The sequence below is a fragment of the Mariniflexile sp. genome, assembly GCF_052728615.1.
The window spans coordinates 57,672-111,628 of sequence record NZ_JBFVFE010000010.1; the positions used below are offsets into that span (position 1 = coordinate 57,672).

Here is a 53,957-nt window from a genome sequence, read left to right on the forward strand (position 1 = left end):
CGTAGATTTTTAAATCATAACAATTCAATAGATTTAAAAAATTTGTTAACTTTTTAAATAATAAGGCATTAAAATAATTCCAATTGTGTAGGTTGGGGTGCTTTGGGGGTTTCTGCGCGTCCCCAAAAATTCATGATATTACCAAATTGCTTATCGGTTATTCGCAAAACACTTACTTTTCCTAAAGGGGGCAATAATTTTTTTATGCGTTTTTCATGGGCATCGGCACTTTCGCTACTGGCGCAATGCCGCATATAAACCGAGTATTGCATCATGTTAAAACCATCTTTCATGATGTTTTTTCTAAATCCCGCAGCGTTTTTTCTGTTTTTGGCAGTATCGGTCGGTAAATCAAAAAATACGAATAGCCACATAATCCTATAACCATTTAGCTCCATAATCTCGGATATTTTATCTTTTTTCGTGTGCCACTATAGCATTGTTGCAATGAACTGGCCGTTTTTTGGAGCGCCACCATTAAAGGGCTTTTTTCTTCTTTAAAATACACGGTTCGGGTAAGTACTTTCAGTAAAACAGATTTTATTTCGGTATTTAGCTCTTGTTCACCACCATGCTGTATTATATGATAAACTGCTTCATCCACCAAAGGTCTAAAGGGTTCCATAATATCGTCTGCCAAGGCAAATGCATTATACTTACTTTTATGGTGGATGCCCAAAGTGTTTAACAAACCGCTGCCCGATAATGCCCTTGCGGTTGCTGCCCTTAAAATGGCGTAGCCATAATTAAGAAAATTATTGGGATAATTGCCAAAGCGTTCCCTTTTAAAAGAATCATTTGCCAATTCTGTGTTGTCCGTTCCAAAAAACGATTTCCAATAAAAACCAGCGGCAACAGCTTCCATATTGCTAGTGTCGCCACTTAAAACTTTGCTAGCTAAAAATTCAAACTGGTTTTTGCTTTTTGTTGTTTTTTCTAATAAAATGCCTTGGTTTTTGATTTTTTCAACAATGGTCTGTTGCCATAATTGTTTTTTTAATGGGGCGCTCGCTTCTATTTGGTTTTTAAAGATCTCTTGTTGGATGTGGTGGCTGTTAAGGTTTAAAAACAACCCATTGGGTAGATGTTGTGTGTTGCAAATTATAACAGCCGCATTATTGCTGACCAATAAGTTCATGGCGGTCATGCTTATATAAACCTTAGGGTTATCTATAACTATAAAACCAATGTCTTCAATTGGGATGCTCGCTTCCCTTTGGTCTGTGGATATGACAAGCTGTAGGTTTTTGGCAGTAACCTTGCTCTTGTTTTCCAGAAGAATGGATTTTTTTAGCATAAATCGATTTTATACAAAAGATATATAAAATCATTAATTTATGTAAGCTTAATCTGTAAAGTGTTTAAAAAAACGATAAAATTAAAGTTTTGGAATACAGTGTAAAGGTTTACAGAGTAAGTATCCAACTGCGTTGCAATTGTTTAAACTTTTTTAATTCACTACGTAAAATGGGCAAAAAGTCTTTTCCGTTGCTATTGGAATGCTCTAAACGATACGAGTTTTTATAAAGTTTATTGGTAAGTCGTTTTAATGAATCCAGGTGTTTGTGTTTTTTGTCTGAGAAACGCTCTAATTCTGCATTTACAATTTCAGGGGCTAAGGAAACAGATTGCTGAACAATGTCTCCTGAAAAATAAATATGGGAATTTTCAGAGCCATCACTTCTTAGAGAGCATAAATCGTGATTTAGGTACATAGAAATGCTTTGAGACAGCGTAAAGATCTCAATAGCTTTTTTATAAATCGGTAAATCCGATAGATTTGATGGGGTATTAGATAGCATTTTCTTTTTTCTTAGCAATGGTATCAAAATTACTCACAAGAAACTACAAACAACTTTTTATTTTAAAGTTTATACGTATATTTACTTTAAATATTAAGTTATTATAGTTAAATTTCTTTTGAAATGAATTTAGACATACTCAACTGGAAGATTTTAAAGTGTTTACAGGAAAATGCTCGACAATCTAACGCAGAAATTGGTCGAATGGTAGGTATTAGTTCTCCCGCGGTTTCAGAACGTATAAAACGTATGGAAGATGCCGGTATTATAGTTGGATATAAAACGGTAGTGTCGCCATTGGATATGGGCTATCAATTAAAAGCCATCATTACTTTGCACGCTTTTATTGGCAAATTAAAACCGTTTTTGGAGAAAGTGAAAACGTATGACGAGGTTTTAAATTGCTATAGAATTACAGGCAACGAAAACATCGTCATGGAAGTACTACTAAAAAACCAAAAACACTTGGAAACCTTTATAGACCAACTGATTGTATATGGCGAAACTAAAACACAAATAGTACTTTCACACGTAATACGATATAAAGAAGTAAAGTCGATAAAATAAAGTCAATCTTCTTCAAAATCATCCAAATTAAAAGGAATATCATCATCTGGATCCACATCATCATAATTAATCCCTGGCGGATTGAAAAGTCCCCATCTGTCAATGATGTAATTCCAACAATCAAATGTTTTTACCCATTCGGCAAACAATATCCTAAATGATTCCACTTCTTCTCTAAGAAGGTCTAAATATTCAACATCCTTAAAACCGTGCATTTGTATGCTCCGTACATCGGTAATTAATTCCCTAGCAGCTTTTCTAATAATGGCGGCGTTTTCCATTCTAATATCATAAAGCATATCTTCGGAAGAAGCACCCGCAATTTTAGCCGGTATAGTCATCGCATTTTGTTTTAGGTACTCCAAATTATGTTTTATCATTTCTGATCCATACTTACTTTTAAATTCAAAATCGGTCTTTTCTACACTTTCAACGATGTGTTCAACCAGCTTTTCAATTTCCACCGCTTTTTTAAAGATTGGAAGGTCTTCCCATTGTTTCATAAATTTATTTTTAGAATCCAGTTTTTATTTCAATATCCGAATAAAAAATAGATTGATTACAAAAGTAGTTTAGAATTTAAATTTCTATTCAGAACAAACAAAATAACTACACAAATAAGTGCAATTATTGATACAATATACCACGTGTTATCAAATCCTATAGCGGCGGTTAATTGCAAACCGGCATTATGCCCAAAAATATGGGCGATTGAAAACGACATGGAATACAGTGCCATGTATTCTCCCTGATTTCCTTTTTTAGCTCTTTGAACAGCAAACGCATTCGAAAACGGAAAAGCTATCATTTCGCCAACTGTCATTAATACCATTCCAATAGTCAAGATTCCAGACCACGAAGTGAAATTTAATATAAGCAAGCTCAAACCTGTTAAAATGGCACCAAAATACATCAATTCCAGTTTGGTGAATGCCGTATTTTCCAACCACTTGATCAATGGCATTTCAAATATAAAAATAAGAAAGCCATTAAGCCCTAAAATAAGTCCGATTTGTAGTTCGCTTAGGGTATGAACATCTTTATAATAAATGGTTACGGTTGAAAAATATTGTAAAAACACGATTCCCAATAGAGTCATTGCCACAAGGAAGACCATAAAAGCATGATCGCTATATGCCGAAACGGGGTTGCTATTTTCAATAACATCAGAAACTTTTGCTTTTTTAGGGTGCAGTACTTGAACCATCACAAGAACCGCCAACATACAGGTAATGCCATCAATCCAAAAGAGACCACCATATCCAATTCCGGTAATAATAAGTCCACCCATAGCAGGGCCTGTCGAAAAACCTAAGTTTATGGCGAGACGAATAAGCGTTAAGGAGCGTACTTTATTTTCCGGTTTGCTATAAGCGTTCAATGCCACAAACATGGCGGGCCTAAAAGTGTCCGCAACCAGCATTACTATAAAAATACCAAAACAAATAGAAGCGAAGGTATTTAAAAATTGCAAAGCGATAAACAAAACCCCCGTAGAGAGCAGGCTCCTGACCATTACTTTGTAATAGCCAATTTTATCGGTTAGTTTACCACCAAGCCAGGAGCCAGCAACAGAGCCTGATCCAAAAGCACTCATTATCCAACCCACATCACTCACCGTAAAATGCAAATCTTCTTTTAAATAAAGCACCAAAAAAGGAATGACCATATGGTGCCTGCCCTATTGATAAAAGTAATGAGGGCAAGCCACCATATCTCTTCCGATAGGCCTCTAAACGTATTTATATAGTTGTTGAATAGTTTTTTCAATGGTCTAGTTTTTAATCATATATCATTTTTTTTGATTGAAAGTCTATTATCGATTAAAAACAAAAAAGTCCGACTGCGAAGTCGGACTTTTACATATGGTAATATTTTATAATCATATCACCACAATATATAACAAGCCCGACCACTTATTCTTCTTGAAGTGGTGGATCGCTTATTACAGATGGTGGTGCTGTTGCGCATTTTATTTTTTTGAAGTACAAACGTATATAAAATATTTGTAAGTTGTACTTTTGAATTTTAATATATTTTGAATGAAGCCATTAATAACAATATTGATATTGGTAACTTGTTTTGTAGGTTGTACGCAAAAGAAAAAAACAATTAAAGGAGACACCCAATTTCAGCTCGAGTTAAATGCTCAGTTTAAAGATGCTTCAACGTCACCGTTAAAAGATAAAGACCGAAAAAACTTTGAGAGCTTGGAATTTTTTAAGTTTGATTCGGCTTATGTAGTTACTGCAATTTTGAAACGTACACCTGATACGGAATTTTTTAATATGAAAACCACCACAGACGAAGTTTCTAAAGAGCGTGTTTATGGTGTTCTGTCTTTTGAATTAAAAGGAAAACCTTATCAATTAAATATCTATCAAGGGAAAGAATTAATGACAAAAGAGGGTTATGAAGATTATTTATTCCTGCCTTTCTTGGATGAAACCAACGGTTTGGAAAGTTATGGTGGCGGGCGCTATATAGATGCCAAAATTCCTAAAGGCGATACCATGGAAATAGATTTTAACAAAGCCTACAATCCGTATTGTGCATACAACGAAAAGTATTCTTGCCCCATAGTGCCACGGGAAAATTATTTAAAAACCAGGGTTGAAGCAGGGGTAAAGGCTTTTGGGAAGCATTGAATACGACTTTAGGATTTTAGTAGGCTGATGGCTCACAATCCTTATCTAAACTAATCATTTTCAGAACCATTTTCAACTTGATTGATCTATTTGAGCTCTCATTAAATAATAAATAACTAATAGCTGCAATGGTAGAGTTCCACTGGTGCTCCAAGTCTAAACGTTTGTGTTGGTCGCTGTTTTTTTATAGATAAATTCCAATGCAAAGCAAAAGATGATAATTCCGATGGCAACAAATACTCCAATGGTATTTTGTGAAAACTGTTGAATTATCAAAGTGAAGAAAGCAATTAAACAAAGCACACTGGCTACAAGGTGAATCGATTTTTTTGATTTTAGTTCCTCGTGTTTTTTATATCCTATATAGTTCACTACGCAGAAGATCAATAAAAAACCGGCACTTCCAGCAGTCGATATACTTTCCAAGTCAAATAGATTCACGAGGATAATGGATAAAATGGCTGTTATCAAAAAACCAATAGGTTTTCCCCAAAGCTTATGGCAGAAATATTGAGGTAATTCTTGGTCTTCGGCAATATCATAATTTACCCTACCGCTTCCTAAAATGGTGGCATTAATGGCTGAAAAAGTGGAAATTAATGCTGTAATGGTAATGATGGTAAACCCCATGTTGCCCAAACTAGGTTCGGCAGCTTTTGCTAAAACATAGTCTTTGGCACTTGCAATTTCTTTAAAAGGTAAGGCGCCAACGGTAACAAAGGCAATCAAAATATATAGCACAATAACAAAACCAACGGCCCCAAAATATCCTTTTTCGGTATTTTTTTTTGGGTTTTTTAAATCGGATATAGAGTTTGCTATCAATTCAAATCCCTCATAAGCCACAAAAATGACCATGCCACCAGAAAGCATCAACAAAGGGTCTTCCCAATTTTTTGGGGCCAGTTGTTCCAGATTTTCAGGGTGCACAGTAAACCCATAAAAACCGATGCCTATAAATGCTGTTAAAATGAGCAATTTTATTATTACGGAAACCGATTCAATACCGCTTACCAATTTGATGCTTAAATAATTGATTAAAAGCGCCATAACGATGATGCCCGTTTGAAGTAGGTGTGCATCAAATGTCTTTTTACCTGTAATAGCCAGTAATTCAGCGCCATAAGAACCAAATGCCGTTGCATACAGTGCCAACATAACGATGTAGCTAATCCATAATAAATTGTTGATGCCACCAGCAAAAACACCATTGCCAAATTGTTGGTGCACAAATTTTACGGTGCCACCATTACTGGGAAACTTTTTTGATAGTTTGGCATACGAGTAAGCGGTTAACAATGCGATGAGGCCGGCAAATAGAAAAGCCACGGGCGTACCTCCTTTGGCTAAGGAAACAGCAAGACCTAGTACAGCAAAAATACCACCGCCAACCATTCCGCCAATTCCAATGGAAATAGCTTCTCTTAATCCAATTTTTTTGTTCACCTTTAAAGTGGAAATAAAGATTTGGGAACTATATGAAATCCGGTTCTGTTTACAGCGTTTTCAATGTCCTGAACCTTTACTATGGATGAGGTGTGAATCGTTATTTTTTTCGGAAAAGCAATTTCATCGATAGCAACATTATTTACACCCTCTACTTCTTGGATCGCTGTTTTGATATTTTCCAAGTCTTCATGTTCTGTAGCGTTTGTTTCAAAAGTTTTTCCGTGATTTCCAGGTATGACGTTTTCAGATAATAAACTCATAATTGTATTTTTTTCTTAGTTATATTTGTTCAACAACCAGATATGAAGTCGTTAAAACGATTATCTAAGTTATAAATTTTATCTGATACAATCAAGTTCTACTTTACCAAAAACATCCCCAAAAAAACCGCTAAAAAACCAATAACAAAACTAGCGATGGTGTAAACAGCAAAACTTATAAAATCGCCCGATTTTAAAAACAGATGGTTTTCGTAAGCAAAGGTAGAAAATGTTGTAAAACCACCACAAAACCCGGTGGCTAGAAATAAGGTTTGGTTTTGGGTCAATGAATCGTTTTTTGCGGCAAGCCCTAAGATGATCCCAATAAGAAAACTGCCTAAAATATTGGCCAAAAAGGTTCCGTAAGGAATGCCGTTTTCAAAATTGTTCAAATATTTCCCGATAATATAGCGCAATACACTACCAAAGCCCCCACCAAAAAAAACAAGTAAGATAGGCTTCATCAGATAAATAATATTTGTTTTTTATGGGACAGATGATGCATTTGCTTCATGTTTTTTTGATTAAAATAGTGTTTTAAATACAAATGGTCTCTCTATTCTTCAACAATTTCTTTTTCTTTAATGGCAATATAAATTTCGGTAATCCAATCGGCTGGGTTTGGTGTGTTCATGGGGTCTGTTAAATACGTTTCAAGCATCGGGCCATTTTCGGCAAACTCAAAACCATTTTCAGGAATGTATTTCATGGCGGTATCCCAAGCTTCTTTTAAATTACTGTAATTTCCTTTTAATGTGGTTTTTATTGCTTTAAAAGTGGGTAATTCCCCAGTAAGGATGCCGTCGCCCTCTGTGGTAATAACGCGGTCGGTGGTTGGCACACTGCTCGAAAATATGACTGCATTATTTTCTTCATCCCATTTAAGGTAATATATAAACGGTGCACCGGCTGTAGCAATATGGTTCTTTTTGGCATACGCTTTTACTTGTAGAAGCATGTCGTGCATCTTGCCACCTAATTCGCTAATATTACCAGAAGTGGTATTGTATAAATAGTAACCGCCACTGTGGTTGGTTACCCCGTTGACGGTAATGCTGTATTTTTTCATATCGGCAATAACGATACTATCCAATTTTTCAAGACTTTGTTCTAAATGTGGTCCCATCTTTTTTTCAATACTGCCTGTAAATACGGAATATGCCTTAAAGCCGAAGGGTAAATTTTTTGCTGTAATTTTCCAAGTAACATCGGTAGTTCCGTTTTCATTGGATTTAAAATCCCAATTAATATCTGAAGGGGGTAAATCGGCGAATGTCATTTCTTGTTGAATGGCAATGTTTTCAACAGCAGCAATCGTTTTCATTTTACCAATACCATCTTTACCTTCCCATGAATAGGACCCGTTAACGCCGCGGGTTAGTTCTGGGTAGGTTATTTTCATGTCCTTGTCGGCTTCAACCCAAGAAGACCAGTTCTCCCAGTTTTTAAAGTCAATGACATGCTTGTAGATAACCGGTGCAGGTGCATTTATGGTGCGGGTCCTGCTTATTTCAAACGTGTTGGGTTGCACAGCTATATATATGGAAACACCTATAATGGCAATTAATAACAGAAAGAAAATATACTTGAAAGCTTTCATTTTATTTTTTTAGGGAGAATTATAAATCAAAGATAATGAAATTAAAAATATAGTTAATATATTATTATATTTGTAGCCTAAAAAATAGATATTCAATAATCAAAAAGGCTTTCAGAAGAAAATTCAATAATTAAACCGAATTAAACATCACTTTTTTACAAGAAATGCGCATAACCTAAAATTGGTAGCATACACCAATCATGAAATCATGATATGCAAATTTCATATAACCATTTAAAAACAATAAATATCAACATACGAATTTAAACATTATGCACATGCAATTAAAATCATTATTAAGTTTAGTACTAACGGGTACGTTATTATTTTCATGCGGAAATGATAAAACCAAGGAAAATAAAACCGATATAAAAGTGGAAGCGCCCCCTTTTAATTACAATGCCGACCAATTTGCCGATGTTAAGGTATTGCGCTATCAGATTCCCGGTTGGGAAAATTTAACGTTGAAGGAACAAAAGCTGGTCTATTATTTAACCCAGGCAGGCTTGTCGGGGCGCGACATTATGTGGGACCAAAATTACAGGCACAATCTTAAAATAAGGAAAGCTTTGGAAAATGTTTACACCAATTACAGTGGCGATAAAACCACTAACGATTGGAGGGCTTTTGAAATCTACTTAAAGCGTGTTTGGTTCAGTAACGGGATCCATCACCATTATTCAAACGACAAAATAAAACCCAATTTTTCTGCGGATTATTTAAAACAATTGTTGGCTGAAACAAATACTGTTTTGGAAGGCGAAGCGTTTGAGGTTATTTTTAACGACGTAGATTCCAAAAAAGTAAATCAGGCTAAAGGAGTTGATAATGTAGCGCTTTCGGCGGTAAATTTTTATGGTGCGGACGTTACCAATAAAGATGTTGAAACTTTATATGCATCAAAAAAATCGCCCGATCCCAAAAAACCCTTGTCTTTTGGGTTGAACTCGCAATTGGTAAAAGAAAATGGGGTATTGAAGGAACGCGTTTATAAATCGGGAGGGTTGTATGGTGTTGCCATTGATGAAATCATTAAGTGGCTGGAATTGGCTAAAGGCGTTGCCGAAAATGAAAAACAGGCGAATGCCATCGGCTTATTAATAAGCTATTATAAAACGGGCGATTTACAAACTTGGGACGATTACAATGTAGCTTGGACAGCCGCTACCGAAGGTAATATAGACTACATAAACAGTTTTATTGAAGTGTATAACGATCCTTTAGGGTATAGAGGTTCCTACGAAGCCATTGTTCAGATCAAGGATTTTGATATGTCTGAAAAAATGAAAGTGGTTTCAAATAACGCCCAGTGGTTTGAAGATAATTCGCCGCTTATGGATGCCCATAAAAAGAAAAAAGTGGTAGGTGTAACCTATAAAGTGGTAAATGTTGCAGGTGAAGCCGGTGATGCATCACCCAGTACGCCTATTGGTGTAAACTTACCAAATGCCAACTGGATTCGGGCTGCCGTGGGGAGTAAATCGGTGTCATTAGGAAATATTGTGGATGCCAGTAACCATGCAGGAAGTACCGATAGATTAAAGGAATTTGTAAACGACCAAGAAGAATTTGAGTTGTATGAAACGTATGGGGAATTAGCAGAAAAATTACATACCGCTTTGCACGAAGTGGTTGGGCATGCCTCAGGACAATTAAACCCAGGGGTGGGGGAAACCAAGGAAACCCTTAAAAACTATGCGTCCACTTTAGAAGAAGGGCGTGCCGATTTAGTGGCGCTCTATTACTTGTACAATCCAAAACTACAAGAACTTGGTTTAGTGGACGATTGGAAAAAAACAGGAATGGCTGCTTATGATTCTTATATACGAAACGGGTTGATGATGCAATTGATTCGGTTGAATTTAGGTGATGATGTTGAAGAGGCGCACATGCGAAACCGTCAATGGATTTCTGCATGGGTATTTGAAAAAGGGAAAAAGGACAACGTTATTGAAAAAATAAATCGCAACGGAAAAACCTATTTCAATATTAACGACTATGAAAAACTGTACCAGCTTTTCGGGCAGTTACTGCGCGAAACCCAACGTATAAAATCTGAAGGCGATTACAAAGCGGTACAGGCTTTGGTTGAAGGTTACGGTGTAAAAGTAGATCAGGCAATTCATGCTGGGGTTTTGGAGCGAAACAAGCAATTTACGTCGGCGCCCTATACCGGTTATGTAAATCCTGTTTTGGTTCCTAAAACCAATAAAGAGGGCGAAATAATCGAAATTAATGTAGTGCTGCCAGAAACCTTTGTAGAGCAAATGTTGGATTACAGCAAAAATTATAATTTTTTACCAGAGGTAAATTGATTTAAATAATTCCCCGACGGTTCCTACCTCGGGGTTTCCGAATTGGGTGGGGCAAAATATGATCCCGATAATTATCGGGACGGCGAAATACCTCTATGTCCCGATAGCTATTGGGACTGCCTCGAGGATAGTGGGTTTCAAGAAATTTTTTATTTCAGAATTAACGCATATCGTTCAAAAACAGAACCTTGATCAAGGTTCTGTTTTTTTATTGACACTAAAGGTTAAAAGAATAAGATTTATAACAATAAGAATGCTAATGATGATTAGAATTTTCATGTGTTTATATTTATTGTTTTTTTAATGGTCATCCCGATAGCTATCGGGACTGTTCGCTATTAATCATTTCGTTGGGTGATAATGCTTTTAACATGCTCGTTTCATGTGTTGATTTTTTAGCTAATTACCTATTAGATGCAACATTTTAAATAAGGTTGCGTTAAAATGCTAAATTTTTTCAGGATTGACCTTTTTTATGGTGAACTCATCTTGACTTTTTCTATTTCCTAAAAAACGGCTAAAATTCGTCCATATTTCGTTACCTTTTTTATGCGTAACGGTGCTATGCCTTTCAAAAAGTGCCTCATCTGAACAAATTTTATCTCGTTTTCGGTTAAAAACAAAAAGTCAAGATGAGTTCGTATTTAAAAAGAAGGGTCTCTCCTTTACCGCAAAACACCATGGTTGTAGGTGCAGGTTCGCCAACAGGGATTTCAATCGCTAAAGTATATTCGGCAGAATAACCGTTACAGCTGTTGTTGCCTTCTATTTTATGGGTGGTTTTATTTCATTCGATTTTTGGTTCTTTATCAAGAAACAGTGCGCTAAAGGCAATTCCAGGTCCAGAAAGTGCCCCAAGCGCCCACGAGGTGTTGAAAAGAACATCCTGTGCCATATTTTTGATGAAGTAAAAGCAAAGTTAGCGAGTGCTAAAATGAATATGGAAGAAATTTTTGTGGCTTTCATAGTTGTAAGTTTTAAAGGGTTTTATTTTTTTGTAATCTTTTTTCTATGCTAACCAAAATAAGCATTACGAGCAATGTGAACACAAAAATAAGTAAAACATTAGGTAAGACTTTTCCTAAACCAAGTTCTGGAATATTTAAAAACGGATAGGGGTAGTAGCTGGAAAAATGCCCCCTTACTAAAACAAAAACGATATAAACAATGGGATACAATAACCAAATGCCCACATTACGTATGTTTGTATTTTGCTTTGTGCCATATATAAACCAATAAATAAGAAAGAGTAAAGGAATAATAGAATGTAATAATTCGTCCACAAGCCACTGTATTCCCGTAGGCTCCCATATACCCCGCAGAGCCATTTGATACACAAGCCCAACAATAAGTATAAAGGCTGTAAGGGCTGTAGTTGTTCCTTTTTTATTGAATATTCCCAATGGTTTTATTGAAGGCTTGAACATTTTATAGGTAAAGAATATGGCTACAAGCAAATTTGTTAGTATGGTAAAAAAACTAAAAAAGCGTATAATGGTTTCAGTAATGTTGGCTTGTCTGTTTTGAAGCATCAAAGTGAATTGGGTGATAATGGCAAACCATCCGATACAGAATCCTATTATTTCAATCTTTTTTTTCATTTTTTAAATGTGTACAGAATTTTAGTTGAAAATACTCATCAATTAATTCAGCTTGTGCCCTTGGTAACTGCCACTAATAATCTTTCTAATTGTTCTCAATATCACTAATATGGTGCTCTAACGCTTTAACCGAAATCTGTATTTCCATAATCAGTAACGCCAACGATATAATGAGCAAAATAAGGGCTGCACCAAATACCCAAACCGCCATGGTTTGTTGCTGTATATATATTAAAAACATGGTTAACACACATAGCAACAAGCTTGAAATACCAAAAATTTGCATAGAGCGCGTAAGGTATAAGCGTCGTTTAATATTTATTATTTGGGCAATTAAAACTTTGTTGTTGTTTTTTTGATATTTGTCGTGCAAATCCCTGATAATCGCCGCGTATGCTAAAAACCGATTGGTATATGCCAGCATAATTAAGGAAATTGCCGAAAATAAAAGTGCCGGTGTAGTGAGCGTTAATTCTTCCATTTAATTAAATTTATACAAAATTACGAAGTTAGTTGTTCAATGAAGCATTAATATTGGAATTTGGTGCTTTTGTATTGTAATTTTACATTTGGTATTTTTTTTTTGATTTTTACTTTAAAATTAGTTTATGCAAGAAGATTTTATACATTACATCTGGAAACATAAAAAATTCCAATCGAACCATTTAAAAACCACCAATGGCGACGCTGTTGTAGCGGCTTCGGTTGGACAACACAATTTTAATTCGGGGCCTGATTTTTTTAATGCCCAGCTTAAAATAGGCGAACAGCTTTGGGCTGGAAATGTAGAGATACATATTAAATCGTCCGATTGGTTTTTGCACAATCATGAAACGGATAAAGCTTACGATAATGTGATTTTGCATGTGGTTTGGGAGCACGACACCGAAATTTTAAGAAAGAACAATACCCCAATTCCAACCTTGCAGATAAAGGATTTTGTGGTTAAAGATCTTTTGGATAATTATGAAAAGCTTTTTTCAAAAAACGGAAAATGGATAAACTGTGAACATGATTTTGCTTCGGTTGATGATTTTTTACTGACCAATTGGTTAGAACGTTTGTATTTTGAACGTTTGGAACGAAAATCTGAAGCCATTCAAAAGCTTTTAAAAGAAACCAAAAACGATTGGGAAGCGGTGTTTTTTATGATGCTGGCCAAAAATTTCGGACTAAAAGTAAACGGAGAATCGTTTTTAAGCATCGCCCAATCCATCGATTTTTCAATACTTAGAAAAACACAATCCAACCCACAAGCCTTGGAAGCTTTATTGTTTGGGCAAGCGGGCCTGTTAGAGCAGGATTTTGAAATTGCTTATTATCAAGATTTGGTTAAGGACTATCAATTTTTAAAACAAAAATTTCAATTGGAAAACAAACAAGCACTGCCTATGCAGTTTTTTAGATTGCGGCCGCCAAATTTTCCAACCATCAGATTGTCGCAACTTGCACGCCTATACCATACACATCAAAATCTATTTTCAAAAGTAATGGAAACCGATAATTTAGAAGATTTGTACCAATTGTTTTCGGTGGAAACATCCTCATTTTGGAAAACACATTATACGTTTCAAAAGAAATCAAAGGCATCAACAAAAACACTTACTAAATCGTTTATGGATTTGTTGCTCATCAATACCATTTTGCCAATAAAATTTTGCTATTCAAAACAAAACGGGCAAGAAATTGATGAAGGGATACTAAAATTGGCGACCGCCATTTCTTCAGAAAAAAACAGTATCATTGATGCTTTCAACAATTTAAAGAAAATTTCAAAATCGTCATTGCAATCGCAAGCACTCATTCAGCTTAAAACCGAATATTGCACTAAAAACAAATGTTTGCAATGTGCTGTTGGAAACAAACTCATAAACCCCATAACCCCATAAACTTTTAAACCCATAAACTTTTAAACTAATAAACTTAGTGTTAAATTGCGGCATGAACAGTATTTATAAACCATTATTGTTTTTCCAAAAACATGGCTATTATGTATGCCAGCGTATTGCAGAGCGTTTGGGCATCAGGGCAAAAGTAGTAAGAACCACTTTTATGTATTTAACATTCGTAACGCTCGGTTTTGGTTTTGCGCTGTATTTGTTCCTGGCGTTTTGGATGCGTATAAAAGATTTGGTCTATACAAAGCGCTCATCTGTTTTCGATTTATAATTTATGAACCCACTTTCAAGATTCTTTAAAACCAGAATATACACCGCTGTTTTTTTGATGGTTTTTATATTGCTGGTCGGTGTAGCTGGTTATAAATTGATTTCAGGATATTCTTGGGTCGATGCCGTTTACATGACGGTTATTACCATGACAACGGTTGGTTTTGGCGAGGTAGTCCCGCTTGACGAGCACTCTAAGATTTTTACCATAGTTTTAATATTGGCAAGTGTTTTAATAATGGGTTATGCCCTTTCCATTATTACAGAATATATTTTAAGTAAAAACAGTGTTGAAGAATTAAAATATAAGAGGATGCAAAAAAAAATCGATAGTTTAAAAAACCATGTGGTGGTTTGTGGTTATGGGCGCAATGGCAAGCAGGCCGTAAGGAAATTGTTGGCCTATAAAAAAGCGTTTGTGGTTATTGAAAAAGACAGGGAGATGGAAGAACGGTTGCAGTTGGATGAGGTGCCTTATGTTATAGGAAATGCCAATGAAGATGACGTGCTTATGCAAGCGGGCGTTGATCGAGCCTCCAATTTTATTTCTGCATTGCCCAACGATGCCGATAATTTGTTTGTCGTGCTTTCTACCAGACAAATAAACAAGAATATAAATATTATAAGTCGCGCATCCAACGAATCATCTTATGATAAATTGAAGTTTGCCGGTGCCAATAATGTGATTCTACCCGATAAAATTGGTGGCGACCACATGGCGTCCTTAGTGGTGGTGCCCGGTTTGATGGAGTTTATTGATAATCTTTCCATTGTTGGAAAATCCAATATCAACATAGAAGAAGTTGCTGTTGAAAAACTGCTGAAAAACCAATCTTCAAAAACAATCAAGGATTTGGATCTACGGAAAAAAACCGGTTGTTCGGTTATAGGGTATAAAGATGAAAACGGGCAGTATATTGTAAACCCGGAAGCAGAATTGGAATTGGCGCCACATTCCAAAATCATCGTTCTGGGAAGACCGGAACAAATTGAAGCGCTGAATTCCGAGTATAATATTGATTGACAAATTAGAATCCAGAATTAAACTTTGCGTCTTTGCGCCTTTACGAGAGAAATTTGCGTGAGAATCTTTGTGATAACAACGATTAACGATTTTTGATTAACGATTAACGATTAACGACTAACGATTTTTGATTTTAGAACAAAGAACAAGAACATAGAATTCCCCATAACCGTGAGAGTTCCCCCCTTCGGGGGCTAGGGGGCTTTTTGGAGGGCTTTTTTCAATTTTAACGCCCAATGTTTTAAAACTCCATTTATTTTTAGCATCTTGCTCCTTTTTACTGCGAATTTTCAAAAAAAATAACTAACCCAACCATTCTTATGAAGAAATATCTTCTCTCAATTTTCACTTTAATTTTGCCATTGTTAACGTTTGCCCAACAATCTACATCAGAAAAAATCGATGGCGTTTTTAAAGATTATACAGGGTGGTTTGTTGAAGCCATTTTTTATGAAATCCCGTTTTCAGAAAAGTATAGAATCCCTTGGGTATTGATTGTGTTGATTGGAGGTGCCTTATTTTTTACTTTCTATTTTAAATTTATAAATATTACAGGTTTTAGAACCGCCTTGAGGGTGGTTCAAGGTAAATATGAGGATATTGAAAAGCATGGTGCAGACACTCTTTACGGCGACCCAACCCCTAATGAAGATCACAATATCATTGAAACCTTGCGCGACGATAGTGCCCATGGCGAAGTATCCCATTTCCAGGCTTTAACAGCGGCATTATCTGCCACGGTGGGTTTAGGGAATATTGCAGGTGTTGCCGTTGCCTTATCTATTGGTGGACCAGGAGCCACGTTTTGGATGATATTGGCAGGTGTTTTAGGAATGGCTTCCAAGTTTGCTGAATGTACATTGGGTGTAAAATATAGGGACGTTGGAGAAGATGGCACCATCTATGGCGGCCCCATGTACTATCTTACCAAAGGACTGAAGGAAAAGGGTGCAGGAGGTTTTGGTAAAATCTTGGCTGTTTTGTTTGCGATTTTTGTTATTGGAGGCTCTTTTGGTGGCGGAAACATGTTTCAAGCAAACCAAGCCGCTGCCCAGTTTATAAAATTATTCAGCTTTGAAAGCTCTAATGCAGGGATGTATTTTGGTATTGGTATGGCAGTAATTGTTGCTGTCGTAATAATAGGAGGTATTAAAAGAATTGCTTCGGTAACCGAAAAAGTGGTGCCGTTTATGGCAGGTATTTATGTATTGGCTGCCTTAGTTATTTTAGGGGCCAATTGGCATTTAATTGATGACGCGTTTACTTTAATATATCATGGTGCTTTTTCTGGTCTTGGAATTGCTGGCGGACTTGTAGGTGTTATGGTTCAGGGTATCCGTCGAGGTGCTTTTTCTAATGAAGCCGGTGTGGGGAGTGCTGCCATTGCGCATTCTGCAGTAAGAACAAAATACCCTGCAAGTGAAGGTATTGTGGCGCTATTGGAGCCTTTTGTTGATACCGTGGTAATTTGTACCATGACCGCTCTAGTAATTGTAATAACTAATTTTGACGGTGGCTTTATGGAATATGGCGTGCCCATTAAAGAAGGTGTTGAGCTTACAGCTATTGCTTTTGATAGTGTGATTCCCCATTTTTCAATTGTATTGACAATAGCTGTGATTCTTTTTGCATTTTCAACCATGATTTCATGGTCTTATTACGGGATGCAAGGTTGGGTGTTCCTTTTCGGAAAAGGTAAAATAACCGATTTAGTCTATAAAATTCTATTTTTGGTTTTTGTGGTAATCGGGTCGTCCATTAGTTTAGGTGCGGTCATTGATTTCTCTGATGCCATGATTTTTGCCATGGTGGTTCCCAACATCATAGGTGTTGTTATTTTATCCCCGGTAATCAGTAGAGAGTTGAAAAAATATATGAAAGCCATCACTATAAAACACGATGCTTTGGATGATGGTGCAGAAGATTTAACAAAACACATGTAGCGGTTACAAATGAACGCTTTTAAATCATCCCATTTCACGTTTTCTAAAAGTCAACGATATGGGATTTTTTTATTGATTGCCATCATCATCATTCTGCAATGCCTTTATTTTTTTATTGATAGTCCTTCGGAAGAAATTTCAGTAAACCAAACCGAATTAACTAGATTTCAAAAGGAAATAGATTCCCTTCGATTAGTTGAAACGGAAGAAAGAAAACCGAAAACACATCCTTTCAATCCCAATTATATAACCGATTTTAAAGGGGCTTCTTTAGGAATGGCCAATGCCGAAATTGATAGATTATTAAATTTCAGAAAGCAAAACAAATGGATAAATTCTGTTGAGCAATTTCAAGAAGTAACAAAAATATCCGATTCGCTTCTACATGCCATCTCGCCCTATTTTAAGTTTCCAGATTGGGTCAACAATCCAACGCAAAAAGCAACAACATCTAATTATCCATTCAACAATAAATCAAAAACAATTGCCCAAAAACAAGATTTGAATACCGCTACAGCACAACAACTTCAGAAAGTGAACGGTGTTGGCGACGTTTTATCAGATAGAATCATAAAGTTTAGAAACAAATTTGTTGGTGGCTTTATTGCCGATGTGCAACTGCAAGATGTGTATGGTCTATCACCAGAGGTTTTAGAACGAATTTCCGAAGAGTTTACGGTAAAAACACCCAAGCCTGTTCAACAGATACATTTAAATAATGCATCTGTTGATGAGTTGGTCACCGTTCAACACATCGATTATAATTTAGCGCGTTCCATTATAGAGCAACGTCAATTGCGGGATGGTTTCAAGTCTTGGGACGACTTAACAAAAGTAAAAGACTTTCCGCTTAATAAAATAGATATAATTAAATTATATTTGTCGCTCGATTGAAAAAGAAAAAGTAGATGAATAATATGTACTTCACCGAAGAACATCATCTTTTTAGGAAAAGTCTTCAAGATTTTTTGCAAAAAGAAGTCGTTCCCCATGTTGAAAAATGGGAAAAAACGGGTACCATTGATAGATTTATTTGGAGAAAATTTGGAGATATGGGCTTCTTCGGTATCAATTACCCCGAAGCTTATGGAGGTTTAAATTTAGATTTGTTTTATACAGTAATACTTTTAGAAGAACTTCAAAAAATAAATTCCGGGGGTTTTGCAGCAGCTATTTGGGCACATGTGTATTTGGCCATGACACACATAAACGCGGAAGGCGATGAAACCATAAAGCAAAACTATTTGGTGCCAAGTATTACAGGCGACAAAATTGGCTGTTTGTGCATTACCGAACCTTTTGGTGGTAGCGATGTGGCAGGTATGCGAACCACGGCTGTAAAAAATGGCGACCACTACATTATGAATGGTTCTAAAACATTTATTACCAATGGCGTATATAGCGATTATTTGATAGTAACCGCTAAAACAAATCCAGAATTAGGTAACAAAGGCCTCAGTATTTTTCTTTTGGATAGAGACATGGATGGTGTTTCGGCAACCAAATTGAATAAGTTGGGTTGGCGAGCGTCTGATACGGGCGAAATAGCGTTTAGCGATGTAAAAGTGCCAGTGGGTAATTTAATGGGAGAGGAAGGCAAAGGCTTTTCGTATGTTATGCAACATTTCGCTTTAGAGCGATTGATTATGGGCATCAATGCCCATGCCCGTGCGGAATTTGCACTGGAATATGCGTTGCAATACATGTCCGAAAGGCAAGCTTTCGGAAAAACCATCGATAAATTCCAGGCATTAAGACATACCATTGCCGATTTATATACCGACATGGAAATGTGCAAGGAGTTTAATTATTCCGTTGCCTACAGATTGAATAAAGGGCAATATGTGGTAAAAGAAGCCACCATGTCTAAACTGAGGTCAACCAAAATGGCGGATGAGGTTATTTACCAATGTCTCCAATTTTTAGGAGGTTACGGTTATATGGAAGATTACCCCATGGCAAGATTGTTGCGAGACAGTAGGTTAGGCCCAATTGGAGGAGGAACTTCCGAAATATTGAGAGAGATTTTAGCGAAAATAATCATCGATAAAAAAGAATATAAACCGGCGACATAAAAAAATCCAGAATTCAGAATTCGGAATTCAGAATTATTTTTATATTTGCAAACTGAAAATCTAAAAGAGAGGAGGTTAAGACACTATGTTAATAATACCGATAAAAGAAGGAGAGAATATAGATAGAGCGCTAAAGCGTTTTAAAAGAAAGTTTGATAAAACAGGCGCTAAGCGTCAGTTAAACGCACGTAAACAATTCACAAAACCATCTGTGGAACGTAGAGCGCAAATACAAAAAGCACAATACATTCAAGGTTTAAGGGATGCAGAAGATATATAATCTGCTCTCATATATAAATTAAAATCCTGCATTTTGCAGGATTTTTTTTTGCTCCATTTTTAAGAACGATAAAGTTGCTTTAAGTACAAGACGCCCTTTAAGTAATTCCTCCCTTTTTTCAAGGGGAAAGCCTGTGCCGAATTTTCGGTATGCCGATAGGCGGAGGGGTCAATAGGTGTAATTATTTTAATTATATAAAAGTTGCTCTATAACTTTTAAACTTCTAACTTTAAACTTTAAAGATGTCTTTCAAATCATTTATAGATTATCTGTTGCTGGAAAAAAACTATTCCGCTTTATTATTGAGCGTAGCTTACCGCAGCAAAAACCATTAATTCACTTAAAGACATAACTTTCAATGAATATAATAATCAAAAATTAGTATATTTGTAAAAAAACAATGTATTCAAGATTTCTAAGTGATAGGATAAAGAATAGAATTGATTCGGGAAAAGCGATTGTTGTAATGGGGCCACGGCAAGTGGGAAAAACAACTTTAATTGAGTCCATTCTTGAAACAAGGGACTATTTACTTCTTGACGGAGACGACCCCAAAACAAGAACTTTGCTAACAGAACCCAACACAGAGCAAATTAGAACAATTTTAGGAAAATATAAATTTGTTTTTATTGATGAAGCCCAGAGGATTGAAGGAATTGGACTTACAATGAAAATCATTACGGATAGGTTTAAAGATGTTCAATTATTCATGAGTGGTTCTTCCTCTTTTGATTTGTCAAGTAAAATCAACGAACCCTTAACAGGTCGAAAATGGGAATATCAATTGTTTCCTATTTCGTGGGAAGAATACGAAAACCACCACGGATATTTATTTGCTGAGCAAAATTTAGAAAACAGGTTGCTTTATGGCTTTTATCCAGATGTTTTAAATAATGCAGGCGATGAAATAAGCATATTACGTAATTTAGTGAATAGCTACTTGTATAAAGATATTCTGTCATATGCAGAAATACGAAAACCAGAAGTGCTTGAAAAATTAGTTCAGGCCCTCGCACTTCAGGTTGGTAGTGAAGTAAACTATTCTGAACTTGCTCAAATTGTGAATGTTGATAAAAACACCATTAGCAAATACATTGATATTTTACAAAAAGGATACATTGTTTTCAAATTAAACAGCTTCAGTCGCAATGTTAGAAACGAAATAAAAACCAATAAGAAAGTTTATTTCTATGACAACGGAATCAGAAATATGGTTATTGGAAATTTCAATCCAATGGAACTAAGGACAGATAAAGGTGCTATTTGGGAAAATTTTCTAATTTCTGAAAGAATCAAACAAATTGAGTACAAGCAAAGCCTTGCGCGCACTTATTTTTGGAGAACAAAACAACAACAGGAAGTTGACTTTGTAGAAGAAAATGGAGGGAAGATATTTGGATACGAGTTTAAATGGAATAAAAAGAAAAATCAAAAATTACCTAAAACTTTTACTCAAACTTACAATGCAAAAAGTAAAATAATAGATAAAGTTAATTTTAGAGAATTTGTGATAATTAAATAACATCAGTCTAACAACCTAAAACCTGAAACTCTAAGTATGCCATTCCAATCATTTATAGATTATCTGTTGCTGGAAAAAAACTATTCCGCTTTAACGGTCAATGCTTATGAAAATGATTTAAGTGACTTTTTAGAATTCCTATCATCAGAATATGGCACCCATACCATCAACACCGTTAATTACCCGCAGATAAGAAGCTGGATAGTTTATATGGTTGAAAACGGAATATCAAACAGAAGCGTCAACAGAAAAATTTCAGCGCTAAACACCTATTATAGGTTTCTTTTGAAAATTGGAGAGATCGATTTAAATCCATTAACAAAGCACAAAGCGTTAAAAACAAGTAAAAAAATACAGATACCGTTTTCTGAAGTTGAAGTGTCAACCGTTTTAGAAGACTCAAATTTTGAAAACGATTTTGAAGGTGTTCGTAATAAGCTTATTGTGGAGTTGTTTTATTCCACAGGCATCCGTAGAATGGAGCTGGTACAATTGAATATCTCGAGTTTGGGCAGTCATAATAATACGTTAAAAGTGCTCGGAAAAGGAAATAAAGAGCGCGTTATCCCGTTAATAAAAGCAGTACAGCAAACCATTGATGGTTATTTAAAATTAAGAAATGGGTTGGAATACATTAAAGATGCCGAAGTTTTGTTTTTAACAAAAAAAGGCGTTAAAATATATGAAACACTTGTTTACAGAATAATAAATGATTATTTTAGTTTGGCATCTTCAAAGGTTAAAAAGAGTCCGCATATACTACGGCACTCATTTGCTACACATTTGCTTAACCAAGGTGCCGATATAAATGCTGTTAAAGAACTTCTTGGCCATTCAAGTTTGGCATCCACTCAGGTTTATACCCACAATAGTATAGCAGAGTTGAAAAAGGTGCACATAAAGACGCATCCAAGAAGTAAAAAGTAGTACGATAATTATTGTCTAACCAAAAATGAAAAGTATGAAACATGCATATCTGGATTTTTGTCACACAACGAAAATGATTATATGGGTGTTACGTACCTGTACCGAGCGCAGTCGAAGTATGGTCAATTAAAAACAAAAAGAGAACAGATGAAAGTAAACACCCAATCAGTTAATTTTAACGCAGACAAAAAATTAATAAACTTCATCCAAAAACGAATGGATAAGTTAGATACCTTTTATGACAAAGTGATCCAATCGGATGTTTTTTTGAAAGTGGAAAACACGAGTGATAAAGAAAATAAGATATTTGAAGTTAAGTTGAGTGTGCCAGGAGATAGTTTTGTAGTGAAAAAACAATGCAAAAGTTTTGAAGAAGGTGCAGATATGGCGGCATCGTCATTAGAAAGACAGTTAAAAAAGAGAAAAGAAAAGTTAAGCCCACATTTATAATAAAATTTCCTTAAAAATGTTTTGAAACAAAAAATAAATCTATACATTTGCAGTCCGTTAGAAATAGCGGGCTTTTTTTATGCTTAAAAAGTATAAAAACGCCGATGTAGCTCAGCTGGCTGGAGCATCCCGATTTATCATCGGGAAGGTCGTGGGCCCGGGTTGCGGATCAGGAATTTTTGATTTATTGTTTTTATTTATAAGCCGATGTAGCTCAGCTGGCTAGAGCAGCTGATTTGTAATCAGCAGGTCGTGGGTTCGAGTCCCTCCATCGGCTCTTTAAAAACCAAAATTCAGTTTGGAATTTGGAATTTAAAACTTGAAATTTTGAATTATTTGGGGAGATACTCAAGCGGCCAACGAGGGCAGACTGTAAATCTGCTGACTACGTCTTCGCAGGTTCGAATCCTGCTCTCCCCACAAAGATTTTAAATAAGCTGACGTCAAAAGCTTGCTTTTGAAAGACAGTGTTTTTAAAATCTTCGTTCGGGGACACCCGAACAGGATCAACGACCAAAGGGAGTTAATCCTGTTCAATATGAAAAGAATTTAAAGCTCGCTTTTGTAAAACTGCGTTTTAAAATTTTCAGTAAGGGGTCACCCTTACGGATTACCGACCAACGGGAGGTAATCCACAAATTCCTGCGCAGGCAGGAATCTCAAACCTTAAGCAACAAATCCCAAAAGGAATTGAGAATGAAGTTTGAAAACGTTCATAAAAGAACTGGAATTTGGAATTTCAATTATTGGGATTTAAAAAAAAATTGCGGGAGTAGCTCAGTTGGTAGAGCGTCAGCCTTCCAAGCTGAATGTCGCCGGTTCGAACCCGGTCTCCCGCTCGATAATTTACGAGTTACGATGTACGATTTGAGAATCGTAAATCAAAAATCGGCAATCGTAAATGAAACGCCGGTGTAGCTCAGGGGTAGAGCGTTTCCTTGGTAAGGAAGAGGTCACGAGTTCAATTCTCGTCATTGGCTCAATTTTGAATTAAAGTAGAGTACACTAATATTATTATATAACTAAGATTAAATTATTTAAAAAACATGGCAAAGGCAACTTTCGATCGTTCAAAACCACATTTAAACATTGGTACCATTGGACACGTAGATCACGGTAAAACAACTTTAACTGCTGCTATTACTAAAGTATTAGCTGATGCAGGTTTCTCTGAAGCAAAATCATTCGATCAAATTGATAACGCACCAGAAGAAAAAGAAAGAGGTATTACAATTAATACTTCACACGTAGAATATGCAACAGCAAATCGTCATTACGCTCACGTTGACTGTCCAGGTCACGCAGATTACGTAAAGAACATGGTTACTGGTGCTGCACAAATGGATGGTGCTATCTTGGTTGTTGCTGCAACTGATGGTCCAATGCCACAAACTCGTGAGCACATACTATTAGGTCGTCAGGTAGGAATTCCTCGTATGGTTGTATTTATGAACAAAGTGGATATGGTTGATGATGAAGAATTAATTGAATTAGTGGACATGGAAGTAAGAGACCTATTGTCTTTCTATAATTATGATGGAGATAATGGGCCTGTAATTGCTGGTTCTGCTTTAGGCGCACTTAATGGCGAGCAAAAATGGGTTGATACCGTTTTAGAATTAATGGCAGCTGTTGACACTTGGATTGAAGAACCTTTAAGGGAAATTGACAAACCATTCTTAATGCCTATCGAAGATGTATTCTCTATTACTGGTCGTGGTACTGTCGCAACTGGTCGTATTGAAACTGGTATCGCTAAAACTGGAGATGCCGTAGAAATTATTGGTATGGGTGCTGAGAAATTAACATCTACTATTACTGGTATCGAAATGTTCCGTCAAATCCTTGATAGAGGTGAAGCCGGAGATAACGCTGGTATCTTATTGAGAGGTATTGAGAAAAACCAAATCTCTAGAGGGATGGTTATCATCAAGCCAGGTTCAGTAAAACCACACAAAAAATTCAAAGCTGAGGTTTACGTTTTGAAAAAAGAAGAAGGTGGCCGTCACACGCCATTCCACAACAACTACCGTCCACAGTTCTACGTGCGCACAACGGACGTAACAGGAAATATTATGCTTCCTGATGGAGTTGAAATGGTTATGCCAGGAGACAACTTAACTATTACTGTTGATTTAATTCAACCAATTGCAATGACTGTAGGTTTACGTTTTGCAATCCGTGAAGGTGGTAGAACAGTAGGTGCTGGCCAGGTAACTGAAATTTTAGAGTAATCTATCTTTAAAATAATTAAGTAAGCTAAGGTATTCCTGCCGATAACCATCGGGATTTCGGAATACCTTGGCTTATATTTATGAGTTTTATTAAAATTCAGAATTAATAAACGGGTTTGGCTCATCCCGTCCCGATAGTTATCGGGAGCTACGGGAGGTAGAGCAAAATATTAATACGGGTTTAGCTCAGTTGGTAGAGCACTGGTCTCCAAAACCAGGTGTCGAGAGTTCGAGTCCCTCAACCCGTGCACAGGAGGAAGATTGCTTTGTGGTACTTCTATAAATGAAATATTAAAGATAAAAATTTCACTTAAATCAAATAGCTAGGTTTAGTAAAATTGAAAGTTAATGAAGTTTTGATCTGTTCAAAATAACGACAATATAAATGGCTGGAATTTTAAATTACGTAAAAGAATCATTTGGCGAACTTAAAAATAATGTGAGTTGGCCAACATGGGCAGAAGCACAAAGTTTAACTGTTTTAGTGGCTGTGTTTTCAATTATATTTTCCTTGGCAATTTGGGGAGTCGATACAGTATTCAGTAAAGTTATAGCATTTTATTTTCAATTGATTAGTTAAAGTAGAAATATGTCTGAGGTAAGTGAAAAAAAATGGTATGTTGTTAGGGCTGTAAGTGGTCAGGAAAATAAAATCAAGACTTATATAGAGAATGAAATCGCTCGCTTAGGTCTGAAAGATTATGTTGATCAGGTATTGGTGCCTACAGAACGTGTTATTCAAATTAGAAACGGAAAAAAAATCCATAAGGAAAAAGTGTTTTTTCCGGGATATATCATGATTCAAGCCAATCTATCAGGTGAAGTTCCCCATATTATCAGATCGGTTACCAACGTCATTGGTTTTTTAGGTGAAACAAAAGGAGGCGATCCTGTGCCATTAAGACCATCTGAAGTAAACAGAATGTTAGGCAAGGTTGATGAATTATCAGTAGATGAAACCGCAAATGTAGCCATTCCATTTACAAGAGGGGAAACCGTTAAAGTTATTGACGGACCATTCAATGGATTTGATGGTACCATTGAAAGTATAAATGAAGAAAAGCGTAAACTTGAAGTAATGGTGAAAATTTTTGGAAGAAAAACACCATTGGAGTTAAGTTATATGCAGGTTGAAAAAGTATAATAATTGTTACACTAAATATAGAGATACGCTCTTCAGCTTCAATTTTAAGAGGCGTATCAACTTAAATTATTAAAAATGGCAAAAGAAATTGGTAAAGTAGTTAAGTTACAAGTTCGGGGAGGTGCTGCGAATCCGTCGCCACCGGTTGGACCCGCTTTAGGTGCTGCTGGAGTTAACATTATGGAGTTCTGTAAGCAGTTTAATGCTAGAACACAAGATAAGCCAGGTAAAGTATTGCCTGTGGTTATCACCGTTTACAAAGACAAATCATTCGACTTTGTAATTAAAACGCCTCCAGCCGCAGTACAATTATTAGAAGCGGCCAAGTTAAAGAGTGGTTCGGGAGAACCAAACCGAAAAAAAGTAGCTAAAGTTTCATGGGATCAAATCAAAACGATAGCAGAAGACAAAATGGTGGATTTAAACGCATTTACTATTGAATCTGCTATGAGAATGATAGCTGGTACCGCAAGGTCTATGGGTATAACCGTAACCGGAAACGCACCAAATTAATCTATTAAAGACATTAAGAAATGGCAAGATTAACAAAAAAGCAAAAAGAAGCTTTAGCAAAAATAGAAAAAGGGAGAGTTTACTCTCTTAATGACGCATCAGCATTAGTGAAAGATATTACTAGTACTAAATTTGATGCCTCAGTTGACATCGCTGTACGTTTAGGAGTCGATCCCCGTAAAGCAAACCAGATGGTTAGAGGGGTGGTTTCATTGCCTCACGGTACTGGTAAAGACATGAAAGTATTAGCATTGGTAACTCCAGATAAAGAAACGGAAGCTAAAGAAGCGGGAGCAGATTACGTCGGGTTGGACGAGTATCTTGATAAAATCAAGAATGGTTGGACCGATGTGGACGTTATCATCACCATGCCTAGTGTTATGGGTAAATTGGGCCCATTAGGACGTATATTAGGCCCCCGTGGTTTAATGCCCAATCCTAAAACCGGTACGGTGACCATGGATGTTGCTAAAGCGGTAACCGAAGTGAAGGCTGGTAAAATCGACTTTAAAGTTGATAAACACGGTATTGTACACGCTGCGATAGGGAAAGCATCTTTTACTGCTGACAAAATTGCTGGTAATGCACACGAATTAATTCAAACATTAATAAAACTTAAACCAACTGCTTCTAAAGGTGTGTACGTTAAAAGTATCTTCCTTTCCAGTACCATGAGTCCTAGTGTGGCGGTTGATCCTAAAGTTGGTTAATTAGTTAAATACTTTTATTATGACAAGAGAAGAAAAATCACAAGTAATTGAGGACTTAACTGCAGATTTAGCCAGTAATGCTAATATTTATTTAGCAGATATTTCAGGATTAAACGCATTAACAACCTCAGAGTTGCGTCGTGCTTGTTTTAAAGCAAACGTAAAATTAGCAGTAGTAAAAAACACATTACTTGAAAAAGCAATGGAAGCTTCCGAAAGGGATTTTGGAAACCTTCCAACCGTTTTAAAAGGAAATACATCAGTGATGTATTCTGAAACTGGTAATGTACCAGCTAAGTTAATAAAAACCTTCCGTAAAAAATCAGAGAAGCCTTTATTAAAAGGTGCTTTTATTGAGGAATGCGTTTATATTGGCGATAACCAATTAGACATGTTAATTGATATCAAGTCTAAAGAAGAGATGGTAGGAGAAATCATTGGATTGTTACAATCTCCCGCTAAAAATGTTATTTCAGCACTTAAATCAAGTGGTGGAAAATTAGCTGGCATCCTTAAAACACTATCTGAAAAAGAAGGATAGTATTAAACAGTACGCACTTTATTACAAATATATTATTATTAAAATTTATTAAAACGATAGAAAAATGGCAGATTTAAAAGATTTCGCAGAAAAATTAGTTAACCTAACAGTAAAAGAAGTAAACGAGTTAGCTACAATATTAAAAGATGAGTATGGTATCGAGCCTGCTGCTGCTGCAGTTGCAGTTGCTGCTGGTCCTGCTGCTGGTGGTGAGGATGCTGCTGAAGCTCAAACTGAGTTTACAGTAATATTAAAAGCTGCTGGTGCTTCTAAATTAGCAGTTGTTAAATTAGTTAAAGAATTAACTGGTTTAGGATTGAAAGAAGCTAAAGAATTAGTTGATGGTGCACCAAGTCCTGTTAAAGAAGGTGTTTCTAAAGACGAAGCTGAAGCTTTAAAAGCATCTTTAGAAGAGGCTGGGGCAGAGGTTGAGCTTAAGTAAGCTTACTTACCCAAAAACATAAAGGTTTAGGTCTGGAGATTCGTCTTCAAGACCTAGACCATTTTGCGTATATAATCATTAGATACGCCACAACTATTATTTTTTAATCAAAATTCCGTCCATTGATGTTATCAACACAAGCTGAAAGATTAAATTTCTCGTCTATTGTAAATAGAACCGAGTATCCGGATTTCTTGGATATTCAGATTAAATCCTTCCAGGATTTTTTCCAATTAGAAACTAAATCGGATGAAAGAGGAGATGAAGGTCTATACAATACCTTCATGGAAAACTTTCCAATCACAGATTCCCGTAATCAATTTGTTTTAGAATTTTTAGATTACTTTGTAGATCCACCACGATATGCCATTGATGAGTGTATTGAAAGAGGACTTACGTATAGCGTTCCGCTAAAGGCTAGGTTAAAGTTGTATTGTACAGACCCTGAACATGAGGATTTCGAAACCATTGTTCAAGATGTGTACTTAGGCACGATACCTTACATGACGACAAGTGGTACTTTTGTTATCAATGGTGCAGAACGCGTTGTAGTATCTCAATTACACCGTTCACCGGGCGTATTTTTTGGTCAATCATTCCATGCGAATGGTACCAAATTATATTCAGCAAGGGTTATTCCTTTTAAAGGTTCTTGGATTGAGTTCGCTACCGATATCAATCAGGTCATGTATGCGTACATTGACAGAAAGAAAAAATTACCTGTTACTACTTTGTTCAGAGCCATTGGTTTTGAGCGTGATAAGGATATTTTGGAGATTTTTGATCTTGCTGAAGAAATCAAAGTTTCTAAAACAGGCTTAAAAAAATATCAAGGCAGAAAATTGGCAGCACGTGTATTGAACACGTGGCATGAGGATTTTGTTGATGAAGATACTGGCGAGGTGGTATCCATCGAGCGTAATGAAATTATTCTTGATCGTGATACTGTTTTAGATAAAGATAATATTGAAGAAATTATTGAAGCTGATGTTAAAGCGATTCTTTTACACAAAGAAAGCGCTGAACAAGGTGATTATGCCATTATCCATAACACACTTCAAAAAGATCCAACAAACTCTGAAAAAGAGGCTGTTGAACATATATATAGACAATTACGTAATGCAGAGCCGCCCGATGAGGAAACGGCGCGTGGTATTATTGATAAATTATTCTTTAGTGATCAACGTTACTCTTTAGGTGAAGTTGGGCGTTACAGAATGAACAAAAAATTAGGTCTTAATATTGAAATGGATAAGCAAGTGCTTACCAAAGAAGATATTATTACCATTATTAAATATTTAATCGAGCTTATCAACTCTAAAGCTGAGATTGATGATATTGACCATTTATCCAACCGTCGTGTACGTACAGTAGGTGAGCAATTATCTCAACAGTTTGGTGTTGGTTTAGCACGTATGGCACGTACCATTCGCGAGCGTATGAACGTTCGTGATAATGAGGTGTTTACCCCAATCGATTTAATTAATGCTAAGACCTTATCGTCTGTTATTAATTCATTCTTTGGAACAAATCAGTTATCCCAGTTTATGGATCAAACAAATCCATTGGCAGAGATTACGCATAAACGTCGTTTATCTGCGCTAGGACCAGGTGGTTTATCCCGTGAAAGAGCAGGTTTCGAGGTACGTGACGTTCACTATACACACTACGGTCGTTTATGTCCGATTGAAACTCCTGAGGGACCAAATATTGGTTTAATCTCATCACTTTCAGTATTTGCTAAAGTGAATGGAATGGGCTTTATTGAAACACCTTACCGTCCTGTACTTGATGGGGTTGTTAATATTAAGGACACGCCAGTTTATTTAAGTGCTGAAGAAGAGGAAGGTAAGTTGATAGCGCAAGCAACTATAAAAGTTGATGGTGCTGGTAAGATTTTGCATGAAAAGGTAATTGCTCGTATGGAAGGTGACTTCCCAGTAATCGATCCAGCAAATCTTCACTATACCGATGTGGCACCCAATCAAATTTCATCTATTTCGGCGTCTTTAATTCCGTTTTTGGAGCATGATGATGCGAATAGAGCCTTGATGGGATCTAACATGATGCGTCAAGCGGTACCATTATTATTGCCACAAGCACCTATTGTTGGTACTGGATTAGAGCGTCAAGTGGCATCAGATTCCCGTGTATTGATTAATGCCGAAGGAAATGGTGAAGTCTTGTATGTAGATGCTAACGAAATTCAAATTAGATATGATCGTACCGAAGATGAAGCTAAAGTAAGTTTTGATAGTGATATTAAAACCTACCAATTGATCAAATTCAGAAAAACGAATCAAGGAACTTCCATCAACTTAAAACCCATTGTGGTTAAAGGAAATAAAGTGACTAAAGGACAAGTTTTATGTGAAGGGTACGCAACCCAAAAAGGTGAATTGGCTTTAGGTAGAAATATGAAAGTGGCCTTTATGCCTTGGAAAGGGTATAACTTTGAGGATGCCATTGTAATTTCGGAAAAAGTAGTTCGTGAAGATATATTCACTTCTATCCATATCGATGAGTATTCATTGGAAGTTAGAGATACGAAGTTGGGTAACGAGGAGTTAACGAATGATATTCCTAACGTTTCGGAAGAAGCTACGAAGGATTTGGATGAAAACGGGATGATTCGCATTGGTGCAGAAGTAAAACCAGGCGATATTCTTATTGGAAAAATCACTCCAAAAGGGGAATCTGATCCAACTCCGGAAGAAAAATTATTACGTGCCATCTTTGGTGACAAAGCAGGTGATGTAAAAGATGCGTCTTTAAAAGCGTCGCCATCTTTAAATGGTGTTGTTATTGAAAAGAAATTATTCTCCAGAGCTGTAAAAGATAAACGTAAGAGAGCTCAAGATAAAGATGATATCGTGGCTTTGGAAGCTATTTACGATCGGAAATTTGACGATTTAAAAGAAGTTTTAATCGAAAAATTATTCAACATTGTAAACGGTAAAACAGCGCAAGGTATTTTTAACGATTTAGGGGAAGAAGTGTTACCAAAAGGTAAAAAATTCACACTTAAAATGTTAAATGCCGTTGATGATTATGCGCATTTGGTGTCTGGTAAATGGACAACCGATGATCATACCAACCAATTGGTTACCGATTTAATCCATAACTATAAAATTAAGGAAAACGACTTACAGGGGTCTTTAAGACGTGAGAAGTTTACCATTTCCGTGGGAGATGAGTTGCCAGCAGGTATCATTAAACTCGCTAAGGTTTATATTGCTAAAAAACGTAAACTTAAAGTAGGGGATAAAATGGCAGGTCGCCATGGTAACAAAGGTATTGTGGCTCGTATTGTTAGAGCGGAAGATATGCCTTTCTTAGAAGACGGAACACCTGTTGATATCGTATTGAATCCATTGGGTGTACCTTCCCGTATGAACATTGGGCAGATTTATGAAACGGTTCTTGGTTGGGCTGGTCAAAAATTAGGTCGCACGTATGCAACCCCTATTTTTGATGGAGCAACTATCGATCAAATTAATGAACTGACTGATGAAGCAGGCATTCCAAGATTTGGACATACTTATTTATACGATGGTGGAACTGGAGTACGTTTCGATCAAGCAGCAACTGTTGGTGTTATCTATATGTTGAAATTAGGACACATGGTTGACGATAAAATGCACGCACGTTCCATAGGACCTTACTCATTGATTACACAACAACCTCTTGGTGGTAAAGCACAATTTGGTGGTCAGCGTTTTGGTGAGATGGAGGTTTGGGCATTGGAGGCTTATGGAGCATCAAGCACGTTGCGTGAAATCTTGACTGTTAAATCCGATGATGTAATTGGTAGAGCCAAAACTTACGAAGCAATCGTAAAAGGTGAACCAATGCCAGAACCTGGATTACCAGAATCTTTCAACGTATTAATGCACGAATTGAAAGGTTTAGGATTGGATATTAGATTGGAGGAATAAAAAAATAGTATGCAGTCGCAGTGTTCAGTTTGCAGTAAATGCTTAACTGAATACTGAGACTGAGACTGAATACTAAAAGAACATGGCAAGAAAACAAGATAAGAATACAGTAAGGAGATTTAACAAAATCTCAATTGGTTTGGCATCACCAGAATCTATTTTAGCAGAATCTAGAGGTGAGGTTTTAAAACCGGAAACTATCAATTATCGAACCCACAAACCAGAAAGGGATGGTTTGTTCTGCGAACGTATTTTTGGTCCTGTAAAGGATTACGAATGTGCTTGTGGAAAATATAAAAGAATTCGCTATAAAGGTATTGTTTGCGACCGTTGTGGTGTTGAAGTAACCGAAAAGAAAGTACGTCGTGATCGCGTTGGGCACATCAATCTAGTAGTGCCTATCGCCCATATCTGGTATTTCCGTTCGTTACCAAATAAAATAGGGTATTTATTAGGGTTGCCGTCTAAGAAATTGGACATGATTATTTACTACGAGCGTTATGTAGTCATTCAACCTGGTAATGCTAAAAATGAAGAAGGGGAGCCATTGGAAAAAATGGACTTCTTAACCGAAGAGGAATATTTAAACATTCTTGAAGCACTTCCTCAAGACAATCAGTATTTAGATGATCATGATCCAAACAAGTTCCTTGCTAAAATGGGAGCGGAGTGTTTGATTGAATTATTGTCGAGAATAGATTTAGAGGCTTTATCATACGAATTGCGCCATAAAGCAAACACCGAAACGTCCAAACAACGTAAAACGGAGGCTTTAAAACGTTTGCAAGTTGTTGAGTCTTTAAGAGAATCAAATAACAACAGGGAAAATCGTCCAGAATGGATGATCATGAAGGTTATTCCAATCATTCCACCGGAATTGCGTCCGTTAGTGCCGTTGGATGGTGGGCGTTTTGCGACATCGGATTTAAATGATTTATACCGTCGTGTCATCATACGTAACAACCGTTTAAAAAGATTGGTTGAAATTAAAGCACCGGAAGTTATTTTGCGTAACGAAAAACGTATGCTTCAGGAATCTGTTGATTCATTATTTGATAACACACGTAAATCTTCAGCAGTAAAAACCGATTCCAACAGACCGTTAAAATCATTATCAGATTCATTAAAAGGAAAACAAGGACGTTTCCGTCAAAACCTTTTAGGAAAACGTGTGGATTATTCGGCACGTTCGGTAATTGTTGTAGGACCGGAATTAAAATTACATGAATGTGGATTGCCAAAAAACATGGCAGCAGAACTTTACAAACCTTTTGTAATTAGAAAGTTAATTGAAAGAGGTATTGTAAAAACTGTAAAATCCGCTAAGAAAATTATAGATAAAAGAGAGCCCGTGGTTTGGGATATATTGGAAAATGTTCTTAAAGGACATCCAGTATTGTTAAACCGTGCGCCTACATTACACAGATTGGGTATTCAAGCGTTTCAACCTAAATTAATTGAAGGTAAAGCAATTCAATTACACCCATTAGTATGTACGGCGTTTAATGCGGATTTTGATGGGGATCAAATGGCGGTACATTTACCATTGGGCCCAGAAGCTATTTTAGAGTGCCAATTATTAATGTTGGCATCGCACAATATCTTAAATCCAGCCAATGGTTCGCCAGTAACGGTACCTTCTCAAGACATGGTGCTCGGTCTTTATTATATGACCAAGTTACGTACCTCAACTCCAGAAGCACCGGTTAAAGGGGAAGGTTTAACATTTTATGGGCCCGAAGAAGTTGAAATCGCTTTTAACGAAAAAAGAGTTGATTTGAATGCTGGTATCAAAGTGAGAACTTTAGATATCAATGCCGACGGTAAATTAGCACCAACCATTATTGAAACCACTGTGGGTCGTGTACTATTCAACCAAAAAGTACCACAAGCCGCTGGATATATCAACCAAGTACTTACTAAAAAATCTTTAAGGGATATTATTGGAAGTATCTTAAAATATACATCGGTTCCTGAAACAGCAGATTTCTTGGACTCTATTAGAGATTTAGGGTTTAAATTTGCGTTCCAAGGAGGCTTGTCATTCAGTTTGGGTGATATCATCATTCCACCGGAAAAACAAGGGATGATCGATAAAGCCAATACGTTAGTGGACGGTATTATGGGTAACTATAATATGGGTCTTATCACAAACAACGAGCGTTATAACCAAGTTATTGATATTTGGACTTCCACTAATGCGGAACTGACTGAATTGTCTATGAAACGTATTCGTGAAGACCAACAAGGATTCAACTCGGTGTTTATGATGCTTGATTCTGGAGCTCGTGGATCTAAAGAACAGATTCGTCAGTTGACAGGAATGCGTGGATTGATGGCGAAACCTAAAAAATCGAATGCAGGTGGGGGCGAGATTATTGAAAACCCGATTCTTTCTAACTTTAAGGAAGGGCTTTCAATTTTAGAATACTTTATCTCTACCCACGGTGCTCGTAAAGGACTTGCAGATACGGCTCTTAAAACAGCTGATGCTGGTTATTTAACACGTCGTTTGGTGGATGTTTCCCAAGATGTGATCATCAATACGGAAGATTGTGGAACATTGAGAGGTGTTGAAGTGGAGCCATTGAAGAAAAATGACGAGATTGTTGAAACACTTGAAGAAAGAATCGTTGGACGTACCTCATTAAATGATGTGTATGATCCGTTAACCGATGAATTGATAGTAGCTTCAGGACAATTGATTGAGGATGATATTGCTAAAGCGATACAAAACTCTCCAATTGAAAGTTTAGAAGTGCGTTCTGCCTTAACTTGTGAGGCTTTACACGGTATTTGTGCTAAATGCTACGGCCGTAATTTGGCCACCGGTAAAATGGTGCAACGTGGTGAAGCTGTTGGTGTAGTTGCTGCCCAATCTATTGGAGAACCTGGTACCCAGTTAACGCTTCGTACATTCCACGTGGGTGGTATTGCGGGTAACATTTCAGAAGAAAATAAATTAGCAGTTAAATTTAGTGGTATTGCCGAAATTGAGGATTTAAAAACTGTTAAAGGAAAAGATAATGAAGGTAATGATACCGATATCGTCATTTCCCGTACTTCAGAGCTTAAATTAATCGATAAGAAAACAGGTATTACCTTAAGTACCAATAACATTCCTTACGGTTCTACTTTATTGGTTAAGAACGGACAGGAATTACATAGAGGCGATGTTGTTTGTACTTGGGATCCATATAATGGTGTCATTATTTCTGAATTCTCTGGGAAAGTTAAATACGAAAACATTGAGCAAGGTATCACTTACCAAGTGGAGATAGATGAGCAAACTGGTTTCCAAGAGAAAGTAATTTCAGAATCCAGAAACAAAAGGCTTATTCCAACGCTTCATATTGAAGACGCCAGCGGAGAAACCATACGTTCTTACAATCTACCGGTAGGTTCCCACTTAATGATTAATGACGGAGAGAAAATCAATGTTGGTAAAATTTTAGTGAAGATACCTCGTAAATCTGCAAAAGCGGGTGATATTACAGGTGGTCTTCCACGTGTAACCGAGTTGTTCGAAGCGCGTAACCCTTCAAATCCAGCTGTTGTTAGTGAAATTGACGGTGTTATTTCTTTTGGAAAAATAAAACGTGGTAACCGCGAGATTGTTGTAGAATCCAAATTAGGGGAAGTTAAAAAATACTTAGTGAAGCTATCAAATCAAATTCTTGTTCAAGAAAATGACTATGTTAAAGCGGGTATGCCTTTATCGGACGGTTCCATAACTCCAGATGATATCTTGAATATTAAAGGCCCATCTGCGGTTCAGCAATATTTAGTGAACGAAGTTCAAGAAGTGTATCGTTTGCAAGGCGTGAAAATCAATGATAAACACTTTGAGGTTGTTGTAAGACAAATGATGCGAAAAGTGCAAATTATTGATTCTGGTGACACCCTTTTCTTAGAAGACCAATTAGTGCATAAAGATGATTTCATTAAAGAGAATGATGAAATTTTCGGATTAAAAGTTGTTGAGGATGCAGGAGAATCAACAAACCTTAAACCAGGTCAAGTGGTTTCGTCTCGTGAATTGAGAGATGAGAATTCCATATTAAGAAGAGAGGACAAACAACTTGTTACGGCCAGAGATGCACAACCTGCAACTGCTACACCCATATTACAAGGTATTACAAGGGCATCGCTTCAAACGAAATCGTTTATTTCTGCGGCCTCTTTCCAAGAAACCACTAAAGTATTGAACGAAGCAGCCGTAGCCGGTAAAGTGGATAGTTTAGAAGGCTTGAAGGAAAACGTTATTGTTGGTCACAGAATTCCAGCAGGCACAGGTATGCGAAGATATACGGATATTATTGTTGGCTCTAAAGAAGAGTTTGACGAAATGATGCAAGTAAAACAAGAATTAAATTATAACTAATAATGGGATTCCCGCGAAGGCGGGAATCTTATCTGGAATACCGCAAAACCGTCAATCTTTATCGAGATTTTCCTAAAGCGGGATTCTAAAAAAACAAAAGCCTTCATGTTAATTACTTGAAGGCTTTTTTGATGAAATATTTAAAATAAACACGTATTTAATTCCTTCCCTTTTTTCAAGGGGAGAGCTGGTGCCGATTTTTCGGTATGCCGATAGGCGGAGGGGTTTAACCAACTAAAATTAAACAATCAAAAATATGTCAGACGAAAAAGATAAACTAAAACAAGGACAAATCAATATTGAATTGGACGAGAACGTCGCCGAAGGTATTTACTCTAATTTGGCTATTATCAACCATTCTATTTCAGAGTTTGTGGTAGATTTTGTTAGCATCATGCCCGGGGTTCCCAAAAGTAAGGTAAAATCCAGAATTATATTAACGCCGCAACATGCCAAACGTTTGTTGAAAGCATTAGGCGAAAATGTTTCTAGGTTTGAAAATGCCCATGGTGAAATCAAAGATTACGAGCAACCACCAATTCCATTGAATTTTGGACCGACTGGCCAAGCATAAACTTAAATAGAATAAGATATCATAATTGTTAGATTGGTTGCTCGAAATATTTTTGTCGAGCAACCACCAATGCCGTTAAACTTTGGACCCACAGGGCAAGCATAATTTTAAAAATCCTTTGATTTTTCAAAGGATTTTTTTGCTATAACTTTAACTGGCTTGTTTGTTGGTGTTAACGCTGTATTGCAGGGCTCCAGACGGGCACCGCTTTATTTGGTTTATAATGCGTTTGGTTTCGGTACCGTCTAAATTAATCCAAGGTATTACACTTAATCGAAATACTTCTGATAAACCTTTGGCACATTTTTCAGCGTGAACACACTTACAGGGTTCGTAGGTTACAGTAATATCATTATTACTGAATTCATTTGAATAGGTCTCCATAGGCTTTCATATTTGGGGTAATGAATCTCCTTTAAATTACGAATATCATAAATTATTAAAATAAAAACAATAATTTAATAATATTGATATGTAAAAGTTGCTAATATATTAAAGGAATCAAAAAATAATCGTTGAAAAACTAAAATTCAGAGGTAAAATGGAATTTGATGCTTGGATAGGTTTGCTGTGCCATTTGTAATGAAAAGGCAGAATCTGCTAAAAACACCAACTGGTTTTGTTTGTCTTTTGCCAAATAACGTTGTTTTACACGAACAAATTCTTTGTATTCATCCGTTTTGGAGTTTTTTGGATCCACCCAACAGGCTTTGAACACATTCAAATTTTCATACGTACATTTGGCACCATATTCATGTTCCAAACGGTACTGGATCACTTCGTATTGAAGCGCACCCACGGTACCGATTACTTTTCGTCCATTCAATTCCAAAGTAAATAATTGTGCAACGCCTTCATCCATCAACTGGTCAATGCCTTTAAATAATTGTTTCGATTTTAATGGGTCGGCATTATTGATATATCTAAAATGTTCTGGGGAAAAACTGGGCACGCCTTTATAATTAATGGTTTCGCCTTCGGTTAAGGTGTCGCCAATTTTAAAATTTCCCGTATCGTGCAAGCCCACAATATCGCCAGGGTAAGAGATGTCAACAATTTCTTTTTTCTCAGCAAAAAAAGCATTCGGACTCGAAAACTTTAATTTTTTGCCATGTCGAACATGTAAATAGGGTTTGTTTCTTTCAAAAGTACCCGATACAATTTTCACGAATGCCAATCGATCTCTGTGGTTGGGGTCCATGTTTGCATGGATCTTAAAAACAAAACCGGTAAATTTTTCCTCGCTAGGTTCCACTAACCGCTCTTCGCTTTGTTTTGGTCGGGGTTTGGGTGCTATGTCTATAAAGCAATCCAACAACTCGCGAACGCCAAAATTATTTAAAGCCGATCCAAAAAACACGGGTTGCAAATGGCCATCAAGATACGTTTGTTTGTCAAATTCCGGGTAAATGCCCTCAACCAATTCAATTTCTTCACGCAAGGTATTGGCCGCTTTGTTACCTATAAGTTTATCTAATTCGGGCGATTGTAAATCGGAGATCTCAATGGTTTCTTCAATATCTTTTCTGCTATCGCCACTAAATAAATTTATGTTTTTCTCCCAAATATTATAAATGCCCTTAAAGTCGTAACCCATACCTATAGGGAAACTCAAAGGCACCACTTTCAATCCTAATTTTTGTTCAATTTCATCCAATAAATCAAAAGCATCCTTACCTTCCCGATCCATTTTATTGATAAACACAATCATGGGGATGTTGCGCATTCTGCAAACTTCCACCAGTTTTTCGGTTTGTTCCTCAACGCCTTTTGCAACATCTATAACTACAATAACACTATCAACAGCAGTAAGGGTTCTAAAGGTATCTTCAGCAAAATCCTTATGCCCAGGTGTATCTAAAATATTGATTTTAATACCATCATATTCAAAAGCCAACACAGACGTTGCCACCGAAATACCACGTTGGCGTTCTATTTCCATAAAATCACTCGTAGCACCTTTTTTTATTTTATTGCTTTTTACAGCACCAGCTTCTTGAATCGCTCCTCCAAACAACAATAATTTTTCGGTCAACGTTGTTTTTCCAGCATCGGGATGGGAAATGATTCCAAAAGTGCGCCTACGTTGTATCTCTTTTATAAAACCCATAATAATCTTTCAAATAGTTTGCAAAGATACTTTATAATTTGCGATTTCAGAATTGCGATTTTGGATTTTCTGGATCAGAATGATAATATTGTAGATTTACTTGGTATTTTTGCATCTATGGAAGAAGAAAAAGTCATTTTAGTAAACGAAATGGACGAGCAAATAGGCACCATGCCTAAATTGGAAGCGCATGAAAAAGCGGTTTTGCACCGGGCGTTTTCCGTGTTTGTTTTTAATGATAAAAACGAATTGATGCTACAACAGCGTGCTGCACATAAATACCATTCGCCCTTACTTTGGGCCAATACCTGCTGTAGCCACCAACGTGTTGGCGAAACCAATATTCAAGCAGGAAAAAGACGTTTAATGGAAGAAATGGGTTTTGTTGTAGCCTTGGAAGACACTATTTCATTTATTTACAAGGCACCTTTTGATAATGGGCTGACCGAACATGAATACGACCATATTTTAATTGGAAAATATAACAGCAAACCCATAATCAATGAAGATGAAGTTGCCGATTGGAAATGGATGCCCCTTGAAGCCGTAAAAAATGATATTTCGGAAAAACCCGAGTTATATACCGAGTGGTTTAAAATTATTTTTGATAAATTCTACGAACATATAAACATCATAAAATGAAGGTAACGGTTAGTAGAAAAGCGCATTTTAATGCAGCACATAGATTGTATAGAAAAGATTGGTCGCACGAGAAGAACGATGCCGTTTTTGGTAAATGCAATAACCCGAATTTTCACGGCCATAACTATGAATTGATAGTGAGTGTTACTGGCGAAATTGATAAAGAAACGGGTTATGTGATTGACATGAAAGTTTTAAAAGATATTATTAAGGAAGAGATTGAAGATGCTTTCGACCATAAAAACTTAAATGTTGAAGTAGCGGAATTTAAAGATTTAAACCCTACGGCCGAAAATATTGTAGTCGTTATATATAATAAGATGAAGTTGAAATTAGACTCTAAATTTGATTTAGAAATAATACTTTTTGAAACGCCTCGTAATTTTGTAACCTATTCCGGAAATTGAATGACTCACCTAGCAAGTCCCGATAGTTATCGGAATTAAAGCCTTGTAGGTATTAAAATGAAGTTAAAAAACATAAAATTATTTATGTAAAATCAAAGATATCAGGGTTTTATTGGTAATTGAAAATTTATTTTCATTCCCATGCAAGTGGGAATCTTTATTAAAATTAATTACTTATTTTTGCTGAAATTTAAAAGGAATAAAGATGGCAAATGTTAGAAACCTAAAAAAAGATATTAATTACGTTTTAGGAGATATTATTGAAGCAGTGTATGTTTGGGAATTATCAAACCCAAGCAAGGACAACAAAAAAAGTGAAGCACTTATAGATGAAGCGATTGCGACATTTGATGAGCTGATTGTTAAAGTGAACGCAAAAAATATTGATAATCCAAAAGCTCACTTTAAGGCTATTAACACTGAGTTAGAAGCTAAAGGGAATGCGTTAATTGAAAAAATCAATAAATTGGCATAAATTTTTTATCGGACTATCTGCGAATATGATTTTTGCGATTATATTTGCATCTGTTAAAAACGCCGATGTAGCTCATCTCGATTTAATGTCGGGAAGGTCGTGGGTTCGGGTCCCTCTATCGGCTCTTAAAAACAAAAGACCTTTCTGTTGGAAGGTCTTTTTTGTTTTTAATTGCTTTTTCTATTTTTCTCCTGATGCTTTAATTTTATCTATAAAACCTTGTAATTCCTTACCATATTTTGATGCTTTGACTTTAGGCGATAGAGATTGGTTTATCGTGTCCAAGAATTTTATTTTGGCATCATATATTTCTGTTAAGGCCAAATAGGGGGCTACCTCACTATCTTTATTGTTTAAGGCAAAATTGACTGTAAACAAATATCTTCGTTTTAAAAGTTTTTCATATTTATTTTGGACGTCATTATATTTTGAGGTGTCACCTTCTTTTTGGGCTTCAAAACTTTCTTTTATAAGATTGAGGTTCTGTTCGTTAAATCGAGACATCATCAACTTATATTCTTCCAATGTTTTTTGTTGCGGCGATCCATTGATTTTGGCTGTAAATCCAAAGTTTTTTACCGAAGTGTTAATTTCTGTAACGCCTTTATCCGCAAAAAAAGCAATGCGGTCTTTTTCTTCTTTACTGTTTTTGTCCAAAAATAAATAAAACACCTCAGGAGAATCTAAAGAGGCATGCAATTCAATTTCTGAATGACCGTTTACAGCTACGGTGTCAATGGTAATCAGATTATCATTTTTCATTTTTTTTAGGTAGAGTGCCCCTTTTTTCAGTCCGTTCACAGTAACCTTTACTGTTAGATCGTGTTGCTCTTTGCCACAAGCAAAAACGAATAAAATCAAGGAGGCATAAAAAAATTTTCTCATTAAGTATTGATTTAGTTTAAAAGGCAAATATCTTATAATTATGGGTTAAATACTAACAGTTAATATTTTTAATACAAACTTATTTAAAGTTTTGCCTTTTTTAGTTCCGTAGCCCCACACTTCCATGCAACTAAAACATTTTTATCTCAAATACTATTATAATTAACACAATCGCACTGTTATTAAAATAGATACTTTGTTAAAGGCTATCTTAGTTTATTGGAATAATTTAAAACAAATAACCATGCACGATAATGATCCGATTATAAGAAACTTAAGGATAGTATATTGTAAGACTTCTTTAACGCTAAAGGGATTTAAGGAAGTGCTTACAAGAGTTGGAAACACACCTTTGGAATTACCGGTAAGACAAAGGTTTGACAACTGGGAAGAAGTACAGGCTTTGTTGTATTTAGAATGCATGAACCACTATCCGCATGTGTTCGATACTTCGGACCCAAGGATAGAAAACTGCCCAGATTGGTACGAATTTAAAAAAATGGCAGCTTTTGGTAGTGAAAGCGACTTTCATAAGATTATGCATGAAGGGGACAAAAAGGCACTTAAAGGTTTCAAAATTTTATATGATAAAGAAGATTTGCCAACAATACTGGAACATACCGTAAAAAAATGTATTAAATTACTCTCGCACACAAAAAAATTCGCCCTTTCAGAAAAAAATACGGAATAGCATCAGGGCTCACGGTTAAAAATGTGAAGGCACGCCCTGAAAGGTATCAGGATTCACTAATATTTAAAAGAACTGGTTTAAAAACCGCAACTATTCAGCCACTAATAAAAACCGATAAATTTGATACGGATTACACGGATTTTTATTGCTTCCCACTGCTTTTTTGCAAAAACCATCCAAACCAGTAAAATCCGTATCAAGTTTTTAATTGGCTGAATAGTTGCAAATTTGGACTAGAGAACAAATAACAATATAACCACGGCCAATTTCATTTCTTTTTACTCCATCTGTAATTGTTTGGTTTTTAGAAAGCAGACGCTACGGCGCCACCATCAATTCTAATGTTAGTCCCGTTAATATAGGAAGCATGTTCAGAACATAAAAATGTGACTACCGAGGCTATTTCTTCTACCTTTCCACGTCTTTGCATGGCAATGTGTGGCCGTTCATTTTTAACAAATTGTTTGACGGCTTCTTCCGTACTTGTTCCTTTTTTCTTTGCCAACGCTTCCATCATGGCATCCGTCATGGGTGTTTCAACAAATGCGGGAGAAATACAGTTGAACAAAATGTTTTCTTTGGAATAGGACCTCGATAAACATTTTGATAAGTTGATGATTGCTGCTTTACAAGCATTATAGGGGCTTTCTTCAACATAAGGTTGAAAAGCATTTTCTGATGCTACCAATATCATTCTGCCCCAATTTAGTTTTTGCATTTGCGGTATAAAAGCTCGGCATATTCTAACGGCTCCCATAAGGTCCACCGAAATGGTTTCCATCCAATCCTCATCTGTCAGTTCTAAAAAATCGCCCGCGGCACCCCTTGTACCCGCTGCGTGGAAAATAATGTGTGCGCCACCAAACTCTTTGCCAATGGTTTTGGCTAAGGCTAAAACCTCGTTGTTTTTAGTAATATCCGCTGTAATGGCCAATACTTTGGCATCGTTTTTAGCAAATTTCTCAACCTGTTTTTTTGCTTCTTCCAAAGACTCTATATTCATATCAGAAAGTACTACGTTCACCCCTTCTTGCACCAAAAATATAGCAGTTTCAAGACCAATACCAGAATCAGCTCCCGTTATTAACGCCGTTTTTCCTTCTATATGTAAATCCATAATTCATTTTTATTAAGTAATCCCATTCAGATGGAGCGGCCATTGCTATTTCTGGTAGAGATATAAATTCCCTATAAAACTAATGTTAATGTAGCGATACAGGTTGTTCAAAAACGAAACAAATTAACCCAATCACTTAAATTAATGGGTAGCGAATTTTCATATTTCGATAAGGCGTGTTGGATAAGGTTAATTTTTACACGAAATGAATCAACCACCACGGTGGAATCGGATTAGATTTGATGAACAAATAGAAAATAATAATGTTGATTAATATACTTATAGGGGTTTTATTAGGCTATGGCATTTTTGAATTGGCAACGCTTATTTTAAAAATGGCTTCTCCCAAAAAGGGCCCTAAAATAAAGTTCCTAAATGGGCGGAAAGCCCATAAAACTTTAATACATAGCAATCAAGAAACCGAGAAGATTTCTAAAGAGGCCAATTTTCCTGTTAGAAATAAAAGAAAATCAGTTATTTATAAAAAACAAGATGTGATGCAATGGACATCTGAAAACAATCCATTGTTAACTTAAATTTTAATGATTATGAGCACATGCACAGAAACTATAAGCAATAAGTTAAACGGTCTTTTAGAAAAGACTTATGACGCTGAAAAGGGTTTTAAAAAAGCCGCAGAGAACACCGAGCACCCTTATTTGAAAAAATATTTTGAGAGAAAAGCTGCAGAGCGCTATAATTTTGGACACGAATTAAAAACTGAAATCAGATCGTTTGGAGAACAACCTGATAAAAGCGGCAGTATTACAGGTACAGCCCACCGCGCCTGGATGGACATTAAAACATTGTTTTCAAGCGATAATGACGAATCGATGCTTGAGGAAGCCATCAGGGGAGAAAAAGCAGCTTTAGAAGAATACAACGATGTTCTTAATGAAACCTCATTGACACATAGCACCCATACTATTTTGCTCAAACAAAGAGGGGCCATAGATAGTGATCTTAGAACGATCAAGAGGCTGGAAGACCTGGGTTAATTAAGATTCGCGATCATTTGATAGAGATGTTACGCAGCAGTTTGTGTGATTTGGATCATTCCCACCAATGGGTTTTGATACCCCGAGGCTGGCCTTGAATGAAAAGGCATTTTCCTGTTCATACCTTGTGGGCTTGACCCGAGGTTCTTGATTTTTTTAAAAAAACCTGATAATAACTCTATATTTGCATCGCTTTTATTTATTTTTGGGATGATTCTTTTTAAGCTATTTTAGCCTCATGAATTTAATAAAAATGGCATTGTTTTGAACAATGTGGATTTTAGTCGGAATTATGAAATGCAATTATCCATCATTTTATATATTATAAACAATTAAAAACCAACAATTGTGCGTTGCCAAAGTCAACTTAATTGATACTCTCATTAATGATCAATGACCATACTGCCTATATTAATTAGTGTTCCCTCAAACTGTTTAATATTCATAGGCAGTATTTTATTGTATAAGTCAATGGCCGGAACCTTGTTTTGTTAAGTGATTGGGTTATTAAGTTGTTCGCAAAAATTATACATCAATTTTAAAAATTAAATAGTACTATGTCAGTTCCCGTAATTCGTAAAAACCTGTATTTTAAACCAGATCCCAGTAGAGTAGTAGCTCGATTTTTTAACAATGGCGATACAAGGACCATTGATTTAGTGCAGCGGATAATGGGTTTAAGCGAAGTGGAGGTAAAACAGGAACTTGAAATGACATTTAAAGAGTTTGCAGGTAGGCACAGGAACATAACGGATATTTTCTCAAAACATGCCCACAATTATAAAAAACTCATAGAGTCCATAGGTATTGATTATAAAAAACTTTCTTTGGAACGACGCCTTTTAATTGGCTCTTACAGTACCTTGGAATACTCAATAGAGTCCGCTGCTTTATTCAACCCTTCTATTGTTGAAGATTTCGACCAGTCTTTTTTGGCCGAAGGAGAAACACGGGTCATTTTGTCTTTTAGGGCCACGGGCGAAGGACATTTGTCTTCCATCGTTTTCAGGAAAGGTATTTTAGATGCTTCCAATAACCTGCGGATGGTGGATATACACCACCATATTGATCTTCCAACCATTAAAAAGAAAAAGTCGTACGATAAAAATCGATTTATGAAAAAAATGGAGGAAATGCACATTCCAAAGAGATATTCTTCGCCCATTATGGATCCACTGCCAAATAAATTTGAATATTACACTTTAAAGGAAGCCGTTAGAAAAATGTTGAAATTGGATATTGGCGAACTAAGAAAACAAGCGCTTAAAGAAATGACATGGCTCATAGACTCTTACTATGACATTGAATTTAGGGAAGATTCCAACCTGTCTGGGCGTGCCATTCTTCCTATATCCTCTTCAGAAAGCCGCGGGATTGAGGATGCCAGATTTGTGCGTTTTACAGATGATGATGGCTGTGAAAACATCTATGCCACTTACACCGCCTATGATGGTTTTACCGTACTCCCTAAGTTGCTTTCTACCTATGATTTTTTAAACTTTAGAATCATGCCCATGCATGGCAATGGGGCACAAAATAAAAATTTTGCATTGTTTCCGCGTAAGATTAAAGGGAAATATGCCATGTTAGCACGAATAGATGGGGTAAATAATTATCTGTTATATTCCGATAGGATCACACTTTGGAACGATCCCATAAAAATTCAAGAACCAAAATTTCCATGGGAATTTACCCAAATAGGAAACTGTGGCTCGCCCATTTATACCGAACATGGTTGGTTGGTCATTACGCATGGTGTGGGCGTGATGAGACGCTACTGTATAGGCGCTTCCTTATTGGATTTGGAAGACCCAACCAAAGAAATAGGCCGATTAAAAGAACCCCTGCTTTCTCCTTTGGAAGAAGAAAGGGAAGGGTATGTTCCTAATGTGGTTTATTCTTGTGGAAGCATTATACACAACAACCATTTAATATTGCCCTATGCGGTCTCAGATTATGCGTCTTCTTACGTTACCGTTAATATGGACGATTTAATGGCAGCCTTGAAAGCGTAATGTTTAGGTTAAACGCATTTAAAATATGAAGCCACTTCCCGATGGCCATCGGGAAGTGGCTTATAATAAATTAAGGATATTATTTTAATGCTGCACTGCGTAACGTTTAGCTTGATGTTTAATCTTAACTAGGTTTCTTTTAAGATTCGGTCGATTTTTCGGCCTTTTCAATACGAATGCTCAGTTCTTGGGTTTTTTCATCCAATTCAATATTAATGCTATCGCCGTCTTGTACATGCGATGTAATAATTTCTTCCGCTAAAGCATCTTCAACATATTTTTGAATGGCACGTTTAAGGGGCCTAGCACCATATTCCCTATCAAAGCCTTTATCGGCAATATAATCTTTTGCCTTATCGCTCAATTTTAAATGATATCCTAAATCCTTGATTCTTAACAAAAGTTTGCCCAATTCAATGTCAATGATTTTATTGATGTGTTCCTTTTCTAAAGGATTGAACACCACCACATCATCAATTCTGTTTAAAAACTCTGGAGCAAACGATTTTTTAAGCGCATTTTCAATCACGCTTTTTGCATTGGAATCTTCTTGTGCTTTTTGTGAAGCGGTTCCAAAACCAATACCGGCTCCAAAATCCTTGATCTTACGTGCTCCTATATTCGAGGTCATGATGATAATGGTATTTCTAAAATCTATCTTTCTGCCTAAACTATCGGTTAAATAACCATCGTCAAGCACTTGTAGCAGCATATTGAACACGTCGGGATGCGCTTTTTCAATTTCATCCAATAGAATAACGGCATAAGGTTTGCGTCTCACTTTTTCGGTCAGTTGCCCACCTTCTTCATAGCCAACATATCCTGGAGGCGCCCCTATTAATCTGGAAATAGCAAATTTCTCCATGTATTCGCTCATGTCTATTCTGATGAGTGATTCTTCACTGTCAAACAATTCACGGGACAATACTTTGGCCAACTGTGTTTTACCAACCCCTGTTTGCCCTAAAAATATAAACGAACCAATAGGTTTGTTGGGGTCTTTAAGTCCTGCACGGTTTCGTTGAATGGCTTTTACCACTTTGGCAACCGCATCGTCTTGACCAATAACCTTACCCTTTATAAGTTGCGGAAGTTCGGCCAATTTATTGATTTCAGTTTGGGCAATCCGGTTTACCGGGATACCGGTCATCATCGAAACCACATCGGCAACATTATCTTCAGTCACAACTTCACGGTTTTGTTTGGTTTCTTCTTCCCATTTTTCTTGGGCAATGGCTAATTCCTTTTCAAGGCGTTTTTCATCGTCCCTAAGTTTGGCGGCCTCCTCATATTTTTGCTTTTTAACAACCGAGTTTTTAGTTTCCTTTACGGTTTCCAGTTGTTTTTCAAGCTCAATGATTTGTTTGGGCACTTCAATATTGGTAATATGTACGCGAGAGCCTGCTTCATCCAAAGCATCAATGGCTTTATCTGGTAAAAAACGCTCGGTCATGTATCTATTGGTCAATTTAACACAAGCTTCAATAGCTTCTTGGGTATAGTCAACATGGTGATGGTCTTCGTATTTAGCTTTGATGTTGTTGAGAATTTCAATGGTTTCCTCAACGGTAGTGGGCTCTACAATCACTTTTTGAAAACGGCGCTCTAAAGCACCATCTTTTTCAATATACTGTCTGTACTCGTCCAAAGTGGTTGCACCAATACATTGGATTTCGCCACGCGCCAAAGCCGGTTTAAACATATTGGAAGCGTCTAAACTGCCCGTGGCGCCACCGGCACCAACTATGGTATGTATTTCGTCAATGAATAAAATAACATCATCATTTTTTTCAAGTTCGTTCATAACGGCCTTCATGCGCTCTTCAAACTGGCCACGGTATTTTGTGCCGGCAACCAAGCTTGCCAAATCTAGAGTAACCACACGTTTGCCAAAAAGAATTCTGGATACTTTCCGTTTTACGATCCGAAGGGCCAACCCTTCAGCAATGGCCGATTTACCAACACCGGGTTCACCAATTAAAAGCGGATTGTTTTTCTTTCTTCTACTTAAAATTTGTGAAACGCGCTCAATTTCCTTTTCTCTGCCAACTACGGGGTCTAGTTTGCCGTCTTCGGCCAACACGGTTAAATCGCGCCCAAAATTATCTAAAACCGGGGTTTTGGATTTTTTATTGGTCTTTCCAGCTGGACTGTTAAAAATATTATCTTTTAAAGCATCATCATCAGAATGGGAATCATCATCTTGAAACGATTCTGCTTTGGGTTCTCCCGAAACGTCGGGATAGTCGCTGTCGTTTGTAATCATAAATTTGAATTGTTCTTTAACGTTATCGTAATCAACTTTAAGCCTATTTAAAAGCTTGGTAGTGGGGTCGTTTTCATTTCTTAAAATACAAAGCAATAAATGCGCTGTATTTATGGAAGTGCTTTGAAACAGTTTGGCTTCTAAAAACGTTGTTTTTAAAGCGCGTTCTGCTTGTCGAGTGAGGTGTAGGTTCGTTTTTTTGTTTGAGGCTACTGTAATATTTGGGTTAGCCGGACTTAGTATTTCAACCTTGCGCCTTAGGTGGTTCAAATCCACCTCCAAAGCATTTAAAATATTAATGGCCTTGCCTTCGCCGTCCCGCAAAAGCCCGAGCATTAAGTGCTCAGTCCCTATAAAATCGTGTCCCAATCGCAATGCTTCTTCTTTGCTATAAGCAATAACGTCTTTTACTCTCGGTGAAAAATTATCATCCATAATGGTTTCCTTTCTGCATTAAAAATACTAAAACATTTTACCAACGGCAAAAACTATACCCTAAAATGTGTGAAAGTTGCTAATTGACGAAAAAATCTTTATAAAATCAAAATTTTCAAACCGATATTTATTAACGAAACGGGCCTTCGAAATTGTTAATAAAAAACACGAAAAAATGACCGTTTCAGGCTTCTCTTGACTATTGAAATACGTATATTAGCATGTTTTGAAATACACATAAAACCTAATTAAATTATTTATGGCAGAAGGAGAAAAATTGATCCCTATTAATATTGAAGATGAGATGAAAACGGCTTACATTGATTATTCAATGTCGGTCATTGTGTCACGTGCCTTACCTGATGTAAGGGATGGCTTGAAGCCAGTTCACAGACGGGTACTTTTTGGCATGCACGAATTAGGAATTAGGGCAAATACTGCACACAAAAAATCAGCGAGAATAGTTGGAGAGGTTTTAGGAAAGTACCACCCACATGGTGATACATCGGTTTACGACGCCATGGTGCGTATGGCACAAGAATGGAGCTTGCGCTATATGTTGGTGGATGGGCAAGGTAATTTCGGATCTGTGGATGGCGATAGTCCTGCCGCGATGCGTTATACAGAAGCACGTATGCGTAAAATTGCGGAAGACATGTTGGCGGATATTGAAAAGGAAACCGTAGACCACAAACTTAATTTTGACGATACGTTGCAAGAACCAACCGTATTGCCAACCCGTATTCCAGGGCTTTTGGTTAACGGTGCATCGGGTATTGCGGTAGGTATGGCAACCAATATGCCGCCTCACAATTTAACCGAGGTTGTTAATGGCACTATTGCGTACATCGATAACACTGATATTGAAATTGATGAGCTGATTAAACACGTAAAAGCACCCGATTTTCCAACAGGTGGTACTATTTATGGTTATGATGGCGTGAAAGAAGCGTTCCATACCGGCCGTGGTAGAATTGTTGTTCGCGGTAAAGCCATTATTGAAGAGGTACAAGGGCGAGAATGCATCATTGTTACCGAGATTCCCTACCAGACCAATAAAGCAGAAATGATCAAGAAAACTGCGGATTTGGTTAACGAGAAAAAATTGGAAGGTATTGCAACCATACGCGATGAATCCGATAGAAACGGGATGCGTATCGTGTACGTGTTAAAGCGTGATGCCATACCAAACATCGTTTTAAATAAATTATACAAATACACGGCGTTACAATCGTCTTTCAGTGTCAATAATATTGCGCTTGTTAATGGGCGTCCGCAGCTTTTAAATTTAAAAGAGCTTATCCATTATTTTGTGGAACATAGGCATGAGGTTGTTGTAAGACGTACTACGTATGAGTTGCGCAAAGCGGAAGAGCGTGCCCATATTTTAGAAGGATTGATTATAGCTTCGGATAATATTGATGAAGTCATCAAAATAATCAGGGCCTCTTCAAATGCTGATGAAGCCAGGGAAAACTTAATAACACGTTTCGAGCTTTCAGAAATACAGGCCAGAGCTATTGTAGAGATGCGTTTGCGTCAACTTACAGGTTTAGAGCAAGATAAATTGCGTTCTGAGTATGAAGACATTATGAAGCTTATCATCGACTTAAAAGATATCCTAGACAAAAAAGAACGTCGTATGGACATCATTAAGGAAGAATTGGTTACAGTAAGGGATAAATATGGTGATGAACGTCGTTCGGTCATTGAATATGCTGGAGGCGATTTAAGCATTGAAGATATGATTGCCGATGAAAAAGTAGTCATTACCATTTCGCATGCGGGTTATATTAAACGTACCTCACTATCTGAATATAAAACACAAAATAGAGGAGGTGTTGGTCAAAAAGCGTCCACTACCCGTAATGAGGATTTCTTGGAATATTTATTTGTGGGCACCAACCATCAATATATGTTGTTCTTCACCCAAAAAGGAAAATGTTTCTGGATGCGTGTTTATGAAATACCAGAAGGCAGTAAAACCTCTAAAGGACGCGCCATCCAGAATTTAATAAACATTGAGCAGGACGATGCTGTTAAGGCGTTTATTTGTACACAAGATCTTAAGGATGAAGATTATATAAACAGTCATTATGTTATTATGGCAACTAAACAAGGTCAGGTTAAAAAAACCTCTTTAGAGCAATATTCACGCCCAAGAACCAACGGTATTAATGCCATAACCATTAAAGAAGACGATATTTTATTGGAAGCACGCTTAACCACGGGCGAAAGTCAAGTAATGTTGGCACTAAAATCCGGTAAAGCCATTCGTTTCGAGGAAGCCAAAACACGCCCCATGGGACGTAATGCTTCGGGAGTAAGAGGTATCACACTTGCCGATAAAAACGATGAGGTAATAGGGATGGTAACCATTGAAAATCCACAGGAAGAATCGGTATTGGTAGTTTCGGAAAATGGCTATGGTAAACGTACTTATATTGACGACCCAGAAGATGGAGAACCTGTTTACAGAATTACAAATCGAGGAGGAAAAGGCGTTAAAACCATTTCTATTACAGAAAAAACCGGTAAATTAGTAGCCATTAAGAGTGTTACCGATAATGATGATTTGATGATTATCAATAAATCGGGAATCGCCATTAGGCTTGCAGTTGAAAATTTAAGAGTAATGGGTAGAGCAACACAAGGTGTTAAACTGATCAATCTTAAAAACAATGATTCCATTGCTGCCGTTGCCAAAGTGATGCGTGATGATGATGAGGAAGTAGATGAGTCTGAAACCATTGAAAACATGGATGATACAGATGATGGCACAACTCTTGATAATACCATAGACGAAAATAACACGGAAAATTAAATTAAATATCATTACAATGAAAAAACAAATTATCATAGCTATGGCACTTTCAGTGAGCGCATTTTCATTTTCACAAAAAAAAGAATTGAAAGCCGCCGAAAAAGCTATAAAAGACAACAATTACGCAGAGGCTAAAACAGATTTAAAACAAGCCGAGGCACAAATGGCATCCATGGATGACAAGCTCAAAGATCAATATTATTATTTGAATGCCTCAGCGCTTTACGCAAACGGTGCAGGATCCATGAACGATATTGATGCAGCTTTGGCAAGTTTAAAGAATGTAAAAGGGTCTAATCCTGAAGTGGCGGAGTTAAAGCAATCCATGGTTAATGGTATCTTAAAAAAAGGAAATACCTTATATGAAAAAAAGGATTTTTCCAATTCTTCCAAATATTTTGAAAAGGCTTACCGCTTAAGCACAAAGGACACCGTATTTCTTTATTATGCAGCGGCAACCGCTGTAAACGTTCAAGAGTATGACAGAGCTTTAACTCTTTACGAAGAGCTTAAAAAATTAGGCTATACAGGTATTGAAAAACAATATTTTGCAACAAATAAAGAATCTGGTGAAGAAGAGATTTTAGATAAAGGCACCCGGGATTTATATGTAAAAGCAGGAAGCCATATCAAACCCGGAGAGCGAAAAACAGAATCCAAAAAGCCGGAAATCGTTAAAAATGTGGCGCTTATATATGTAAGCCAAGATAACAATGAAAAAGCTATTGCGGCTATGAAAGAAGCAAGGGCTGAAAGTCCAGATGACGTTAATTTAATTCTTTCGGAAGCGAACGTTCATTATAAAATGGGCAATACCGAGGAGTTTAAAAAACTATTGGAGCAAGCAACCCAAATGGAGCCTAACAACCCAGAATTGCAATATAATTTAGGGGTTATCGCATCTGAGTCCAAGCAACCTGAAGAAGCCCAGGCTTATTACGAAAAAACCATTGAGTTAGACCCTAATTATGTTAATGCCTATATTAATTTATCAGCTTTAATTTTAGCAAAAGAAGAAGCCATGATTAAAGAAATGAATGGTTTGGGAACTTCCAAAAAAGATGATTTACGCTATAATGAATTAAGGGACCAGCGCCAAGAATTATATAAAAAAGCGGTTCCTTATTTAACAAAGGCACTTGAATTGGATAGCAAAAATATAAGTGCTGCAACCACATTGATGAATATTTACAGTATCCTTGGTAATGCTGCGAAGCAAAAAGAAATGAAAGCTAAAATTGATGAGATTGAAGCTGCAAAAGCAAATTGATTTTTTACTTTTAGATTAATGAAAATGCCGCAAATTGCGGCATTTTTTGTTAAAACAGATTATTTTAGTATGTGGTTTGTTGCATGGTTAGGCATAAAAAAAGTAACGAAATATGAGCGGATTTTGGCCATTCCTGCCTGCCGACAGGTTTTATAAAACAGAAAAAGTCAAGATGGGTTCGTAGTAAAGAAAATGCCTTTTGAGAACTTTTTACCGAAACATTGAAAATAGAAATAAAAATCCCTGATGAAATATCTAAACTTAAAAAGTGGATAAAAATAATCAATGGACAGTAACTGATATCATAAAATTTGAGAAGTTTATCAAAACAGAAATTGAAAATAGGGCTTTTAAAAGTATGAATCAAACTATTCTTTTATCTCCTTCAAGAAATGGGTTAGAAAAGCAAAGCAAGCTACTTTTACAAAACACAAACTTATTGACGGAGAAAAAGCAGGAGAATATAAAAAACGATATTATACGTTATCCTTAAAATAAATTACACTGCCAACGCAATATCCTATAAATAATGGCTAATTTTAGCTAAACAAACGTTAGAAGCTAGCAAACACGCAACGGCTCATAGTGTGCCGAGCAAGCAATGGGCGGCAACATTTACCCATTGTGAACTGTGGATAAGATGGTGGAACCGACCCACCAATGTCGCTTTATAGGAAGCGGGATTAAACCACCTAAATGTGCTTTGGTAAA

The 53,957-nt window shown here is 36.6% G+C and carries 50 protein-coding genes, 5 tRNA genes and 1 pseudogene (1 of these 56 only partly in view); 39 read left to right on the forward strand and 17 right to left on the reverse strand.

Annotated features, from left to right (window positions below):
• A protein-coding gene (locus ACU1LP_RS05975; RefSeq protein ID WP_445734051.1) for a DUF3078 domain-containing protein crosses the window boundary here: on the forward strand, positions 1-13 show its 3' portion. 944 nt of this gene lie to the left of the window's left edge; the window shows 13 of its 957 coding nt (coding positions 945-957); its start codon lies off the left edge, out of view; it ends in the stop codon at positions 11-13.
• A 55-nt stretch (positions 14-68) separates the two neighbouring features.
• Here the strand turns inward: ACU1LP_RS05975 and cas2 are convergent, their stop codons facing one another.
• From cas2 to ACU1LP_RS05990, 3 genes are all read right to left on the reverse strand, one after another.
• Positions 69-398: a CRISPR-associated endonuclease Cas2 gene (gene cas2, locus ACU1LP_RS05980; protein WP_445735842.1), complete on the reverse strand. Its 330-nt coding sequence runs from the start codon at positions 396-398 to the stop codon at positions 69-71.
• Positions 389-1,297 carry a type II CRISPR-associated endonuclease Cas1 gene (cas1, locus tag ACU1LP_RS05985; protein WP_445735843.1) on the reverse strand — a complete coding sequence of 303 codons (909 nt, stop codon included), beginning with the start codon at positions 1,295-1,297 and terminating at the stop codon, positions 389-391. The genes cas2 and cas1 overlap by 10 nt, the downstream gene beginning before the upstream one ends.
• A 109-nt stretch (positions 1,298-1,406) precedes the next feature.
• Positions 1,407-1,802, reverse strand: a complete 396-nt coding sequence (locus tag ACU1LP_RS05990; RefSeq protein ID WP_445733876.1) for a hypothetical protein — start codon at positions 1,800-1,802, stop codon at positions 1,407-1,409.
• Positions 1,803-1,925: 123 nt separating this feature from the next.
• On the opposite strand from ACU1LP_RS05990, the gene ACU1LP_RS05995 reads away from it, so the two are divergent.
• Complete coding sequence (locus ACU1LP_RS05995; RefSeq protein WP_445733875.1) at positions 1,926-2,369, forward strand: Lrp/AsnC family transcriptional regulator; 444 nt, start codon at positions 1,926-1,928, stop codon at positions 2,367-2,369.
• 2 nt (positions 2,370-2,371) lie between these two features.
• Here ACU1LP_RS05995 and ACU1LP_RS06000 read toward each other — a convergent pair whose 3' ends face one another.
• Together ACU1LP_RS06000 and ACU1LP_RS06005 are read right to left on the reverse strand one after the other, a co-directional pair.
• A complete protein-coding gene (locus ACU1LP_RS06000) occupies positions 2,372-2,872 on the reverse strand; it encodes a hypothetical protein (RefSeq protein ID WP_445733874.1) in 501 nt (166 codons plus the stop codon).
• A gap of 56 nt (positions 2,873-2,928) precedes the next feature.
• Positions 2,929-4,139 (reverse strand): annotated as a pseudogene (locus ACU1LP_RS06005) (MFS transporter).
• Positions 4,140-4,411: 272 nt separating this feature from the next.
• Between ACU1LP_RS06005 and ACU1LP_RS06010 the strand changes: the two are divergent.
• Positions 4,412-5,017: a DUF1684 domain-containing protein gene (locus tag ACU1LP_RS06010; protein ID WP_445733873.1), complete on the forward strand. Its 606-nt coding sequence runs from the start codon at positions 4,412-4,414 to the stop codon at positions 5,015-5,017.
• A 156-nt stretch (positions 5,018-5,173) separates the two neighbouring features.
• Here the strand turns inward: ACU1LP_RS06010 and ACU1LP_RS06015 are convergent, their stop codons facing one another.
• The 4 genes from ACU1LP_RS06015 to ACU1LP_RS06030 all read right to left on the reverse strand — a co-directional run bounded on the left by ACU1LP_RS06015 (position 5,174) and on the right by ACU1LP_RS06030 (position 8,326).
• Entirely contained in the window at positions 5,174-6,463 is a 1,290-nt protein-coding gene (locus tag ACU1LP_RS06015; protein ID WP_445733872.1) for an APC family permease, read from the reverse strand.
• Between the two features lie 2 nt (positions 6,464-6,465).
• Positions 6,466-6,726, reverse strand: a complete 261-nt coding sequence (locus tag ACU1LP_RS06020; RefSeq protein WP_445733871.1) for a heavy-metal-associated domain-containing protein — start codon at positions 6,724-6,726, stop codon at positions 6,466-6,468.
• Positions 6,727-6,824: 98 nt separating this feature from the next.
• Complete coding sequence (crcB, locus tag ACU1LP_RS06025) at positions 6,825-7,190, reverse strand: fluoride efflux transporter CrcB (protein ID WP_445733870.1); 366 nt, start codon at positions 7,188-7,190, stop codon at positions 6,825-6,827.
• Positions 7,191-7,282: 92 nt separating this feature from the next.
• Positions 7,283-8,326, reverse strand: coding sequence for an SRPBCC family protein (locus ACU1LP_RS06030; RefSeq protein WP_445733869.1), 1,044 nt, complete (start codon positions 8,324-8,326; stop codon positions 7,283-7,285).
• 278 nt (positions 8,327-8,604) lie between these two features.
• Here ACU1LP_RS06030 and ACU1LP_RS06035 point away from each other — a divergent pair, with 278 nt between their 5' ends.
• Positions 8,605-10,641: a dipeptidyl-peptidase 3 family protein gene (locus tag ACU1LP_RS06035; RefSeq protein ID WP_445735844.1), complete on the forward strand. Its 2,037-nt coding sequence runs from the start codon at positions 8,605-8,607 to the stop codon at positions 10,639-10,641.
• A gap of 765 nt (positions 10,642-11,406) precedes the next feature.
• Here ACU1LP_RS06035 and ACU1LP_RS06040 read toward each other — a convergent pair.
• From ACU1LP_RS06040 to ACU1LP_RS06050, 3 genes are all read right to left on the reverse strand, one after another.
• Positions 11,407-11,607, reverse strand: coding sequence for a hypothetical protein (locus ACU1LP_RS06040; RefSeq protein ID WP_445734625.1), 201 nt, complete (start codon positions 11,605-11,607; stop codon positions 11,407-11,409).
• An 11-nt stretch (positions 11,608-11,618) separates the two neighbouring features.
• Entirely contained in the window at positions 11,619-12,242 is a 624-nt protein-coding gene (locus tag ACU1LP_RS06045) for a Pr6Pr family membrane protein (RefSeq protein ID WP_445735845.1), read from the reverse strand.
• An 85-nt stretch (positions 12,243-12,327) separates the two neighbouring features.
• On the reverse strand, positions 12,328-12,723 hold the full coding sequence (locus ACU1LP_RS06050) for a DUF2721 domain-containing protein (RefSeq protein WP_445734627.1): 396 nt from the start codon (positions 12,721-12,723) through the stop codon (positions 12,328-12,330).
• A 127-nt stretch (positions 12,724-12,850) separates the two neighbouring features.
• Here ACU1LP_RS06050 and ACU1LP_RS06055 point away from each other — a divergent pair, with 127 nt between their 5' ends.
• The 25 genes from ACU1LP_RS06055 (at position 12,851) to ACU1LP_RS06175 (ending at position 37,111) form a co-directional block, all read left to right on the forward strand.
• Entirely contained in the window at positions 12,851-14,131 is a 1,281-nt protein-coding gene (locus tag ACU1LP_RS06055) for a DUF2851 family protein (RefSeq protein ID WP_445735846.1), read from the forward strand.
• Between the two features lie 52 nt (positions 14,132-14,183).
• Positions 14,184-14,411: a PspC domain-containing protein gene (locus ACU1LP_RS06060; protein WP_445735847.1), complete on the forward strand. Its 228-nt coding sequence runs from the start codon at positions 14,184-14,186 to the stop codon at positions 14,409-14,411.
• Between the two features lie 3 nt (positions 14,412-14,414).
• Positions 14,415-15,434, forward strand: coding sequence for a potassium channel family protein (locus tag ACU1LP_RS06065; protein WP_445735848.1), 1,020 nt, complete (start codon positions 14,415-14,417; stop codon positions 15,432-15,434).
• 320 nt (positions 15,435-15,754) lie between these two features.
• Complete coding sequence (locus tag ACU1LP_RS06070; RefSeq protein ID WP_445735849.1) at positions 15,755-17,377, forward strand: alanine/glycine:cation symporter family protein; 1,623 nt, start codon at positions 15,755-15,757, stop codon at positions 17,375-17,377.
• A 9-nt stretch (positions 17,378-17,386) separates the two neighbouring features.
• Positions 17,387-18,271, forward strand: coding sequence for a ComEA family DNA-binding protein (locus ACU1LP_RS06075; protein ID WP_445735850.1), 885 nt, complete (start codon positions 17,387-17,389; stop codon positions 18,269-18,271).
• A 14-nt stretch (positions 18,272-18,285) separates the two neighbouring features.
• Complete coding sequence (locus tag ACU1LP_RS06080) at positions 18,286-19,452, forward strand: acyl-CoA dehydrogenase family protein (RefSeq protein WP_445735851.1); 1,167 nt, start codon at positions 18,286-18,288, stop codon at positions 19,450-19,452.
• Positions 19,453-19,537: 85 nt separating this feature from the next.
• Positions 19,538-19,732: a 30S ribosomal protein S21 gene (gene rpsU, locus ACU1LP_RS06085; RefSeq protein WP_132216643.1), complete on the forward strand. Its 195-nt coding sequence runs from the start codon at positions 19,538-19,540 to the stop codon at positions 19,730-19,732.
• 400 nt (positions 19,733-20,132) lie between these two features.
• The gene (locus ACU1LP_RS06090; RefSeq protein WP_445735852.1) at positions 20,133-21,254 is read left to right on the forward strand and encodes an ATP-binding protein; all 1,122 of its coding nucleotides are present in this window, start codon (positions 20,133-20,135) and stop codon (positions 21,252-21,254) included.
• 36 nt (positions 21,255-21,290) lie between these two features.
• Positions 21,291-22,181, forward strand: a complete 891-nt coding sequence (locus ACU1LP_RS06095) for a tyrosine-type recombinase/integrase (protein WP_445735853.1) — start codon at positions 21,291-21,293, stop codon at positions 22,179-22,181.
• 147 nt (positions 22,182-22,328) lie between these two features.
• Complete coding sequence (gene hpf, locus ACU1LP_RS06100) at positions 22,329-22,631, forward strand: ribosome hibernation-promoting factor, HPF/YfiA family (protein WP_445735854.1); 303 nt, start codon at positions 22,329-22,331, stop codon at positions 22,629-22,631.
• Positions 22,632-22,834: 203 nt separating this feature from the next.
• Positions 22,835-22,908: transfer RNA gene (locus tag ACU1LP_RS06105), tRNA-Thr, on the forward strand.
• A gap of 61 nt (positions 22,909-22,969) precedes the next feature.
• Positions 22,970-23,051 (forward strand) — tRNA-Tyr (locus tag ACU1LP_RS06110).
• Between the two features lie 346 nt (positions 23,052-23,397).
• A tRNA-Gly gene (locus ACU1LP_RS06115) sits at positions 23,398-23,470 on the forward strand.
• Between the two features lie 69 nt (positions 23,471-23,539).
• Positions 23,540-23,611 (forward strand) — tRNA-Thr (locus ACU1LP_RS06120).
• Between the two features lie 66 nt (positions 23,612-23,677).
• Positions 23,678-24,865 (forward strand): elongation factor Tu, encoded by a 1,188-nt coding sequence (gene tuf, locus ACU1LP_RS06125; RefSeq protein ID WP_445735855.1) that lies wholly within the window; start codon positions 23,678-23,680, stop codon positions 24,863-24,865.
• Between the two features lie 175 nt (positions 24,866-25,040).
• Positions 25,041-25,113, forward strand: a tRNA-Trp gene (locus tag ACU1LP_RS06130).
• Positions 25,114-25,250: 137 nt separating this feature from the next.
• Entirely contained in the window at positions 25,251-25,445 is a 195-nt protein-coding gene (secE, locus tag ACU1LP_RS06135; RefSeq protein WP_445735856.1) for a preprotein translocase subunit SecE, read from the forward strand.
• A 9-nt stretch (positions 25,446-25,454) separates the two neighbouring features.
• Positions 25,455-26,009, forward strand: coding sequence for a transcription termination/antitermination protein NusG (gene nusG / locus ACU1LP_RS06140; protein WP_445735857.1), 555 nt, complete (start codon positions 25,455-25,457; stop codon positions 26,007-26,009).
• Positions 26,010-26,084: 75 nt separating this feature from the next.
• Positions 26,085-26,522: a 50S ribosomal protein L11 gene (rplK, locus tag ACU1LP_RS06145; protein ID WP_304390281.1), complete on the forward strand. Its 438-nt coding sequence runs from the start codon at positions 26,085-26,087 to the stop codon at positions 26,520-26,522.
• A gap of 20 nt (positions 26,523-26,542) precedes the next feature.
• Entirely contained in the window at positions 26,543-27,232 is a 690-nt protein-coding gene (gene rplA, locus ACU1LP_RS06150) for a 50S ribosomal protein L1 (protein WP_445735858.1), read from the forward strand.
• 19 nt (positions 27,233-27,251) lie between these two features.
• Entirely contained in the window at positions 27,252-27,773 is a 522-nt protein-coding gene (gene rplJ / locus ACU1LP_RS06155) for a 50S ribosomal protein L10 (protein ID WP_445735859.1), read from the forward strand.
• A 64-nt stretch (positions 27,774-27,837) separates the two neighbouring features.
• Entirely contained in the window at positions 27,838-28,215 is a 378-nt protein-coding gene (gene rplL, locus ACU1LP_RS06160) for a 50S ribosomal protein L7/L12 (RefSeq protein WP_445735860.1), read from the forward strand.
• A 125-nt stretch (positions 28,216-28,340) separates the two neighbouring features.
• A complete protein-coding gene (gene rpoB / locus ACU1LP_RS06165) occupies positions 28,341-32,153 on the forward strand; it encodes a DNA-directed RNA polymerase subunit beta (protein ID WP_445735862.1) in 3,813 nt (1,270 codons plus the stop codon).
• Between the two features lie 82 nt (positions 32,154-32,235).
• Positions 32,236-36,537, forward strand: a complete 4,302-nt coding sequence (rpoC, locus tag ACU1LP_RS06170) for a DNA-directed RNA polymerase subunit beta' (protein ID WP_445735861.1) — start codon at positions 32,236-32,238, stop codon at positions 36,535-36,537.
• A 256-nt stretch (positions 36,538-36,793) separates the two neighbouring features.
• Positions 36,794-37,111 carry a DUF3467 domain-containing protein gene (locus tag ACU1LP_RS06175; RefSeq protein WP_445733986.1) on the forward strand — a complete coding sequence of 106 codons (318 nt, stop codon included), beginning with the start codon at positions 36,794-36,796 and terminating at the stop codon, positions 37,109-37,111.
• 150 nt (positions 37,112-37,261) lie between these two features.
• Here the strand turns inward: ACU1LP_RS06175 and ACU1LP_RS06180 are convergent, their stop codons facing one another.
• Together ACU1LP_RS06180 and ACU1LP_RS06185 are read right to left on the reverse strand one after the other, a co-directional pair.
• Positions 37,262-37,495, reverse strand: a complete 234-nt coding sequence (locus ACU1LP_RS06180) for a (4Fe-4S)-binding protein (protein WP_445733987.1) — start codon at positions 37,493-37,495, stop codon at positions 37,262-37,264.
• 139 nt (positions 37,496-37,634) lie between these two features.
• Positions 37,635-39,221 carry a peptide chain release factor 3 gene (locus ACU1LP_RS06185; RefSeq protein WP_445733988.1) on the reverse strand — a complete coding sequence of 529 codons (1,587 nt, stop codon included), beginning with the start codon at positions 39,219-39,221 and terminating at the stop codon, positions 37,635-37,637.
• 117 nt (positions 39,222-39,338) lie between these two features.
• Between ACU1LP_RS06185 and idi the strand changes: the two genes are divergently transcribed.
• The 3 genes from idi to ACU1LP_RS06200 all read left to right on the forward strand — a co-directional run bounded on the left by idi (position 39,339) and on the right by ACU1LP_RS06200 (position 40,745).
• A complete protein-coding gene (idi, locus tag ACU1LP_RS06190; protein ID WP_445732169.1) occupies positions 39,339-39,863 on the forward strand; it encodes an isopentenyl-diphosphate Delta-isomerase in 525 nt (174 codons plus the stop codon).
• Positions 39,860-40,270 (forward strand): 6-pyruvoyl trahydropterin synthase family protein, encoded by a 411-nt coding sequence (locus ACU1LP_RS06195; protein ID WP_445732165.1) that lies wholly within the window; start codon positions 39,860-39,862, stop codon positions 40,268-40,270. The genes idi and ACU1LP_RS06195 overlap by 4 nt, the downstream gene beginning before the upstream one ends.
• A gap of 205 nt (positions 40,271-40,475) precedes the next feature.
• Complete coding sequence (locus tag ACU1LP_RS06200; RefSeq protein WP_445732164.1) at positions 40,476-40,745, forward strand: hypothetical protein; 270 nt, start codon at positions 40,476-40,478, stop codon at positions 40,743-40,745.
• Positions 40,746-40,925: 180 nt separating this feature from the next.
• Here the strand turns inward: ACU1LP_RS06200 and ACU1LP_RS06205 are convergent, their stop codons facing one another.
• Positions 40,926-41,630: a DUF4369 domain-containing protein gene (locus tag ACU1LP_RS06205; RefSeq protein WP_445732163.1), complete on the reverse strand. Its 705-nt coding sequence runs from the start codon at positions 41,628-41,630 to the stop codon at positions 40,926-40,928.
• A 244-nt stretch (positions 41,631-41,874) separates the two neighbouring features.
• Between ACU1LP_RS06205 and ACU1LP_RS06210 the strand changes: the two genes are divergently transcribed.
• A complete protein-coding gene (locus ACU1LP_RS06210) occupies positions 41,875-42,321 on the forward strand; it encodes a hypothetical protein (RefSeq protein WP_445732162.1) in 447 nt (148 codons plus the stop codon).
• Positions 42,322-42,625: 304 nt separating this feature from the next.
• Here ACU1LP_RS06210 and ACU1LP_RS06215 read toward each other — a convergent pair whose 3' ends face one another.
• Positions 42,626-43,438: an SDR family NAD(P)-dependent oxidoreductase gene (locus ACU1LP_RS06215; RefSeq protein WP_445733989.1), complete on the reverse strand. Its 813-nt coding sequence runs from the start codon at positions 43,436-43,438 to the stop codon at positions 42,626-42,628.
• A gap of 263 nt (positions 43,439-43,701) precedes the next feature.
• Here ACU1LP_RS06215 and ACU1LP_RS06220 point away from each other — a divergent pair, with 263 nt between their 5' ends.
• From ACU1LP_RS06220 to ACU1LP_RS06230, 3 genes are all read left to right on the forward strand, one after another.
• Entirely contained in the window at positions 43,702-43,974 is a 273-nt protein-coding gene (locus ACU1LP_RS06220; RefSeq protein ID WP_445733990.1) for a hypothetical protein, read from the forward strand.
• 12 nt (positions 43,975-43,986) lie between these two features.
• Positions 43,987-44,436 carry a ferritin-like domain-containing protein gene (locus ACU1LP_RS06225; RefSeq protein ID WP_445732159.1) on the forward strand — a complete coding sequence of 150 codons (450 nt, stop codon included), beginning with the start codon at positions 43,987-43,989 and terminating at the stop codon, positions 44,434-44,436.
• Positions 44,437-44,993: 557 nt separating this feature from the next.
• Positions 44,994-46,451 carry a glycoside hydrolase family 130 protein gene (locus tag ACU1LP_RS06230; protein ID WP_445732158.1) on the forward strand — a complete coding sequence of 486 codons (1,458 nt, stop codon included), beginning with the start codon at positions 44,994-44,996 and terminating at the stop codon, positions 46,449-46,451.
• Positions 46,452-46,590: 139 nt separating this feature from the next.
• On the opposite strand, the gene ACU1LP_RS06235 is transcribed toward ACU1LP_RS06230, so the two are convergent.
• A complete protein-coding gene (locus ACU1LP_RS06235; protein ID WP_445732157.1) occupies positions 46,591-49,152 on the reverse strand; it encodes an ATP-dependent Clp protease ATP-binding subunit in 2,562 nt (853 codons plus the stop codon).
• Between the two features lie 259 nt (positions 49,153-49,411).
• Between ACU1LP_RS06235 and gyrA the strand changes: the two genes are divergently transcribed.
• The 3 genes from gyrA (at position 49,412) to ACU1LP_RS06250 (ending at position 53,739) form a co-directional block, all read left to right on the forward strand.
• Complete coding sequence (gene gyrA / locus ACU1LP_RS06240; protein WP_445734521.1) at positions 49,412-51,976, forward strand: DNA gyrase subunit A; 2,565 nt, start codon at positions 49,412-49,414, stop codon at positions 51,974-51,976.
• A gap of 16 nt (positions 51,977-51,992) precedes the next feature.
• A complete protein-coding gene (locus ACU1LP_RS06245; RefSeq protein WP_445734520.1) occupies positions 51,993-53,246 on the forward strand; it encodes a tetratricopeptide repeat protein in 1,254 nt (417 codons plus the stop codon).
• Between the two features lie 268 nt (positions 53,247-53,514).
• The gene (locus ACU1LP_RS06250; RefSeq protein ID WP_445734519.1) at positions 53,515-53,739 is read left to right on the forward strand and encodes a hypothetical protein; all 225 of its coding nucleotides are present in this window, start codon (positions 53,515-53,517) and stop codon (positions 53,737-53,739) included.
• The last annotated feature ends 218 nt before the right edge of the window (positions 53,740-53,957 follow it).

Bases quoted from the DNA above. Each gene is read 5' to 3' on its own strand.
- ACU1LP_RS06080 (WP_445735851.1), top strand. From the start codon at position 18,286: ATGAATAATATGTACTTCACCGAAGAACATCATCTTTTTAGGAAAAGT.
- rplK (WP_304390281.1), top strand. From the start codon at position 26,085: ATGGCAAAAGAAATTGGTAAAGTAGTTAAGTTACAAGTTCGGGGAGGT.
- rplL (WP_445735860.1), top strand. From the start codon at position 27,838: ATGGCAGATTTAAAAGATTTCGCAGAAAAATTAGTTAACCTAACAGTA.
- ACU1LP_RS06210 (WP_445732162.1), top strand. From the start codon at position 41,875: ATGCACGATAATGATCCGATTATAAGAAACTTAAGGATAGTATATTGT.
- ACU1LP_RS06200 (WP_445732164.1), top strand. From the start codon at position 40,476: ATGGCAAATGTTAGAAACCTAAAAAAAGATATTAATTACGTTTTAGGA.
- tuf (WP_445735855.1), top strand. From the start codon at position 23,678: ATGGCAAAGGCAACTTTCGATCGTTCAAAACCACATTTAAACATTGGT.
- ACU1LP_RS06215 (WP_445733989.1), bottom strand. From the start codon at position 43,438: ATGGATTTACATATAGAAGGAAAAACGGCGTTAATAACGGGAGCTGAT.
- ACU1LP_RS06075 (WP_445735850.1), top strand. From the start codon at position 17,387: ATGAACGCTTTTAAATCATCCCATTTCACGTTTTCTAAAAGTCAACGA.
- ACU1LP_RS06000 (WP_445733874.1), bottom strand. From the start codon at position 2,872: ATGAAACAATGGGAAGACCTTCCAATCTTTAAAAAAGCGGTGGAAATT.
- rplA (WP_445735858.1), top strand. From the start codon at position 26,543: ATGGCAAGATTAACAAAAAAGCAAAAAGAAGCTTTAGCAAAAATAGAA.
- idi (WP_445732169.1), top strand. From the start codon at position 39,339: ATGGAAGAAGAAAAAGTCATTTTAGTAAACGAAATGGACGAGCAAATA.
- ACU1LP_RS06245 (WP_445734520.1), top strand. From the start codon at position 51,993: ATGAAAAAACAAATTATCATAGCTATGGCACTTTCAGTGAGCGCATTT.
- ACU1LP_RS06235 (WP_445732157.1), bottom strand. From the start codon at position 49,152: ATGGATGATAATTTTTCACCGAGAGTAAAAGACGTTATTGCTTATAGC.
- nusG (WP_445735857.1), top strand. From the start codon at position 25,455: ATGTCTGAGGTAAGTGAAAAAAAATGGTATGTTGTTAGGGCTGTAAGT.
- ACU1LP_RS06050 (WP_445734627.1), bottom strand. From the start codon at position 12,723: ATGGAAGAATTAACGCTCACTACACCGGCACTTTTATTTTCGGCAATT.
- ACU1LP_RS06090 (WP_445735852.1), top strand. From the start codon at position 20,133: ATGTATTCAAGATTTCTAAGTGATAGGATAAAGAATAGAATTGATTCG.
- ACU1LP_RS06220 (WP_445733990.1), top strand. From the start codon at position 43,702: ATGTTGATTAATATACTTATAGGGGTTTTATTAGGCTATGGCATTTTT.
- ACU1LP_RS06035 (WP_445735844.1), top strand. From the start codon at position 8,605: ATGCAATTAAAATCATTATTAAGTTTAGTACTAACGGGTACGTTATTA.
- ACU1LP_RS06060 (WP_445735847.1), top strand. From the start codon at position 14,184: ATGAACAGTATTTATAAACCATTATTGTTTTTCCAAAAACATGGCTAT.
- ACU1LP_RS05995 (WP_445733875.1), top strand. From the start codon at position 1,926: ATGAATTTAGACATACTCAACTGGAAGATTTTAAAGTGTTTACAGGAA.
- ACU1LP_RS06055 (WP_445735846.1), top strand. From the start codon at position 12,851: ATGCAAGAAGATTTTATACATTACATCTGGAAACATAAAAAATTCCAA.
- ACU1LP_RS06225 (WP_445732159.1), top strand. From the start codon at position 43,987: ATGAGCACATGCACAGAAACTATAAGCAATAAGTTAAACGGTCTTTTA.
- ACU1LP_RS06205 (WP_445732163.1), bottom strand. From the start codon at position 41,630: ATGAGAAAATTTTTTTATGCCTCCTTGATTTTATTCGTTTTTGCTTGT.
- secE (WP_445735856.1), top strand. From the start codon at position 25,251: ATGGCTGGAATTTTAAATTACGTAAAAGAATCATTTGGCGAACTTAAA.
- gyrA (WP_445734521.1), top strand. From the start codon at position 49,412: ATGGCAGAAGGAGAAAAATTGATCCCTATTAATATTGAAGATGAGATG.
- ACU1LP_RS05990 (WP_445733876.1), bottom strand. From the start codon at position 1,802: ATGCTATCTAATACCCCATCAAATCTATCGGATTTACCGATTTATAAA.
- rpsU (WP_132216643.1), top strand. From the start codon at position 19,538: ATGTTAATAATACCGATAAAAGAAGGAGAGAATATAGATAGAGCGCTA.
- ACU1LP_RS06020 (WP_445733871.1), bottom strand. From the start codon at position 6,726: ATGAGTTTATTATCTGAAAACGTCATACCTGGAAATCACGGAAAAACT.
- ACU1LP_RS06040 (WP_445734625.1), bottom strand. From the start codon at position 11,607: ATGAAAGCCACAAAAATTTCTTCCATATTCATTTTAGCACTCGCTAAC.
- ACU1LP_RS06070 (WP_445735849.1), top strand. From the start codon at position 15,755: ATGAAGAAATATCTTCTCTCAATTTTCACTTTAATTTTGCCATTGTTA.
- ACU1LP_RS06175 (WP_445733986.1), top strand. From the start codon at position 36,794: ATGTCAGACGAAAAAGATAAACTAAAACAAGGACAAATCAATATTGAA.
- rpoB (WP_445735862.1), top strand. From the start codon at position 28,341: ATGTTATCAACACAAGCTGAAAGATTAAATTTCTCGTCTATTGTAAAT.
- ACU1LP_RS06185 (WP_445733988.1), bottom strand. From the start codon at position 39,221: ATGGGTTTTATAAAAGAGATACAACGTAGGCGCACTTTTGGAATCATT.
- cas2 (WP_445735842.1), bottom strand. From the start codon at position 398: ATGGAGCTAAATGGTTATAGGATTATGTGGCTATTCGTATTTTTTGAT.
- cas1 (WP_445735843.1), bottom strand. From the start codon at position 1,297: ATGCTAAAAAAATCCATTCTTCTGGAAAACAAGAGCAAGGTTACTGCC.
- ACU1LP_RS06095 (WP_445735853.1), top strand. From the start codon at position 21,291: ATGCCATTCCAATCATTTATAGATTATCTGTTGCTGGAAAAAAACTAT.
- rpoC (WP_445735861.1), top strand. From the start codon at position 32,236: ATGGCAAGAAAACAAGATAAGAATACAGTAAGGAGATTTAACAAAATC.
- ACU1LP_RS06010 (WP_445733873.1), top strand. From the start codon at position 4,412: ATGAAGCCATTAATAACAATATTGATATTGGTAACTTGTTTTGTAGGT.
- hpf (WP_445735854.1), top strand. From the start codon at position 22,329: ATGAAAGTAAACACCCAATCAGTTAATTTTAACGCAGACAAAAAATTA.
- ACU1LP_RS06065 (WP_445735848.1), top strand. From the start codon at position 14,415: ATGAACCCACTTTCAAGATTCTTTAAAACCAGAATATACACCGCTGTT.
- ACU1LP_RS06030 (WP_445733869.1), bottom strand. From the start codon at position 8,326: ATGAAAGCTTTCAAGTATATTTTCTTTCTGTTATTAATTGCCATTATA.
- ACU1LP_RS06195 (WP_445732165.1), top strand. From the start codon at position 39,860: ATGAAGGTAACGGTTAGTAGAAAAGCGCATTTTAATGCAGCACATAGA.
- crcB (WP_445733870.1), bottom strand. From the start codon at position 7,190: ATGAAGCCTATCTTACTTGTTTTTTTTGGTGGGGGCTTTGGTAGTGTA.
- ACU1LP_RS06230 (WP_445732158.1), top strand. From the start codon at position 44,994: ATGTCAGTTCCCGTAATTCGTAAAAACCTGTATTTTAAACCAGATCCC.
- ACU1LP_RS06045 (WP_445735845.1), bottom strand. From the start codon at position 12,242: ATGAAAAAAAAGATTGAAATAATAGGATTCTGTATCGGATGGTTTGCC.
- ACU1LP_RS06180 (WP_445733987.1), bottom strand. From the start codon at position 37,495: ATGGAGACCTATTCAAATGAATTCAGTAATAATGATATTACTGTAACC.
- rplJ (WP_445735859.1), top strand. From the start codon at position 27,252: ATGACAAGAGAAGAAAAATCACAAGTAATTGAGGACTTAACTGCAGAT.